This is a genomic window from Paraniabella hibiscisoli (assembly GCF_022512515.1).
GTDB classification, from domain to species: Bacteria; Bacteroidota; Bacteroidia; order Chitinophagales; family Chitinophagaceae; genus Niabella; species Niabella hibiscisoli.
Genome location: NZ_JAKWBK010000003.1, coordinates 678,160 through 735,088, shown reverse-complemented (window position 1 = coordinate 735,088; position 56,929 = coordinate 678,160). Strand labels below are relative to the sequence as shown.

69 protein-coding genes, 1 tRNA gene and 8 pseudogenes (2 of these 78 running past the window's edge) are annotated in these 56,929 nt (G+C 42.7%); 60 read left to right on the top strand and 18 right to left on the bottom strand.

Going from position 1 to position 56,929, the window contains the following annotated elements; all coding sequences use genetic code 11:
* Positions 1-793, top strand: a pseudogene (locus MKP07_RS35510) (bifunctional 2-methylcitrate dehydratase/aconitate hydratase) (it extends 664 nt beyond the left edge of the window).
* Between the two features lie 52 nt (positions 794-845).
* Here the strand turns inward: MKP07_RS35510 and MKP07_RS35500 are convergent.
* A pseudogene (locus tag MKP07_RS35500) lies at positions 846-1,840 on the bottom strand (ATP-binding protein).
* Between the two features lie 519 nt (positions 1,841-2,359).
* Here MKP07_RS35500 and MKP07_RS35495 point away from each other — a divergent pair.
* From MKP07_RS35495 to MKP07_RS35470, 6 genes are read left to right on the top strand one after another with little or no spacing between them, the layout of a single operon-like run.
* Positions 2,360-2,884 (top strand): hypothetical protein, encoded by a 525-nt coding sequence (locus tag MKP07_RS35495; protein WP_240852735.1) that lies wholly within the window; start codon positions 2,360-2,362, stop codon positions 2,882-2,884.
* The gene (locus tag MKP07_RS35490) at positions 2,881-3,486 is read left to right on the top strand and encodes a hypothetical protein (RefSeq protein ID WP_240852734.1); all 606 of its coding nucleotides are present in this window, start codon (positions 2,881-2,883) and stop codon (positions 3,484-3,486) included. Before MKP07_RS35495 ends, MKP07_RS35490 begins: the two co-directional genes overlap by 4 nt.
* A 14-nt stretch (positions 3,487-3,500) precedes the next feature.
* Positions 3,501-4,505: a hypothetical protein gene (locus MKP07_RS35485; protein ID WP_240852733.1), complete on the top strand. Its 1,005-nt coding sequence runs from the start codon at positions 3,501-3,503 to the stop codon at positions 4,503-4,505.
* Positions 4,463-5,131: a hypothetical protein gene (locus MKP07_RS35480; protein WP_240852732.1), complete on the top strand. Its 669-nt coding sequence runs from the start codon at positions 4,463-4,465 to the stop codon at positions 5,129-5,131. Before MKP07_RS35485 ends, MKP07_RS35480 begins: the two co-directional genes overlap by 43 nt.
* Positions 5,122-5,523: a hypothetical protein gene (locus MKP07_RS35475; RefSeq protein WP_240852731.1), complete on the top strand. Its 402-nt coding sequence runs from the start codon at positions 5,122-5,124 to the stop codon at positions 5,521-5,523. Before MKP07_RS35480 ends, MKP07_RS35475 begins: the two co-directional genes overlap by 10 nt.
* Positions 5,478-5,732 carry a hypothetical protein gene (locus MKP07_RS35470; RefSeq protein ID WP_240852730.1) on the top strand — a complete coding sequence of 85 codons (255 nt, stop codon included), beginning with the start codon at positions 5,478-5,480 and terminating at the stop codon, positions 5,730-5,732. Before MKP07_RS35475 ends, MKP07_RS35470 begins: the two co-directional genes overlap by 46 nt.
* 53 nt (positions 5,733-5,785) lie before the next feature.
* Here MKP07_RS35470 and MKP07_RS43955 read toward each other — a convergent pair whose 3' ends face one another.
* The 10 genes and pseudogenes from MKP07_RS43955 to MKP07_RS43930 all read right to left on the bottom strand — a co-directional run bounded on the left by MKP07_RS43955 (position 5,786) and on the right by MKP07_RS43930 (position 10,862).
* On the bottom strand, positions 5,786-5,926 hold the full coding sequence (locus MKP07_RS43955) for a hypothetical protein (RefSeq protein WP_262920153.1): 141 nt from the start codon (positions 5,924-5,926) through the stop codon (positions 5,786-5,788).
* A 38-nt stretch (positions 5,927-5,964) separates the two neighbouring features.
* Entirely contained in the window at positions 5,965-6,414 is a 450-nt protein-coding gene (locus MKP07_RS43950) for a hypothetical protein (protein ID WP_262920152.1), read from the bottom strand.
* Positions 6,390-6,659 (bottom strand): hypothetical protein, encoded by a 270-nt coding sequence (locus MKP07_RS43945; protein WP_262920151.1) that lies wholly within the window; start codon positions 6,657-6,659, stop codon positions 6,390-6,392. The genes MKP07_RS43950 and MKP07_RS43945 overlap by 25 nt, the downstream gene beginning before the upstream one ends.
* Before the next feature lie 138 nt (positions 6,660-6,797).
* On the bottom strand, positions 6,798-7,193 hold the full coding sequence (locus tag MKP07_RS35460) for an ATP-binding cassette domain-containing protein (RefSeq protein WP_240852729.1): 396 nt from the start codon (positions 7,191-7,193) through the stop codon (positions 6,798-6,800).
* A gap of 35 nt (positions 7,194-7,228) precedes the next feature.
* Complete coding sequence (locus tag MKP07_RS35455) at positions 7,229-7,669, bottom strand: ABC transporter ATP-binding protein (RefSeq protein ID WP_240852728.1); 441 nt, start codon at positions 7,667-7,669, stop codon at positions 7,229-7,231.
* A 99-nt stretch (positions 7,670-7,768) separates the two neighbouring features.
* Positions 7,769-8,506, bottom strand: a complete 738-nt coding sequence (locus MKP07_RS35450; protein WP_240852727.1) for an MlaE family ABC transporter permease — start codon at positions 8,504-8,506, stop codon at positions 7,769-7,771.
* 27 nt (positions 8,507-8,533) lie between these two features.
* Positions 8,534-9,273: pseudogene (locus MKP07_RS35445) on the bottom strand (phosphate acyltransferase).
* A gap of 106 nt (positions 9,274-9,379) precedes the next feature.
* Complete coding sequence (locus MKP07_RS43940) at positions 9,380-10,207, bottom strand: phosphate acyltransferase (RefSeq protein ID WP_317236217.1); 828 nt, start codon at positions 10,205-10,207, stop codon at positions 9,380-9,382.
* A complete protein-coding gene (locus MKP07_RS43935; protein WP_317236216.1) occupies positions 10,114-10,572 on the bottom strand; it encodes a hypothetical protein in 459 nt (152 codons plus the stop codon). The genes MKP07_RS43940 and MKP07_RS43935 overlap by 94 nt, the downstream gene beginning before the upstream one ends.
* Positions 10,506-10,862 (bottom strand): hypothetical protein, encoded by a 357-nt coding sequence (locus tag MKP07_RS43930; RefSeq protein WP_317236215.1) that lies wholly within the window; start codon positions 10,860-10,862, stop codon positions 10,506-10,508. Before MKP07_RS43930 ends, MKP07_RS43935 begins: the two co-directional genes overlap by 67 nt.
* Positions 10,863-11,151: 289 nt before the next feature.
* On the opposite strand from MKP07_RS43930, the gene MKP07_RS35435 reads away from it, so the two are divergent.
* From MKP07_RS35435 to MKP07_RS35425, 3 genes are all read left to right on the top strand, one after another.
* Positions 11,152-11,577, top strand: coding sequence for a hypothetical protein (locus MKP07_RS35435; RefSeq protein WP_240852726.1), 426 nt, complete (start codon positions 11,152-11,154; stop codon positions 11,575-11,577).
* Between the two features lie 62 nt (positions 11,578-11,639).
* On the top strand, positions 11,640-12,194 hold the full coding sequence (locus MKP07_RS35430) for a S41 family peptidase (protein WP_240852725.1): 555 nt from the start codon (positions 11,640-11,642) through the stop codon (positions 12,192-12,194).
* Complete coding sequence (locus MKP07_RS35425; protein ID WP_240852724.1) at positions 12,167-12,481, top strand: hypothetical protein; 315 nt, start codon at positions 12,167-12,169, stop codon at positions 12,479-12,481. Before MKP07_RS35430 ends, MKP07_RS35425 begins: the two co-directional genes overlap by 28 nt.
* 78 nt (positions 12,482-12,559) lie before the next feature.
* On the opposite strand, the gene MKP07_RS35420 is transcribed toward MKP07_RS35425, so the two are convergent.
* Both MKP07_RS35420 and MKP07_RS40590 read right to left on the bottom strand, forming a co-directional pair.
* Positions 12,560-13,219, bottom strand: a complete 660-nt coding sequence (locus MKP07_RS35420; RefSeq protein WP_240852723.1) for a hypothetical protein — start codon at positions 13,217-13,219, stop codon at positions 12,560-12,562.
* Positions 13,220-13,296: 77 nt separating this feature from the next.
* A complete protein-coding gene (locus MKP07_RS40590) occupies positions 13,297-13,431 on the bottom strand; it encodes a hypothetical protein (protein ID WP_262920150.1) in 135 nt (44 codons plus the stop codon).
* 193 nt (positions 13,432-13,624) lie between these two features.
* Between MKP07_RS40590 and MKP07_RS35415 the strand changes: the two genes are divergently transcribed.
* The 6 genes from MKP07_RS35415 to MKP07_RS43380 all read left to right on the top strand — a co-directional run bounded on the left by MKP07_RS35415 (position 13,625) and on the right by MKP07_RS43380 (position 17,589).
* Positions 13,625-13,933, top strand: coding sequence for a hypothetical protein (locus tag MKP07_RS35415; RefSeq protein ID WP_240852722.1), 309 nt, complete (start codon positions 13,625-13,627; stop codon positions 13,931-13,933).
* A gap of 79 nt (positions 13,934-14,012) precedes the next feature.
* Positions 14,013-14,525, top strand: coding sequence for a hypothetical protein (locus MKP07_RS35410; protein ID WP_240852721.1), 513 nt, complete (start codon positions 14,013-14,015; stop codon positions 14,523-14,525).
* 21 nt (positions 14,526-14,546) lie between these two features.
* Positions 14,547-15,035 carry an FKBP-type peptidyl-prolyl cis-trans isomerase gene (locus MKP07_RS35405; RefSeq protein WP_240852720.1) on the top strand — a complete coding sequence of 163 codons (489 nt, stop codon included), beginning with the start codon at positions 14,547-14,549 and terminating at the stop codon, positions 15,033-15,035.
* A 186-nt stretch (positions 15,036-15,221) separates the two neighbouring features.
* Positions 15,222-16,649: an L-serine ammonia-lyase gene (locus MKP07_RS35400; RefSeq protein ID WP_240852719.1), complete on the top strand. Its 1,428-nt coding sequence runs from the start codon at positions 15,222-15,224 to the stop codon at positions 16,647-16,649.
* A gap of 137 nt (positions 16,650-16,786) precedes the next feature.
* Positions 16,787-17,143 (top strand): orotidine 5'-phosphate decarboxylase / HUMPS family protein, encoded by a 357-nt coding sequence (locus MKP07_RS43385; protein ID WP_394803752.1) that lies wholly within the window; start codon positions 16,787-16,789, stop codon positions 17,141-17,143.
* An 8-nt stretch (positions 17,144-17,151) separates the two neighbouring features.
* Entirely contained in the window at positions 17,152-17,589 is a 438-nt protein-coding gene (locus MKP07_RS43380) for a beta/alpha barrel domain-containing protein (RefSeq protein WP_394803751.1), read from the top strand.
* 120 nt (positions 17,590-17,709) lie between these two features.
* On the opposite strand, the gene MKP07_RS35390 is transcribed toward MKP07_RS43380, so the two are convergent.
* Positions 17,710-17,783 (bottom strand) — tRNA-Arg (locus tag MKP07_RS35390).
* Between the two features lie 726 nt (positions 17,784-18,509).
* Between MKP07_RS35390 and MKP07_RS35385 the strand changes: the two are divergent.
* The 3 genes and pseudogenes from MKP07_RS35385 to MKP07_RS35375 all read left to right on the top strand — a co-directional run.
* Positions 18,510-19,141: pseudogene (locus tag MKP07_RS35385) on the top strand (glycoside hydrolase family 97 N-terminal domain-containing protein); the annotation flags it as partial.
* On the top strand, positions 19,136-20,350 hold the full coding sequence (locus MKP07_RS35380) for a glycoside hydrolase family 97 catalytic domain-containing protein (RefSeq protein ID WP_394803764.1): 1,215 nt from the start codon (positions 19,136-19,138) through the stop codon (positions 20,348-20,350). The pseudogene MKP07_RS35385 and the gene MKP07_RS35380, both read left to right, overlap by 6 nt.
* Positions 20,351-20,628: 278 nt before the next feature.
* Positions 20,629-21,687: an NAD(P)H-dependent flavin oxidoreductase gene (locus tag MKP07_RS35375; protein WP_240852717.1), complete on the top strand. Its 1,059-nt coding sequence runs from the start codon at positions 20,629-20,631 to the stop codon at positions 21,685-21,687.
* Between the two features lie 92 nt (positions 21,688-21,779).
* Here the strand turns inward: MKP07_RS35375 and MKP07_RS35370 are convergent, their stop codons facing one another.
* On the bottom strand, positions 21,780-22,190 hold the full coding sequence (locus tag MKP07_RS35370) for a secondary thiamine-phosphate synthase enzyme YjbQ (protein WP_240852716.1): 411 nt from the start codon (positions 22,188-22,190) through the stop codon (positions 21,780-21,782).
* Positions 22,191-22,555: 365 nt separating this feature from the next.
* Here MKP07_RS35370 and MKP07_RS35365 point away from each other — a divergent pair, with 365 nt between their 5' ends.
* The 35 genes and pseudogenes from MKP07_RS35365 to MKP07_RS35195 all read left to right on the top strand — a co-directional run bounded on the left by MKP07_RS35365 (position 22,556) and on the right by MKP07_RS35195 (position 48,317).
* Complete coding sequence (locus MKP07_RS35365) at positions 22,556-22,723, top strand: helix-turn-helix domain-containing protein (RefSeq protein ID WP_240852715.1); 168 nt, start codon at positions 22,556-22,558, stop codon at positions 22,721-22,723.
* Positions 22,708-22,971 (top strand): hypothetical protein, encoded by a 264-nt coding sequence (locus MKP07_RS35360; RefSeq protein ID WP_240852714.1) that lies wholly within the window; start codon positions 22,708-22,710, stop codon positions 22,969-22,971. The genes MKP07_RS35365 and MKP07_RS35360 overlap by 16 nt, the downstream gene beginning before the upstream one ends.
* Positions 22,972-23,264: 293 nt before the next feature.
* Entirely contained in the window at positions 23,265-23,675 is a 411-nt protein-coding gene (locus MKP07_RS35355) for a hypothetical protein (RefSeq protein WP_240852713.1), read from the top strand.
* Positions 23,676-23,925: 250 nt separating this feature from the next.
* Entirely contained in the window at positions 23,926-24,210 is a 285-nt protein-coding gene (locus MKP07_RS35350) for a hypothetical protein (protein WP_240852712.1), read from the top strand.
* Positions 24,211-24,472: 262 nt separating this feature from the next.
* Positions 24,473-25,108 (top strand): RNA polymerase sigma factor, encoded by a 636-nt coding sequence (locus MKP07_RS35345; protein ID WP_240852711.1) that lies wholly within the window; start codon positions 24,473-24,475, stop codon positions 25,106-25,108.
* Positions 25,109-25,120: 12 nt separating this feature from the next.
* A complete protein-coding gene (locus tag MKP07_RS35340; RefSeq protein ID WP_240852710.1) occupies positions 25,121-25,681 on the top strand; it encodes a hypothetical protein in 561 nt (186 codons plus the stop codon).
* A gap of 2 nt (positions 25,682-25,683) precedes the next feature.
* Complete coding sequence (locus tag MKP07_RS35335; RefSeq protein WP_240852781.1) at positions 25,684-26,289, top strand: FecR family protein; 606 nt, start codon at positions 25,684-25,686, stop codon at positions 26,287-26,289.
* Between the two features lie 197 nt (positions 26,290-26,486).
* Complete coding sequence (locus MKP07_RS35330) at positions 26,487-28,598, top strand: SusC/RagA family TonB-linked outer membrane protein (protein ID WP_240852709.1); 2,112 nt, start codon at positions 26,487-26,489, stop codon at positions 28,596-28,598.
* Between the two features lie 48 nt (positions 28,599-28,646).
* Positions 28,647-29,459, top strand: a pseudogene (locus tag MKP07_RS35325) (SusC/RagA family TonB-linked outer membrane protein); the annotation flags it as partial.
* Positions 29,456-29,674 carry a hypothetical protein gene (locus MKP07_RS35320; protein ID WP_240852708.1) on the top strand — a complete coding sequence of 73 codons (219 nt, stop codon included), beginning with the start codon at positions 29,456-29,458 and terminating at the stop codon, positions 29,672-29,674. The pseudogene MKP07_RS35325 and the gene MKP07_RS35320, both read left to right, overlap by 4 nt.
* 107 nt (positions 29,675-29,781) lie before the next feature.
* Entirely contained in the window at positions 29,782-30,030 is a 249-nt protein-coding gene (locus MKP07_RS35315; protein ID WP_240852707.1) for a hypothetical protein, read from the top strand.
* Between the two features lie 11 nt (positions 30,031-30,041).
* Entirely contained in the window at positions 30,042-30,818 is a 777-nt protein-coding gene (locus MKP07_RS35310; protein ID WP_240852706.1) for a RagB/SusD family nutrient uptake outer membrane protein, read from the top strand.
* Positions 30,752-31,024 carry a hypothetical protein gene (locus tag MKP07_RS35305; protein WP_240852705.1) on the top strand — a complete coding sequence of 91 codons (273 nt, stop codon included), beginning with the start codon at positions 30,752-30,754 and terminating at the stop codon, positions 31,022-31,024. The genes MKP07_RS35310 and MKP07_RS35305 overlap by 67 nt, the downstream gene beginning before the upstream one ends.
* Positions 31,025-31,032: 8 nt before the next feature.
* Positions 31,033-31,647, top strand: coding sequence for a RagB/SusD family nutrient uptake outer membrane protein (locus MKP07_RS35300; protein WP_240852704.1), 615 nt, complete (start codon positions 31,033-31,035; stop codon positions 31,645-31,647).
* Between the two features lie 35 nt (positions 31,648-31,682).
* Positions 31,683-32,159 carry a hypothetical protein gene (locus MKP07_RS35295; protein WP_240852703.1) on the top strand — a complete coding sequence of 159 codons (477 nt, stop codon included), beginning with the start codon at positions 31,683-31,685 and terminating at the stop codon, positions 32,157-32,159.
* Positions 32,045-32,614: a hypothetical protein gene (locus tag MKP07_RS35290; protein WP_240852702.1), complete on the top strand. Its 570-nt coding sequence runs from the start codon at positions 32,045-32,047 to the stop codon at positions 32,612-32,614. Before MKP07_RS35295 ends, MKP07_RS35290 begins: the two co-directional genes overlap by 115 nt.
* 29 nt (positions 32,615-32,643) lie before the next feature.
* A complete protein-coding gene (locus tag MKP07_RS35285) occupies positions 32,644-33,174 on the top strand; it encodes a hypothetical protein (protein ID WP_240852701.1) in 531 nt (176 codons plus the stop codon).
* Between the two features lie 92 nt (positions 33,175-33,266).
* Positions 33,267-34,057 (top strand): annotated as a pseudogene (locus MKP07_RS35280) (DUF5117 domain-containing protein); the annotation flags it as partial.
* Positions 34,040-34,951: a zinc-dependent metalloprotease gene (locus MKP07_RS41760; RefSeq protein WP_317236213.1), complete on the top strand. Its 912-nt coding sequence runs from the start codon at positions 34,040-34,042 to the stop codon at positions 34,949-34,951. The pseudogene MKP07_RS35280 and the gene MKP07_RS41760, both read left to right, overlap by 18 nt.
* Positions 34,948-35,505: a zinc-dependent metalloprotease gene (locus MKP07_RS35270; RefSeq protein WP_394803750.1), complete on the top strand. Its 558-nt coding sequence runs from the start codon at positions 34,948-34,950 to the stop codon at positions 35,503-35,505. Before MKP07_RS41760 ends, MKP07_RS35270 begins: the two co-directional genes overlap by 4 nt.
* Before the next feature lie 802 nt (positions 35,506-36,307).
* Positions 36,308-37,162, top strand: coding sequence for a hypothetical protein (locus tag MKP07_RS35265; RefSeq protein WP_240852699.1), 855 nt, complete (start codon positions 36,308-36,310; stop codon positions 37,160-37,162).
* Between the two features lie 14 nt (positions 37,163-37,176).
* Positions 37,177-37,620 (top strand): DUF7933 domain-containing protein, encoded by a 444-nt coding sequence (locus MKP07_RS35260; RefSeq protein WP_240852698.1) that lies wholly within the window; start codon positions 37,177-37,179, stop codon positions 37,618-37,620.
* 167 nt (positions 37,621-37,787) lie between these two features.
* Positions 37,788-38,306: a hypothetical protein gene (locus tag MKP07_RS35255; RefSeq protein WP_240852697.1), complete on the top strand. Its 519-nt coding sequence runs from the start codon at positions 37,788-37,790 to the stop codon at positions 38,304-38,306.
* Between the two features lie 825 nt (positions 38,307-39,131).
* A complete protein-coding gene (locus MKP07_RS35250; RefSeq protein WP_240852696.1) occupies positions 39,132-40,061 on the top strand; it encodes a hypothetical protein in 930 nt (309 codons plus the stop codon).
* Positions 40,028-41,104: a choice-of-anchor E domain-containing protein gene (locus MKP07_RS35245; protein ID WP_240852695.1), complete on the top strand. Its 1,077-nt coding sequence runs from the start codon at positions 40,028-40,030 to the stop codon at positions 41,102-41,104. The genes MKP07_RS35250 and MKP07_RS35245 overlap by 34 nt, the downstream gene beginning before the upstream one ends.
* An 888-nt stretch (positions 41,105-41,992) precedes the next feature.
* Positions 41,993-42,586 carry a hypothetical protein gene (locus tag MKP07_RS35240; protein ID WP_240852694.1) on the top strand — a complete coding sequence of 198 codons (594 nt, stop codon included), beginning with the start codon at positions 41,993-41,995 and terminating at the stop codon, positions 42,584-42,586.
* A 15-nt stretch (positions 42,587-42,601) separates the two neighbouring features.
* Positions 42,602-43,279 (top strand): hypothetical protein, encoded by a 678-nt coding sequence (locus MKP07_RS35235; protein ID WP_240852693.1) that lies wholly within the window; start codon positions 42,602-42,604, stop codon positions 43,277-43,279.
* 477 nt (positions 43,280-43,756) lie between these two features.
* Positions 43,757-45,223 (top strand): hypothetical protein, encoded by a 1,467-nt coding sequence (locus MKP07_RS35230; RefSeq protein ID WP_240852692.1) that lies wholly within the window; start codon positions 43,757-43,759, stop codon positions 45,221-45,223.
* 14 nt (positions 45,224-45,237) lie between these two features.
* Complete coding sequence (locus MKP07_RS35225) at positions 45,238-45,816, top strand: hypothetical protein (RefSeq protein WP_240852691.1); 579 nt, start codon at positions 45,238-45,240, stop codon at positions 45,814-45,816.
* A 38-nt stretch (positions 45,817-45,854) separates the two neighbouring features.
* Positions 45,855-46,496, top strand: coding sequence for a GEVED domain-containing protein (locus MKP07_RS35220; RefSeq protein ID WP_240852690.1), 642 nt, complete (start codon positions 45,855-45,857; stop codon positions 46,494-46,496).
* Positions 46,497-46,744: 248 nt separating this feature from the next.
* Positions 46,745-46,999 (top strand): hypothetical protein, encoded by a 255-nt coding sequence (locus tag MKP07_RS35215; RefSeq protein ID WP_240852689.1) that lies wholly within the window; start codon positions 46,745-46,747, stop codon positions 46,997-46,999.
* Complete coding sequence (locus MKP07_RS35210; protein WP_240852688.1) at positions 46,993-47,499, top strand: hypothetical protein; 507 nt, start codon at positions 46,993-46,995, stop codon at positions 47,497-47,499. Before MKP07_RS35215 ends, MKP07_RS35210 begins: the two co-directional genes overlap by 7 nt.
* Positions 47,496-47,642: a hypothetical protein gene (locus MKP07_RS35205; RefSeq protein ID WP_240852687.1), complete on the top strand. Its 147-nt coding sequence runs from the start codon at positions 47,496-47,498 to the stop codon at positions 47,640-47,642. Before MKP07_RS35210 ends, MKP07_RS35205 begins: the two co-directional genes overlap by 4 nt.
* Before the next feature lie 13 nt (positions 47,643-47,655).
* Positions 47,656-48,045 carry a hypothetical protein gene (locus MKP07_RS35200; RefSeq protein ID WP_240852686.1) on the top strand — a complete coding sequence of 130 codons (390 nt, stop codon included), beginning with the start codon at positions 47,656-47,658 and terminating at the stop codon, positions 48,043-48,045.
* 41 nt (positions 48,046-48,086) lie between these two features.
* A complete protein-coding gene (locus MKP07_RS35195; protein WP_240852685.1) occupies positions 48,087-48,317 on the top strand; it encodes a hypothetical protein in 231 nt (76 codons plus the stop codon).
* A gap of 10 nt (positions 48,318-48,327) precedes the next feature.
* On the opposite strand, the gene MKP07_RS35190 is transcribed toward MKP07_RS35195, so the two are convergent.
* Entirely contained in the window at positions 48,328-49,605 is a 1,278-nt protein-coding gene (locus MKP07_RS35190; protein WP_240852684.1) for a glycoside hydrolase family 28 protein, read from the bottom strand.
* 375 nt (positions 49,606-49,980) lie between these two features.
* On the opposite strand from MKP07_RS35190, the pseudogene MKP07_RS43375 reads away from it, so the two are divergent.
* The 6 genes and pseudogenes from MKP07_RS43375 (at position 49,981) to MKP07_RS35160 (ending at position 54,524) form a co-directional block, all read left to right on the top strand.
* Positions 49,981-51,336: pseudogene (locus tag MKP07_RS43375) on the top strand (sugar porter family MFS transporter).
* A 9-nt stretch (positions 51,337-51,345) separates the two neighbouring features.
* Positions 51,346-51,999, top strand: coding sequence for an ankyrin repeat domain-containing protein (locus MKP07_RS35180; RefSeq protein ID WP_240852683.1), 654 nt, complete (start codon positions 51,346-51,348; stop codon positions 51,997-51,999).
* Between the two features lie 64 nt (positions 52,000-52,063).
* Positions 52,064-52,741, top strand: a complete 678-nt coding sequence (locus MKP07_RS35175; protein WP_240852682.1) for a response regulator transcription factor — start codon at positions 52,064-52,066, stop codon at positions 52,739-52,741.
* Entirely contained in the window at positions 52,710-53,147 is a 438-nt protein-coding gene (locus tag MKP07_RS35170; protein ID WP_240852681.1) for a hypothetical protein, read from the top strand. The genes MKP07_RS35175 and MKP07_RS35170 overlap by 32 nt, the downstream gene beginning before the upstream one ends.
* 67 nt (positions 53,148-53,214) lie before the next feature.
* Positions 53,215-54,039, top strand: coding sequence for a sensor histidine kinase (locus MKP07_RS35165; RefSeq protein WP_449589540.1), 825 nt, complete (start codon positions 53,215-53,217; stop codon positions 54,037-54,039).
* A gap of 47 nt (positions 54,040-54,086) precedes the next feature.
* Positions 54,087-54,524 carry a PepSY-like domain-containing protein gene (locus MKP07_RS35160; protein WP_240852679.1) on the top strand — a complete coding sequence of 146 codons (438 nt, stop codon included), beginning with the start codon at positions 54,087-54,089 and terminating at the stop codon, positions 54,522-54,524.
* A 133-nt stretch (positions 54,525-54,657) separates the two neighbouring features.
* On the opposite strand, the pseudogene MKP07_RS41745 reads toward MKP07_RS35160, so the two are convergent.
* Both MKP07_RS41745 and MKP07_RS35150 read right to left on the bottom strand, forming a co-directional pair.
* A pseudogene (locus tag MKP07_RS41745) lies at positions 54,658-56,627 on the bottom strand (family 2A encapsulin nanocompartment cargo protein cysteine desulfurase).
* Positions 56,608-56,929, bottom strand: partial view of a family 2A encapsulin nanocompartment shell protein gene (locus MKP07_RS35150; RefSeq protein ID WP_240852678.1) — the final stretch only. Its footprint extends 605 nt past the window's final position; the window shows 322 of its 927 coding nt (coding positions 606-927); its start codon lies beyond the right edge, outside the window; its stop codon occupies positions 56,608-56,610. Before MKP07_RS35150 ends, MKP07_RS41745 begins: the two are co-directional and overlap by 20 nt.

Below are 56,929 nucleotides of genomic sequence, written 5' to 3'. Positions count from 1 at the left end.
CGTGGGCCGCCGGAGATGCCACTTCAAGAGCTGTGCGCCTGGCCTTAATTGCTCAAACCGGTGAAATGGGTTATCCATCAGTGCTTACCGCTAAAACCTGGGGCTTTTACGATGTTTCATTCAAAGGAAACCCTTTTACTTTTCAAAGGGACTATGGTACTTATGTAATGGAACATATCCTGTTTAAAATATCTTTCCCAGCGGAGTTTCATTCGCAAACGGCGGTAGAAGCTGCTATGACGCTCCATCAGCGGCTAAACGATTTAAGAAAAACGACAGCTGATATCAAGCGAATTATTATCCGTACGCATGAGGCCGCCATCCGTATCATCGACAAAAAAGGACCTTTAAATAATCCGGCAGATAGAGATCATTGTATACAGTACATGGTTGCTGTGCCTTTAATTTTTGGACAATTAACCGCAGCTGATTATGAAGATGCAGTCGCTGCCGACGAAAGGATTGATGCTTTGAGAGATAAGATATTTTGTGTTCAGGATACCCAGTTTACATTGGATTATCATGACCCCGAAAAAGATCTATTGCCAATGCATTAACGGTTGAATTGAATGATGGTACTGTGCTGGATGAGGTAGTGGTGGAATATCCGATTGGCCATAAGCGCAGGAGAGAAGAAGGTATTCCCAAATTGATAGAGAAGTTTAAGATAAATGTAGACCGCATTTTTGAAGGAGCACAGAAGGAACAAATTTTGAAGACAGGGCTTGATTATGAAAGCCTCGCTTCCATGAAAGTGAATGAGTTTGTGGATTTAATGGCGAAAGTATCTTGAATTTAACAGACGAACTCTTTTTTCAATGGCCGTTACATTTGTAGCGGCTTTTTTATTCAGGGATTAAAAAATCTTCCATATTATCGGGGGTAATAACGGTGCCGTCAGTGCCTGGGTAGTTGGTGGTAAAGGTGGAAGAGAAGCGGGCTCGCGCATTTTTCGACCATTTAAATTCATAAGCTGACATTCTATCAGCCGTTTCTTCTATCAGGTCGATTTCCTGCTGCTGTGTAGTACGCCAGAAATAATGGTCTGCCTCCTTTTCCTGGTTGGATAACATTTTTATACGCTCTGAAATAATATAGTTCTCCCATAAGGCGCCTGTATCTGTTCGCTCGTTCAGTAATTTGAAGTTGTTAAGAACAGCATTGCGTATACCGCAGTCATAGAAGTAGATTTTTTTCCTTTTTTAATTTCATTTCTAACATTTCTATTGAGCGCCGGCAGCCTGAAGACGACAAATGCTTTTTCCAACAGGTCGATGTATTTATCTACCGTTTTATAATCGCTGTCTACTAGTTGAGCGATTTCCTGGTAATTTACTTCGCTGCCCAATTGAAGCGCTAAAGCCTTAAGCAGTTTTGAAAGTATGAGTGGTTTTTTAACCTGCTCCAGCATTAACAGGTCTTTATACAAATAGCTATTGGCCAGTAACTTTAGCAGCCGCTTCTCATTACCTGCAGAAGAAACAATTTCCGGGTAATAGCCAAAAATCAGGCGTTGTTCAATTAAACGCTTCTCCTCGAGCAGCCCATGGTGCTGAACCATTTCATGAAAACTTAGCGGAAAGAGCATAAACTCAAATTTCCGGCCGGTTAATGGTTCGTTTACCTGTGCGGTAAGCTCAAACGCTGATGAACCGGTAGCTATAACCTGTACCTGCTTAAGCCGGTCGGTAAATATTTTCAATGTGAGGCCTATGTCGGGAATGCGCTGCGCTTCATCAATAAATACAATCGTTTTATTATTAGTAATAGTTTTTAGCCTGGTTGAAGTGGCATTGGTTAAAATTTCTCTTACGTCTGCATCATCCCCGTTAAGATACAAATAGTCTTTTTTTCCAACAGTTGATCAATCAAGGTGGATTTACCTACTTGTCTTGCACCGAAAACAAGAATAGCTTTTCCTTTATAGAAGCTTCCTTCAATTAATTGTTGCAAATTTCTTATAACCATACCTCAATGTAGAAATACAAAAGTATAATTATTTTGGATTTGAATCTTAAAAAATGATAATATTCTTGGATTTAAAAGTAAAATAATTATAATAATTTTGGATTATAATCCAAAATAAACATAATAATTTTGGATCTTAATTTGTTTTTAAAGAAAATCTCTGCAGTGCTGGAGGCACAAACTATAAAACAGGGTTTAATTCTCTCAAAAAACCTTATAATGACGCGGCCTTACTAATTATGGTCTTAATACCCGATTTTTGCGCTGAACAAATAGTAGCTGTTGGGTGTTTTCCGTACTATATTTTTAGTTGCAATTCTTTTTTCTCAATCGCAAAAGCGCAGGGGCAGTCTCCTGTCTATGGTTCTAATAATCTAAGACAAAAAAGGTAGTGGTTACGCCAGGTGCCGGTTTCAGATTGGATACATTAAGCATTATTCCCAGTAGCTTTAGGATAGAGGGCATTGATAGCCTTCAATACACGTTAGACTACGCTAATGCTATTTTATACTGGAAATTGCCTCCTACAGATTCCGCTGTTTGGGTTACTTATCGCGTTTTCCCTTTTAAGCTGAATGGCTCCGTACAGCGTATGAATTTTGATAGCCTGGTATTATACTCTGCTGCACCGATAAGAGCTCCCTATAACAAAGCCGATCGTCAAAAGGAGTTGTTCAATTTTGGGACGATTAATGCACAGGGTAGTTTTGGGAGGCAGGTGGGGTTTGGAAATAACCAGGATGTTGTATTAAATTCTAATCTGAACATACAGTTAAGCGGCATGTTAGCAGACAGTATTGAATTACAGGCCGCAATTACCGATAATAATGTGCCCATTCAGCCAGATGGAAATACACAGCAATTGAATGAGTTTGATGAAGTGTATATCCGGTTTAAGAAAAAAACTGGCAATTGAATATCGGTGATATGGATCTGCGTGAGGATCGCAGCTATTTTCTGAAATTCTATAAACGGTTGCAGGGTATATCTTTTCAGACGGTTAATAATATCTCAAAGCGAACACAATCTAACACCCTGGTCAGCGGTTCTATAGCCAAGGGAAAGTTTACCCGGAATGTGCTACAGGGCCTGGAGGGGAACCAGGGACCCTACCGGCTTTCGGGAGCTAATGGAGAAACGTTTTTTATCATACTGGCCAACACAGAACGGGTTTTTATAGATGGTGAATTATTGCAGAGAGGAGAGGACCAGGATTATGTGATCAACTATAATACAGCCGAGATAACTTTTACTCCCCGGCGAATGATCACCAAGGACAGTCGCATACAGGTGGAGTTTGAATATGCCGACAGAAATTTCCTGAACACCAACCTATACGCTATGCAGGAGGTGAACTTTAACAATAAGGTGAAGTTGAAAGTTGGGTATTTTAACAACAGCGATGCTAAGAATTCTTCCATCAACCAGGTGTTGGATACCCGGCAAAAGCAATTTCTTTTTAATATTGGCGACAGCGTACAGAATGCCTATTACCCATCAGTGGTATTGGATACCTAACTGCCGGCAAAATATTGTATGAGCGCGTGTATGACACCATTGATAACGTAGTGGATTCATTCTATCGGTATTCTATTGATCCGGCCACAGCAAAACATAACCTGGCTTTTACTGATGTGGGTTTTGGGCGCGGCAATTATATAACAGATAATGGTAATGCCAACGGCAAAGTATTTGTATATGTGGCGCCTGTAAATGGTGTAAGGCAAGGTAACTATGACCCGGTGATACTGCTGGTTGCGCCCCGGAAACAGCAGTTATTGACATTGGGTATTGATTACAATATTTCAGCTAACACGGTGTTGAAAACAGAACTGGCTACCAGTAAGTATGATGTAAATACACTATCATCTCTACATGATAACAGTGACAATGGGTACGCCGCAAAAATTAATTTAAGTAATGCGCACCTGTTAAAGGAAAAGAATAAGTTAAGCCTGGTGAGCTCCCTTGACTATGAATACGTGCAGCAGCGCTTTCAGCCACTGGAGCGCCTCAGGGGTGTAGAATTTACGCGGGATTGGGGTTTGCCGCTGGTGGCGCAACGGGCTACTGAAAACATTGTTAAAGCCTCAACAGGCCTGCGGGCAGATAATGGGAATGCGGTGCAATACGCGTTTACGAGCTATAACAGGAGCGATGATTACAGCGGGTTTCAGAACGCACTCACGCAGTTTACTAATTGGAAGAACTGGGGCTTTAATAACCAACTGGTTTTAACCAATTACCAAACCGATACCTACAAGGGATATTTCCTCAAACCAATCATCGATGTTAGCAAGAAATTACCCTGGATGGATAACTGGATCATTGGTGGCCGCTACACCCTTGAGGAAAATGTGAACCGTAATACGCGGAATGACTCCCTCAATTTTACTTCTTTTTCATTTGATACCTATACCGCTTACTTAAAATCCAGTCCTGAAAAAGAAACAGGTATGGCATTAATTTTTACACGCGAAGTGATAAATACCCTGTGGGTAAAGAATTGTTACGGGGAGACAGGAGTTATAACCTGAACCTGCAGGCCGAATTGCTGGCCAATGCTAAACGGCAATTTTACCTGAACACAACTTTCAGGAAATTGAAAGTGTATAATGATGAAGTGAGCGCCCAAACCGAAGATAACACAGTGCTGGCCCGGGCAGAGTACCAGATGAATGAATGGAATGGCTTTTTGAACGGAAATGTACTGTACGAAGTCGGATCAGGACAGGAGCAGAAAAGAGATTATGCTTACCTTGAAGTACCGCCTGGTACAGGGCAATACACCTGGATAGATTACAATGAAGATGGCGTGCAGCAACTGAATGAATTTGAGCTGGCTGCTTTTGCTGATCAGGCCCGGTTTATCCGGATCTTTACTCCTACTAACGAGTATATAAAAGCGAATTACACTACACTCAATTACAGTATTAATATAACGCCCAGGCAACTTTGGGGTAATCAGGCAAAGGGCTTTACTGGTTTTTTATCAAGGTGGATGCTGACCAGTTCTTTGCAGATAGCCAAAAAATCGATGGCGGAAGGGCTGTTTGAATTTAATCCATTTGGATACGGACTGGCCGACTCTAACCTTATTACGCTAGCCACAACGCTGGCTAATACTTTGTCGTATAATCGTCAAAGCACCAAATGGGGGTAGATGTCAGTAACCTGCGTAACAATAATAAAGCCTTTCTCACTTATGGGTACGAAACCAGACAAAACAACGAGTGGCTGCTCAAGTACCGGCATTTTCTCTCCAGCGCTCTAACTTTAAACATCAATGCTTTAACAGGTGTCAATGCTTTGTACACAGATGATGTATTGTTTGATAATCGTAACTATGAGATCGACAGGAATAATGGCGAATTACTATTGTCCTACATAAAAGGAACTTCTTTTCGGATTACCACAGGGTACAAGCGGGAACATAAAAAAATGCAGGTATATATGGTGGTGAAACATCGCTGTCTAATGCGCTCACAGCCGAAACCAAGTATAATATTTTGCAAAGCGCCTCTGTTACCGGTAAGTTTACCTATAACGGGCTGAAATATAGTGCCGGGGCTAATAACGCTCAAACAACTGTAGGCTATATTATGTTGGATGGACTAATGCCCGGTACCAATCTGTTATGGAACCTGCAGCTCACCAAGCGTCTTTTAAATAACCTGGAACTTAATTTTCAGTACGATGGCCGTAAGCCTGGCAATACCCGAACTATTCATACGGGAAGAGCGTCGATTACTGCGATATTCTAAATAACAATCCCCCAACAGAAGCCAGGGGATTGTTATTTATTTAAGATTACTCATTATTTCTTCAGTACTTCAGCCATTGTTTTACCAATATCAGCAGGGCTGCTTACTACATGAATACCGCATTCGCTCATGATTTTCATTTTAGCTTCTGCCGTATCATCAGCGCCACCAACAATAGCTCCTGCGTGACCCATACGACGGCCGGGAGGAGCTGTTTGGCCAGCGATGAACCCTACAACCGCTTTTTATTACCGGTAGCTTTAATCCAGTTTGCTGCTTCAGCTTCCATACCACCGCCAATTTCACCAATCATAACAATTGCATCGGTTTCAGGATCGTTCATTAATAACTCTACCGCTTCTTTAGTAGGAGTACCAATGATCGGGTCTCCGCCAATACCAATAGCAGTGCTAATGCCCAAACCTGCTTTTGCTACCTGGTCAGCTGCCTCGTAAGTAAGCGTACCAGATTTGCTAACAATACCTATACGACCAGGTATAAATACAAAGCCCGGCATAATGCCTACTTTACATTCACCGGCAGTTATAACACCCGGACAGTTAGGGCCAATTAATCTTGTTGAAGTTCCCTGTAAATAATTCTTCACTTTTACCATATCCTGTACAGGAATACCTTCTGTAATACAAACCACCAATGCTATGCCTGCATCTGTAGCTTCCATGATCGCATCTGCTGCAAAAGCGGTGGTACAAAAATAATGCTCACATTTGCGTTAGTCGCATTAACCGCATCAGCTACTGTATTAAATACCGGTCTGTCCAAATGAGTGGTGCCGCCTTTATTAGGGGTAACGCCACCAACCACATTCGTTCCATACTCAATCATTTGAGTTGCATGGAAAGTACCTTCTGTGCCGGTAAAGCCCTGTACTAAAACTTTCGAATCTTTATTTACTAATACTGCCATTTTATAGTTTTTTCTGATTGGTTACAAAAGTAAGGAAACCAGCATGCTAATATGCTAAATTTTTGCTGATTCCTGTGCAAAAAGAGGAATGATAATGTAAGGTTAGCGTAAAGGTTGAAGAACATCTGTTTGGAGCGATCACTCTTTTGGCGAACCAACAACACCATCGCCGTCCATATCGGCGTTAAATTTTTCTTCCAGCGCATCACGCACGTCTTCATGCACGTCTTTGGGAATTTCGCCTGTCTCCTGTATCATTCGCATATTTTTGGCGTCCTGCAGGAAATTAGAAGCGAAAATGAACTCATTTAATTTTTGGTTATCGCTGTAAATGATCTCTTTATTGGTGCCTTCCCATTCTTTTTCACCCTGGTTCATGTACACAATATGGTCTCCGATTTCCATTACGCTGTTCATGTCATGGGTATTCATAATCGTAGTAGTCTTGTATTCCTGCGTAATGTCATTAATGAGTTTGTCAATTACGATAGAAGTTTGAGGATCCAGTCCCGAGTTGGGTTCGTCACAAAACAAATATTTAGGATTTAACACGATGGCCCTTGCCAGCGCTACCCTTTTTGCATACCGCCGCTTATTTCAGAAGGGAATTTTTTGTAGGCATCTTCATTCAGGTTAACGCGGTCGAGCACTTCTTTTACACGGGCTTTTTTAACCGAATACTTATCGGTAGTGAACATGTCCAACGGAAAGACCACGTTTTGTTCTACCGTCTGGCTATCAAACAAAGCCGAACCCTGGAAGAGCATACCTATTTCTTTGCGAATGGCTTTCTTTTCTTCCAAAGACATGGTTACGTAATTATTGCCGTTGTAAATAACCTCACCTTCGGTCGGATGCATTAATCCGACGATACATTTCATTAAAACGGTTTTGCCACTACCGCTCGACCCGATAATAAGATTACACTTACCTGGTTCCATTAAGGCATTCACCTCTTTCAGCACCACTTTTTCTCCGAAACTCTTTTTAAGACCTTTTATTTCTATCATGGTACTTCAATTTTGAAGTAACTGTTTTTGTTAATAATTATGGGTGAAAAGAAACACCCTGTTTGTAACCGATATCTTACACCATAATGTTTGCAAAGATTACAGCAGCAAAGCAGATAAGATATAGTCTGCCAACAACAATAAAATACAGGATACAACTACCGCCCTTGTGCTGGAATGTCCTATTTCCAAAGCGCCTCCCTTTACATTATAGCCATAAAAACATGGTATACTGGTAATCAAAAAAGCAAAAACAAAGCTTTTGGTTAAAGCAAAAAATACATTGTAGCCGCTAAATCCCATCAACAAACCATTATCAAAAATCGATGTATCAATGATGCCTGTGGCAGAACCAGCTAAGCGACCTCCCCAAATACCCAGCGCCATGGCTAATATGATCAGCATGGGAATCGTAATCACACCTGCTATAATTTTAGGAAGTATTAAATACGCTTTTGTATTGATCCCCATTATTTCAAGCGCATCTATTTGCTCACTTACCCGCATATTACCCAATTCACTGGCTATTTTACTACCTACCACACCTGCCAGAACGATACAGCTCAGGGTAGGGGCAAACTCCAGTATCACCGTATCCCGTACAATCTGGGCAATGGTGGTTTTAGGAATAAGTGGCGATGTGATTTGGTACGCCGTTTGAACAGCGGACACCGCACCAATGAAAACCGAGATAATGCAAATGATGCCCAGTGATCCAATGCCTATATCGTTACATTGCAGCATAAACTGTCTCCAGTACATGGTTCTGTTTTCAGGCATGCGAAACATGCCTTTAAACATCTGGATGTACTGCCCGAATTCTCTAAGTATTTTCAAGAATAAAGTCGTTTAGTTGGAAATAGCCTATTTTTTCTTTTTGGTATTATCCTGGTTTTTGTCTCCACCGGTCTTGGCCGACAATGCCGCTGACTTTATCTGAGCATCTGTAACTGCTATCAAAGCCATATTGACAATGTTGTTCACCGTACTACCCAGTTGCAACAAGTGTACCGGTTTTTTCAGTCCTAAAAGGATAGGGCCTATCGCGTCGGTAGAGCCAATCTCTTTCAGAATATTGTAAGTAATATTACCAGATGCTAAATTAGGGAAGATTAAGGTGTTTACTTCTTTTTCAACCAGTTCGCTAAACGGATACATCTCTTTTAACAAACTATTATTAAGCGCCACATTGGCCTGCATCTCTCCGTCCACGATCAGGGAAGGGTCTTTTTGTTTTACTAATTCCCTGGCTTTGGAAACCAGTTGCGCTTCCGGTGTGTTACTGCTACCGAAATTGGAATAGCTTAACATTGCAATTCTCGGTGTAATATTAAATGCGGAAACTTCTTTGGCTGTCAACAGTACTATTTCGGCCAGTTCTTCAGCCGTGGGGTTAATATTTACAGTAGTGTCTGCCAGGAATAAAGGTCCTTTGAGGTCATGATCAGGTACATACCTGCTACTTTTTTAACACCTTCTTCGGTTCCAATGATCTGCAGGGCCGGGCGGATAGCATCTGAGTATCTTTTGGTAAGACCTGATATCATACAATCCACATCACCGCACTCTACCATCATACAGCCAAAATGGTTGCGGTCTTCCATCAGCTTCGACGCTTCCTCCTTTGTATAGCCCTTGCGCGCTCTTTTTTATAGAACAGGGTTACATATTCTTCTCTTTTAGCCTTCGCATCATCACTGCGCGGGTTGATCACCGGAATATCGCTGATATCCAGCTTGTGTATATCGGCCAGTTCCTGAATTTTTTCACATCTCCCAACAGGGTAGGGTATCCAATACCTTCGTCCAGTACAATTTGTGCAGCTTTAAGAATATTTACATTTTCTCCTTCTGCAAACACAATACGCTTAGGAGCAGTTCGCGCTTTAGCTCCGAGCACTCGTAGCACCTGGTTGTCCAGGCCCAGGCGTTTGTTCAGGTCATGTTCATATTGTTCCCAGTTCTCAATTTTGATCTTTGCCACTCCCGATTCCATAGCCGCTTTGGCAACTGCCGGTGCAACTGTAGACAATAAGCGGGGATCCAACGGTTTGGGAATAATATAATCGGGGCCAAAATGCATATTGGTCTGGTTATAAGCCAGGTTTACAATATCCGGTACCGGAGTTTTAGCCATTTCAGCCAGGGCCTTCACGGCTGCCAGCTGCATTTGGGTATTGATCTGTGTAGCTCTTACGTCCAGCGCACCTCTGAAAATATAAGGGAAGCCCAGTACATTGTTCACCTGGTTAGGATAATCGCTGCGGCCCGTGGCCATAATTACATCCTTACGGGCGGTGGTGGCTTCTTCCCAGGAGATTTCCGGGTCGGGATTAGCCATGGCAAAAACAATCGGGTTTTTGGCCATGCTTTTTACCATAGCGCCATTTAAAACATTGGCAGCGCTCAAACCTATAAACACATCAGCCCCTTTCAGGGCATCTTCTAATGAAATGTCTTTAGGTGCAATGGCGAAGGGGGCTTTAATATCATCCAGTCCAGTGCGGCCTTTGTGCAAAGCGCCCTTACTGTCGAACATGATAAAGTTTTCTGGTTTAGCGCCCATTTGTTGGTATAACAATACACAGGCCATGGCAGCGGCACCGCGCCATTTACTACAAACTTTGCTTTTTCAATTTTTTTCTTCTGAATTTCAAGTGCATTCAGCAAGGCAGCAGCGCTGATGATGGCGGTGCCATGCTGATCATCGTGCATTACCGGTATTTTTAACCGTTTTTTTAGCTCCCGTTCAATATAAAAACAGCCGGGAGCCTTAATATCTTCGAGGTTGATACCACCAAAAGTAGGCTCTAAAGCCTGAACGATCTCGACGAATTTTACGGGGTCTTTTTCGTTGATCTCGATGTCAAAAACATCAATGTCTGCAAATATTTTGAACAGCACGCCCTTTCCTCCATCACCGGTTTACCAGCTTCCGGGCCGATATCTCCCAAACCTAAAACGGCTGTGCCATTACTGATCACTGCCACCAGGTTTCCCTTAGCAGTGTACTTGTACACATTCTCTACATTTTCTGCAATTTCGAGGCAGGGAACCGCTACACCCGGCGAATAAGCCAAGGAAAGGTCTCTTTGGGTTTTGGCTTCCTTGGTGGGAATTACTTCAATTTTCCCGGGACGGCCCTTGGCGTGGTACTCCAGCGCCAGCTCTTTTCTCAGATCTTTTTTAGACATAAGCAACGATTAAAAATCGGGCGAAAAGTAACTTAAATTGCTTTAACCGACAAAAAGATTAATTTTAAGAAATGCTGTAAAAATTTCATATTTGTAAAAGTTTATGTGAATTGTGACACCAGATTTTTCCATTTTTTACAAAAAATAGTACCCCGGATGAAAAAACATTCCCACTACTAGCGTTGTTGCTGGTGATTTTAACGGCCTGCCCCAAAAAAAGGATCAGATAGCTGATAATGCAACTACATCACAGTTAGTTGCAGATTCAGCTTATTTATATACTAAAGAGGTGTATTTATGGAATACGTTGCCCGGAATAGGTACTTATGAAAGTTTTAACCCAAGAAAATTTGCGAATGCGGACCTGGTTAAAACAGCAGACGATGTTATTAAAAGCATTCGATCTTTACATACAGCCGATCAGTTTAGCTACGCGACTTCTGTTGAAGAGTCGAATCAAACTCAAACAGGTGAGGGGGTAGATTGGGGATTTTTTGTAAAAGGAGGTCTTGTTGCTAGTCCGTCATCAGAAGCAAATGTTAGATGGTTTGTTACTTACGTTTATAATGCATCGGATGCGGCCAGCAAAGGCGTAAAACGAGGATGGATTGTAAACAAGATAGATGGTGTAGAGATGAGGGGTGGACAAGCTAGCATCGATAAGTTGAATGCGATTTTTTTGGTACTATTACATCAGCTAGTATTGAATTTGTAAAACCAGATGGAACGGCACAAACGCTCAATATTAATAAGACTAAATTTACTGCTAATTCTGTTTTGTACTCCAGCGTTTTTACTAATGGCGCAAAGAAAACGGGTTATTTAGTGTTTAATACTTTTTTAGGAACTACTGCGGCAAGTAATGAGCTTATTACAGTTTTTAATAGTTTCATCAGTCAAGGTGTAAATGAATTGATTATAGATCTTCGAAATAACCTGGGAGGATCTACAGCTATGCAGGACTTTTTGGCAAATATTATTGTTCCTGCTGCGCGGACCGGTCAAACTATGTATCGATATGAGTTTAACCAACAATTACAGCAGGATAATTTCCCATTACTAAAAAAGAAATTTGGTTGGAGTAATGGTGCGTTTAAGCCCGCTAATAATACTGAAACCTTTGTGAAGAATGGCACCCTTGCCCTTAGCCGAATATTTTTTATTGTAACAGATAATACAGCTTCTTCAAGCGAACTTTTGATCAATAATTTGAAGCGGTTATGGATGTTAAGCTCGTTGGAGAAAGCAACACTTATGGTAAGCCTGTTGGATTTTTCCCCATTGATCTATTTGACAAGGTGTCTTTGTACCCTATTTCCTTTAGAACTGTAAACAGCGTTGGGGCCGAGGTAGCCTATGCAGGATTTGCACCCGACAAGCAGGCTGTTGACGGACTCAATAAAGACTGGGGTGATGTGACTGAGCCTTGTCTGGCGAATTCTTTAGCATATATCAACACGGGGAGTTTTCTAGCGGTTGCACCTGTAACGAGTGTTGCGACGATGCCCAGGTCTGTAACAGCTGATAGAACAAAGCAGCTTGATAAAAAGCGAAAAGAAAGAGTTGGAATGATTCTTTCCGGCAAGGAGGATGACTTTAGCGGAACCAAGTTAAAGTAGGAGTTATAAACGACATAAAGAAAAAGCGCTTCGTTAATCACGAAGCGCTTTCTCTTATACATATCCTTTTTAATAAATTTACCGCTCAATCCAAACCTTCCGGCCCGATAGTGCGCTTAATGAATCTTTAATACGGGTAGTATCAGTATTGGCTACAGGCAGTTTGATAAAGAGTTTATAGCTAACCGAGTCTGCAGTTTCCATTTCAATAGGCCATTTGATGGTTTTGAGCTGGTTAAATCTTTTGGAAGCTCTTGGCTGCTTGGCTATTTCTAATACATATTTGTAACCGTCAGATGGTGGAGGTGCTGTTGGCGATTGAGGTGTTGGCGGGGGCGTACTGTCATTACCGGTGCTAGGAGTAGTACTATTGCCGGTAGTAGTCGTTACATCTTCAATATCACCATTGTTTTTCTCTTTGTTCTGATTGTAGAACCAAATTACGGCTGCAACTGCCACCAGGCAAACTACCCCGATAATAGCAGCGGGTTTGGTTTTGCGCGGCTTCCGGGTGTCGTCTATATAAGACTGCGGAACAGAATTCTTTTCAGTAATAGGAACCGGCTTCCTTTTTTCTTTTTCAGTATGAACGAATTTCTCTTTATGAAATTCAAAACTGCCATCCATTTTTTTGGTAAGCGTACCTATCCCTGCCAGGAAATAGGGTTTCCCGGTATTTAAAAAATCAATCACCCCCTCGGTTTGTGAACGTATATCAGACTCTGCCAGTACTTTCATTTTGCCGGTTTCCTGCGAAACAAAGGTGATCAGCGCTTCGTCCAGCTGTGTTACCTTAGCTTGTTCAAAGCTGATATTCAGCAGGGAACTGCCTTTTTGCTGTAATCAACTTCGGGGTTATAGGTGCTGTCCGCATGAAAAGTGCCTAAGCCAGGCAGACTTAAAACTTTATGGGTGGCCAGGTATTGAGCCAGTACGGGCGCTAATTTCATTCCTGTTATTTTTATGTCCGCTCAGATTCACTCTGGCCGGACGGTTTTTAATGGCTGACCGATCTGCCATTTTGAGCAGCTTTCGGCATTGAAAAGCCTCGCAACTCATTTCACAAACAATTGATTATGATGAGTTCGCAAGATAGCCGATTTTATTGTATTACCCAAAATGAGATAAACCGCTTAATTTTGAATGATGTACACCCAGGAGGAAGAGACTTTTATGAAATATTGGGCAGCCAACCGGCAGAAAAAGAAACGGCTTTTCAGGCAGATATTACTGGGTTTGCCCACAGGCTTAATTTTGATGGTTGCCATTCTTGCCAATTTTATGAGTGGTTGGTATCAACGTGCCGCTATGATTGCCAATGCCGACCCTTCTTTATTTATAATTTTGTTAATAGCTGGAATAATTATTGTTGCGTTTGCAGGTGTGTTCACGTCTTATCACAAGTGGGATATTAACGAAACCCGCTATAAAGAGCTCATGAACAGGAAATAAAGAGCTATATTCCCCGTTTAGTAATATTTAAATCTCTAAGGAAAATGAAAAAAGATTTTGGATCCCGGTTTTGTCAATCGTGACGGCTTTAAGTTTAACCGCCTGTCTGAAAAAGGGCGACGATGTTCCACAGTGTACACCTAATTCTTTAACAGCTGACCGGCAATCAATCGATTCTTTTATTGCTCAAAACGATATAGGTTACCTGACTTATATGACCGAAGGATATTACCAGGGAATTGCAAACCCAGGCTCAGGTAGCACTGCAGCAGCAGATTCTATCGTGGAGTTTAAGCGTACGATAAGTACATTTAACAGCGCTGGTGTGGTTGCAATTCTTACTGAAAACCTTACTAATAGCAACGGTTTGCCTATCCGATTTTCTGACTTTCAAAATAGTACCTCTTCGCCCTTTTACTACTTAATGACTCATGCGGCAAAAGGTGGTATTTTACGGCAGATTTTTCCTTCTTCAGCTAATGCCCTGGGATATTTTGGTTGTCAGCAACAAACAGTGGATGGGAAAGTGATTCCTGCTTATTCACAGGTATTAGTTGATATTGAATTAGTAACAGTTAAGAGGAGTAATTAGTAAAAAGTAATTAGTAAATAAATGAAGAAGATAGTTTTTATTTTAGGTATTGTGACCGCTTTCGCCGCAGTGGGTTGCTTAAAAAATAATGATGATGATTATAAACCTTGCACTCCCAAGACAGTAGAGTCTGAACTTCCGGCAATGACTAAATTTGCAACTGACAGTACAATCAGTACCACTACAGATGCAACCGGACTCTTGTACCAGGTTATCGAGCCGGGTACAGGAGCCACACCTACAGCAACCAGCTCCGTTGTTGCCAAATATGTGGGCAGGTTTATGGATGGCAAAGGGTTTGATTCTTCGTATGTAAGAAGTCCGCAAGGCGCGTCATTCAGGTTGAACGAAGTGATTGCTGGTTGGACGATTGGTATACCTAAAATAAAAGCTGGGGGTAAAATTAAATTGATCATTCCATCGTCACTGGCGTATGGATGTGGAAGTCCCTATGGATTTTTAAACAATCAACCACTCTACTTTTACGTAGAATTGGTAAGTGTAAATTAAGAATTTGTAAACTACATTTTATTAAAGCCCGATTGATGTCGGGCTTTTTCGATGCTACACCGGCTGATATATGCACTGCTGCATAAGCGAGCGTGGCAATACCGTCGCCATATATTTACAGTTGGTACCATTAATATGCAGTAGGTAGCGTTGGTTCCCCTTATTTTTGTCTTCTAAAATGTTGTAATGCTATACGAGCCTATTTCAGTATTTGATATGTTGAAAATCGGGGTGGGGCCTTCGAGTTCCCATACCCTGGGCCCCTGGCGCGCTGCCGAGCGCTTCGTAGGCGAGTTAGAGGCCAACGGCAACCTTGAAAAGGTAGAAGGGGTGAAAGTGATCCTGTACGGCTCATTGGCTAAAACAGGCGTGGGGCATGGCACTGATATAGCCGTGCAATTGGGACTTTGCGGGTATGATCCGGTTACTTTTGACGTAGAGCAAATTACACCTACCGTTCAAAGCATAGCCCGGGAGCAGCAAATATTGCTGGCAGGGAAACAAAGCGTGCGTTTTAACCCTGCGGCTGATATAGAATTTCTATATACCGAAACCCTGCCTTATCACTCTAACGGGGTAACTTTTCTCGCCACTTTAGCGAACGGGCAAAATGTAGCCGAAACTTATTATTCCATCGGTGGCGGATTTGTAAAGAAAGAAGGTGAAGAAGTTATTGCGGATACCTCCGTTAGCCTGCCTTTTCCCATTGATGATGCAGATGATTTGCTGAGGTGGTGTATTAAAACAGGATTGTCTATTCATGAAATTGTTTATGAAAATGAGCAGGCCTGGCGGAAAGAAGACGAGGTAAAGGCTGGCATCCTAAAAATATGGCAGGTAATGAAGGACTGTGTATACCGGGGTTGTCATACAACCGGAATTTTGCCGGGTGGATTAAATGTACATCGCAGGGCTGCCGGGCTAAATAAAAAGCTGATTGGAGACGTCGTTTACAGCAATTATGATGAATGGATAGCTGCCATACAAAAAGGAGGGAATAGCTTCAAGTATATACTGGACTGGGTAAGTTGTTTTGCCTTGGCGGTAAACGAAGAAAATGCTTCTTTTGGAAGAGTAGTAACAGCTCCCACCAATGGCTCTTCCGGAGTTATACCCGCTGTACTGCATTATTACACCGTCTTTTGCGGGGGTGATGATGAAGCCAAGATCATAGATTTCCTGATGGCAGCCTCCGAGATTGGCAGCATTTTCAAGAAAGAATCGACTATTTCGGCCGCTATGGGTGGTTGCCAGGCAGAGATCGGCGTATCGTCGTCTATGGCTGCCGCCGCATTAACTGAGGCGCTGGGGGGCACACAGAAGCAGGCCCTGATGGCGGCTGAAATAGCCATGGAGCATCACCTGGGCATGACCTGTGACCCCATTGGCGGATTAGTGCAGGTGCCCTGTATTGAGCGTAATACAATGGGGGCCATAAAAGCTATTACGGCCTGTCAGCTGGCTTTGCAAAGCACGCCTGATTTTGCCCGGGTATCGCTGGATGAAGTGATTAAAACGATGTGGGATACGGCACAGGACATGAATTTTAAATATAAAGAAACGGCCGATGGTGGTTTAGCTGTAAATGTTCCCTTAAGTTTGCCGGAATGTTAAGGTTGGTGGGTTAGTTGACTGGTTGATTAGTTGATAGGTTGACTGGTTGGTTAAGTAGTTGACAAGTTGATTAGTTGACTAGTTGAAAAGGTTGAATCTTAAAGGGCTGGATAAAAAAATAAAGCATTATAATAAAGATGACAAGGGCAGAACTGGTACAATTAATTAAAGACAGAAGATCTTACCTCTGCGTGGGTTTGGATACGGATATTACCAAAATACCGGAACACCTGAAGGGTAAGCCGGACGGCGTATTGGAGTTTAATAAAGCTATTATTGATGCCACCCGCGATCTGTGTGTGTCCTATAAGATTAATACAGCTTTTTATGAAGCGCAGGGCGTGGCTGGCTGGCAAACCATGCAGGATACGGTTGAATATATCGGCAACGGGCACTTTAAAATTGCAGATGCGAAAAGGGGAGATATCGGTAACACTTCCGACCAATATGCCAAAGCTTTTTCTCGGCTTTACCATTTGATTCGGTTACAGTAGCGCCTTACATGGGTAGCGATAGCGTACAGCCCTTTTTGAAGTATGATGGTAAATGGGCCATTGTGCTGGGATTGACCTCCAATAAAGGTGCTGCAGATTTTGAACTTCAGCCTTGCGGTGAGGGATTATTATATGAAAAAGTACTAAAAACAGTCTCGCAATGGGGTTCTGACGAAAATATTATGTTCGTGGTAGGCGCCACTCAGGCGGATTCTTTTACGGCTATTCGCCAGATCATTCCCGGGCATTTTTTGCTGGTTCCCGGGGTTGGAGCACAGGGCGGCAGCTTAAAAGACATATCGGAGAAAGCTATGAACAGTGACTGCGGGTTGCTGGTAAACGTAAGCCGTGATATCATTTTTGCTTCGGGTGGGGCCGATTTTGCTGAAGCTGCCCGTAATAAGGCATTGGGCTACCAGGAAGAAATGGCGAAATATTTAGGATAATAAGACCATGCATCGCCGCAGCAGTCAGCAGTATTTAAACCTTTCCAAAGTGTTCGGAATGCGGCAAATAACTAACAAATAAAAAAGCACCTACTTTACTGTAAGTGCCTGAATTTTAAGTGATCCGGATTGGATTCGAACCAATGACCTACTGCTTAGAAGGCAGTTGCTCTATCCAGCTGAGCTACCGGACCAATATTTTGGACGGCAAATGTAGGCTAAATTATGAATATATAAAAACTATTCTCATCGAAAACAACTCCCACAGCTACTTTGCCTGAAAATCTCTTCCAATTCTATTGTTGAGGGAATTATTGCTGTGATGAAAGTAAAAAACTAAGAAATTAAGGGCTAAAAAACTGTGAGCTTATTATCTCTTAATGAGTCTGTAGCTGATTAGCAGGTATGCGACCTGGATTATAAACAGCGTCGTTGATGTACACAATCTATATTTTGAATTCATCTTCATTAAGCAGGGGCTACGTTAGCCTTACTTCCGAAAATTAAAACGAAAGAAGTGTAATCTCCGACTTGTCTGCAAAAGCCACCGGTAATTTAAGTTGGAAAATAAAAATAAAACGTAGCTTTAAGCCTACTTAAACGATTAAGCAAATTTAATAGATCTAAAAGTCTTGGCCTCTTGTTAATATGTTGGAGACTGATCCCTATTATACAGATTCAATGCTTGTTGGAAAAGATCGGGTAAAAGTCAAGAACATTGATTTGATCATTATCGGGATTGTAAATAAACAATTAAGGTTAAACTATTTTAAAACTATGAATATCTTTCGAAAGCTGCCTTTGTTGATTTTGTTGACGGTCACTTTACCCGTTTCGGCACAGAACCATCTTCAGTTAACCTCTTTCGATGGAAAGATCCAATTCTCATTTAAGCTCACAAAAAAGCACCGGTCTATAAAATAATTTATAAGGGAAAAACCATAATTGGCGACTCGGAACTAGGTCTCGGTTTCAGCGGAGAAGATAGTTTTGGCAGCTCGCTTCAATTACTCAAGCCCGGATTTAAAGAGGTGGATGAGTATTATGATTTAGTCGTTGGAAAAGTAAAAACAGCAAGAAATCAGTATAAGGAAGTATGTATCCCACTGATAGAAAAGGAAGGAAGGAAAAGACGAATCAACTTCGTAGTTCGGGCATTTAATGACGGGCTTGCTTTTCGCTATGAGTTTCCAGAACAGGAGAATTGGGCATCTTATACATTAACTAATGAAAGCAGTACTTTTAATGTCTACGGCGATCCCATAGTTCGTGCGCTCCATTGGGCTAATTATAATAATACACATGAGGGGCTTTATCAAAAAAGTAAATTAAGTGAACTTAAAACGGGCGAGCTTATGGACCTCCCGGCTTTATTTGAGTTTCCCGAAAAAGTATATATGGCAATTACCGAAGCGAATCTGAGAAATTATGCCGAATGTACCTTATGAAGAATAATGGTATACTAACAAGTCAATTATCTCCCCTACAGGGCCAAACAGAAATAAAAGTGAAAGCCAGTCTTCCTCACCACACACCATGGAGAGTGATGATGATAAGTGATCGTATAGGGACTTTGATTGAATCCAACATACTAACGAATCTAAGTGATCCTCCTCAAACAAAAGACTGGTCTTGGTTAAAGCCCGGTAAAACTTCATTTCATTGGTGGAATGGTGATATTATCCCAGATACAACTTTTGCTCCGGGAGCCAATTTTGAAACCAACAAATATTATATTGATTTCTGCGCAAGAAATGGATTGGACTATCATTCGGTAATCGGCTATGGTGGTTTTGCGTGGTATCAAAGTGATGCAACTGGTTATGGTACTGTAGGGGCCAACACGGATGTTACTAAACCTGTACCAAGCCTGAATATGCAGGAAATATGCAATTATGCTCAGAAAAAAGGCGTTGATATTCATGTTTGGGTACATTGGAAAGCCATTTACCCCAATTTGGAGAAGGCCTTCTCTCAATTTCAGAAATGGGGCATTAAGGGTATGATGGTTGATTTTCTGGAGCGGGACGATCAGGAAATGGTCAATATACAGGAAGAAATTTTAAAGAAAGCTGCCGAACATCAATTGTTTATTCAATTTCACGGTGCATATAAATCCACAGGGCTACATCGCACCTATCCCAATGAGTTCACCCGGGAAGGTGCGCTGAATTATGAGAATAACAAGTGGTTGAAAGAAGGATTAAGTCCTAATCATGACCTGGATGTTGCTTTTACTCGTCTTTTGGCGGGAGCAACAGACTATCATTTGGGAGGATTTAGAGCAACACCGGCAAAAAATTTTAAAACGCAGTACACCAGGCCGTTAATGATTGGAACCCGGAGCCATATGTTAGGCATGTATGTAGTTTTCGAGAGTTATTTGCAGATGGTGGCCGATTACCCGGAAGCATACGAGGGACAGCCCGGCTTTGAGTTTTTACAAAAAGTTCCGACAACATGGGATGAGACAGTGGTTCCAAATGGAGAACTGGAGAAATATATAACAGTAGCGAGACGTAAAAATACAGACTGGTATGTAGGAACAATAAATAACACAGAAGCAAGGAGCGTAAATATGGCTTTAGATTTTTTACCTGAAGGAACTTATACGCTGGAGTGGTATACTGATGCGCATGATGTAGATGAGCATCCTAATCATCTGATTAAGCAAACCAAAACCGTAAGTCCCAAGGATGTGCTCACCCTGAAATTAGCGTCTGGGGGTGGTCAGGTAATGCACCTCAAAAAACAGAAATAAATTAACGGGCGGTTGTTTAAAGCATAATTTAAACTTAAGTAAAATACTGTAAATGCGAACACCGGAGGATTTCTTTTACTGCCATACAAAATATCCCAACTCTTTTGCGTTTATGGCAGCATGATCAGAGCATCCTTCCGTAAGGCTGGGAGATCATTGGAGCGAACGCAATCCAGGCCACACCCATTAAACTTTGCGTTACAGGAGTGCGATTTTTTATTCTACTAGGTATGCGATAATATTGGGTAAATTGCAGATTCACGCTTTAATAAAAATGTGTGCGCAAAACTTTAACCGATATTTTAACAATAGCTTTTCCCATCATACAAGCGCCCATGCTAGGCGTATCCACACCTGAGATGGCAGCTACGGTGTCTATTGAAGGTGGATTGGGTTCTTTGCCGGTGGGAGGCTTATCACCCGAAACTACGCGGCAATTAATTCGTCAAACAAAAAGTCTTACTAATAAACCTTTTGCTGTAAACCTATTTGCGCACGATATTCCTAATTATACAGAGAATGAATTAGAACCTATGCGCCAACTAATTCTAAAGCTTGCAGAGAAAAGAGGATATCATTTGGATATAGAAGAATTAACAGGTTTTAAGTTTTACAATCATTTGGATCAGATCGATATTTTAGTGGAGGAAAATATCGATATCGTTAGCTTCACTTTTGGCTGCCTGGATAGCAACAGCATTCACAGGCTGCAACAAAATGGATGTATTTTAATAGGGACGGCTACCTGTGTAGAAGAGGCTTTGTATTTACAAAAGCAGGGTATCGATATGATCTCCGTACAAGGAATTGAAGCCGGAGGACATCGTGGATCATTTATTAAAGATAAGCCACTACCTCAGGTGGGGTTATTTGCTTTATTGCCCCAGGTTCGAAAATATGTAGATCTTCCATGTATTGCTGCAGGAGGTATTAATAACGCATCCACTATCAAAGCTGCTTTTGACCTGGGAGCTGATGGCATACAGGTAGGTACTGCTTTTATCGGTACTCATGAAAGCCTGGCCATACCTTCTTATAAAACCAAACTACAAGAGGCCGGGGATATAAACACGGTTCTCACCAGGGCTTTGTCAGGGCGATGGGCCAGGGGCTTGCGGAATGAGTTGATGCAGGATATTGAGCAGGCAGGTATAACGATACCACCATATCCTTTGCAGAATAGTTTAACAACCGCCATGCGGAAGTTGGCTCAGCAAAATGATGATAGTGAATACACCAGTTTATGGGCAGGACAGTCTACAAGTGAGACCGGCAGCTTGTATACAAAGGAGGTGTTCGGAAACCTGACTGCAGATTATACATCGCTCGGTAAATAAAAAATCAATTCAATGCGCTTGTACTATCCATAAGGTTGGTTGTCCATGCTTGATTTTCTTAAAGAGTTAAGGGCAAAGAATTGTCAAATCTTTTAATCAATGATGGTTGCTACGAGCTTTCGTCTGCCGCCATGATACCTGAATTCGCATAAGTAAATACCCTGCCAGATGCCCAGGTTTAATTGATGATTGGTGATGGGAATGGTAACTGCATGCCCGACTACTGAAGCCTTAATATGGGCGGGCATATCGTCAGGACCTTCATCGGTGTGCACAAATTTTGCATAGCGCTCCGGGATCCAGTCAGCAAAGAAGGTTTTGAAGTCTTTTAATACCGTGGGGTCTGCATTTTCATTAATAGTAAGCCCGGCGGATGTATGCTTTATAAACAAGTGTACCATGCCTGTTGCAGGCAAGGCTCCTAATTGACCCAGTACAAGGTCAGTAACAATATGAAATCCATACGAAAATTCGGGTAAGCTAAATGCTATTTGCCGCGCCATTTAGATGAAGAGTTTGTGTCAAATGTAGTTATTTTAATACAGTTGTTGCCGCGTGAGATAAGAGAGGATTTATTATAGGAAGAATGCTGCTACATGAAATTTGTTAATAAGAATATTCCTTTTAACATTATCCTGAATGGCTGGGATGGTTGCAATAGCGGTCGTCATAAAAAGATTTGTAGAAGTGGCAGCTTTTAGTGTCATTTTATGATTTTACTAAGACAAATTTATGAATGAGCATTGCTGCGTTGAAATAAATTGCCGCGTCAATAAAATCTTAAACGGTGAGCCCGTTTTTGTGATCAGAAGGGTCAGATCACAGATAACCGGTCACAAAGCATAACCCTACTTACAAAACAGCTACTATGAAAAATGTTTTCAGGCAAACCATTAATCTGAGCCAGGAAGAGCTGGCAGATCTTTTAGACATTTCAAAAAGCGCAGTGGGCATGTATGAAAGTGGCCGGCGCCGGTTAACAGCAACAGTTGAAATACGGCTGCAGCTTTTGAAAGATTTTTGGGCGCTTTTTTAAAGGAAAGAACGTCCGCCAGCACTTTGCTGAGTAAAGAGTTACCCGACTTTAAGAAATTCAAGACACTGCTGGAATCCTGTATACAAAAGGCTTCCGCTGATGCGCTGCGCTATAGCCAGCTGCTGGAAAAGATGAATAAGGATAAAATTCAGCTGGAAGAAAAACTACTATTTGTCCGCTATCTAATGCTGCAGCCTGATGCGGTGTTTTCCCCAAATCAGTACTTAAGAAGATGCAAACACAATTGAAGAAGCGCTTAAAAACTTGTGATGCCGGACAACAACAGATCCTTGTTTTCCAACTCAACAGTTGTACGGTATTGCAGCAGTTGGCATTGAACGCACGCTGGGGCTTGCGCTAAAAGTTCACTGTTAAATGTTCCTGAAACCGGTAGCGGTGGCGTGTAAAGGAGGGTAGTGCGGTGTAGGTTTGAGTTATTATTAACCGAAGCCGCCGGTGCGGGCAGAAGTTAACCAAACAGTAACCGCGGGCTAATGGCCAATATTTTGTAGTTGCCGGTCGCTTCATAAAAACAAATATTATGTTAGAAGTAATTCAAAAATTTACAACGGTAGCAGAATGTGATGCTGCTATTGCCAATTTTGTAAAGAAGCAAAAAGCGCTGGTGAGGCGCCAGGTAAACCTTGCCGGACAAAAAGAATCCTACGGGGAAACCTCCGAGGCTATCGCCGGCCAGATTGCCAACCTGGAGAATGATATTGCCAACTACAAAGAAAGGCTGGCCTCCGGTCCTAATGAGGCTGAAAGGGAAGAGTTGGATGATAAGTTGATTACGGCAGAATACAACCTGCATCGATTGCACCGCAGGGAGCGTAACTATGGTCGTCCGGAATATGCAGGCAAAGAATTTGACCTGGATCTTTTAGACTACAGCGTGGATAAAGCAGCCGAGTTTATACAGGCTGTAGAAGCACGCAAGGCCGAATTGTAGGGAGGTACAGGAAGGAGCAAACCGGCCGGGGTTGCTCCTTCTTCCTTCAACGCCCGTAACGAAATGAAGGGCGGAGAAATCTCAGCGAGATCCACTCTGTTGTTGGTTATACAAAATAGCCTTAGGTTAACGCATTTCCCTTTTGAGGCCATGATGAACAGGACGCATTTCCTACATCAACTCCCCCAACTTTTTATCACTCATAACTGACCAGGCGTCACTCATTATTCAGTCCCTAAAAAGAAAACCCATGAACAACCTCATACAATACTTACCCAGCGGCAGTTTGCTGATAGGGTTGCTAATAGTTTACTTACTCGATTTAGTCTTTGGAGTAATCAGGGCCTCCCTTAAAGGATTACGACGAACCTCGCGTGGATTTAGAAAATCTATTATAAAACTATCGCAGTACGGCGGCTGTATGATAGTAAGTATTGTTATTCTTAATATTGTATATGCTTCTCACGACGGCTTTGGCCGTCAGTTTGCCTGGTTTTTTTGGCGATGGCATGCTATACCTGATGATATATTATAGAAATAGTTTCTGTACTGGAAAATATGGAAGCCATGGCCTCCGAAGGAAAGTGGGTAAAATGGTTTGTGCGGCCGGTGCGGCGGGTGATCACCCTTCAGCTCAAAAACCTGTTCAAAGAAGAAAGCCGGTTGGATAGATAATCATGAAGGATGTATATAGAGAATCGACGAGTACAAGATAATTTTGGATTTTAATTATAAAAGGAAGTTTTTTATGCAGCATAAAGTGTTAGTTTTGTTGTAACTACCGAAACTTATTGTCATTGATATCTTCATATAACGACAGGGACCTTCTGCAACTCCTTTCTGAAGGAGATCACTCCGCTTTCGAGGAGATATGGAACCGCTACTGGGAGCTGGGGTATAATACCGCTTACAAACGCTTAAAAGATGAGCAGCTAAGCAAGGATGCTGTACAGGACATATTTACAGATCTATGGGTAAGGCGTAGCAAGCTCGATGTAAAAAACCTTCCGGCCTATATCAATAGTGCGGTACAATACAAAGTGTATAAGCTGCTTGCCAAAAAGCCGGTCGACACTCCTTTTTTCGAAGTGTTTGAAACTATGGCTATTACTGCAGTGGGGGCCGATAGCCAGGTCATTGAAAAGGAGCTGGCCGAGTTGGCAGAAGCCTGGCTAAACAGCCTTCCCGAAAAACGAAAACAGATCTTTATCCTGCATTTCCGGGATAATTTATCAACCAAGGAAATTTCAGAACTCCTTCATATTTCGCAGAAAACAGTTCAAAATCAGCTGGGGCTCGCCACCAATAGCCTTCACGAGAAATTACGCCCTGTTTACATTTTTTTTACAGGCTCAGGTGCCATTGTCCTGATAGGACAGCGCCCGTTATTTTTCTTTTTTTGGAGTTTTTGTGAAAATCAATACATACTATAAAACAAACTTATAGTGCCCATCAATAAGCCCCAAGGTAAAATATTGCAAAATGAGCTCAGGTTCATCATTCAAAGATACCTGTATGGAAAAGCTACAGAAAAGGAAAGCGCTTTTTTAGACAGGTATTATCACTATTTTGACCGTAATCAAAATGTGACAGATACCTTAACCGTTGAGCAGAAGGATACCTTACGAAACGATATGAGGCAAAAGATCAGCGAGCAAATACAACACCGCCGGTCGATACTATATACTATCATTAAGAACAGTAAGAGAATAGCGGTAGCAGCTGCACTTGTAGCGCTTATCTTTTCGTCGGTATATGTATACATGAACCAGAGCGGGCAAGAACGGGTGCCGGTAGCCGATGTACAACCCGGCTCCAATAAAGCGGTTTTACAATTGGCAGATGGCTCTACCATCTTGCTGGATAGCGCCGGTGCCAATCAACACCTTGCCAGCCAGGACCAGGTGAATATTTCTTTGAAAAACGGGCATCTGGCTTATGAGGGGGCTTCCGACAAAATGCTGTACAATACCATGTCAACCCCCGGGGAGGCTATTATCAGCTAACCCTGTCTGATGGAACCCGGGTTTGGTTAAACGCCAGGTCGTCTCTTAATTACCCGGTAGCGTTTAAAGGCGGGGAACGGAAAGTGAGCTTAACCGGAGAGGCTTATTTTGAAGTAGCCAAAAATGCCAAGCCCTTCAGGGTTGCTGTAGCCGATAAAGGTATGATAGAAGTACTCGGTACGCATTTCAATGTAACGGCCTATCCTGAACAAGCGGTTGTGAAAGCCACCCTGCTGGAAGGAAAGGTAAAAGTATGGCCTCTGGAGAACAGTCAGCTTCGGGCAGACAAAGCCAGGTCACTTTCTCCGGGGCAGCAGGCGCTTTTAGGCACAGGAACAATAGCCGTGGAGTATGATGTGGATGTGGATGCCGTGATGGCCTGGAAAAATGGCAAATTCTATTTTGAAAATGCAACATTGGAAACCATACTCAATGAATTTTCACTTTGGTACGATATCGACATTATTTACGAGGGTAAGCAATCGGTAAAAAACAAGCGGTTCTTTATGATCATGAACCGGAATGTACCTTTAAGCGAGGCCCTGAAATCTTTAAAAACGAATGATATATTGTTTAATATAGATGGGAAAAAACTAATTGTAAAATAATTACTGTAAAAAAAGACCCCTGCTGAGAACAGGAGTCAAAGCATTCAGGAACACAGTATAAAAGTGACCAAACCTTTATTGTAAACCTAAAAACCATTGCGAATTTATGCAATCAGCTGCTTTTTTAAAGGCTGGCGCCGTAATTATTTACGGCTACCCCGCCCAATAATGAGAATAATGAAACTAACGACTTTTTTATGTTGTTATTATGCCTGCAGGTAGCGGCCCGTTCCAGCGGTCAAACGGTTACCTTGTCGGCCAGTAATGTGAGGATAACACGGGTGCTCCGGGATATACAGGCGCAAACCGGCTATACCATTGTTGCTGAACAGGACCTGCTGAACAGGGTGGGCCGGGTAACCGTATCGGTGAAAAATACATCCGTAGCAGAAGTGTTGAAGCTGGCACTGAGAGGCACCACCGTTGATTTTAGCATACAGGGCAATACGGTTATACTTAAAAAGAAGGTAATTGCAGCTGTTGTTCCTGATATGCCTGTTCCGGGCCTGATCATTATCTATCAGAATGTAACAGGTAGGGTGGTCTCTACCGAAGGGGAGGCGCTGGCCAATGTATCCATATTTAACCTTAATACCCGTAAAGGAACCGTAACCTCCGAAAAGGGTGTTTTCAGTATTGAGGCAAAGGCGGGCGATGTGTTGGTATTTACTTATGTAGGGTTTAAGCAATCGCAGTATAAAGTATCAGCTACCAGTGGCATTTATATTGAAATGGCACCGCTGGAAGTGAATATGGATGAGTTTGTAGCTACAGGTTACCAGTCTATCCGAAAAAGTAATATGACCGGTTCGGTGGCCAAAGTTAAAGCCGAAGACCTGGTGATAAATGGTACAACTACTATCGAGCAGATGCTGCAGGGTAAATTGGCAGGAGTAGAAGTAGCCAATACTTCCGGCCTTATTGGTACCCGTCAAACGGTAAGGGTGCGTGGCGTATCTACACTGTTTGGTAACCAGGAGCCTGTTTGGGTGGTAGATGGTATTATCCAGGAAGACCCCTTGCCCTTTCAGGCTAAGGAGTTGAATCAGTTTAATCAGGAACCATCTAATTCCCAACAGTTAAGAAATTTTATAGGTAGTAGTATTTCCTGGCTCAATCCTTATGATATAGATGAAGTAACGGTATTGAAAGATGCCGCTTCTACTGCTATTTATGGTGTAAAAGCTGCAAACGGGGTTATTTTAATCACCACCAAAAAAGGTAAGGAAGGCAGGGCGCCTACCATCAATTACAGTGGCGGATTTTCTACAGAAAGCAAGCTGTCATACGATAAAATGAACCTAATGAATTCAAAGGAGCGGGTAGATGTATCGCGGGAAATTTATCAGCGTGGGTTGCTCTCCGGAAATTTATTGGACCGCGTGGGTTACCAGGGCTTGTTACAGCAGTTGTTGGAAGATAAAATCAATTACACTGCTTTTGAAACAGGCGTAAAGCAACTGGAAGTTAATAATACGGATTGGTTTGACATCTTAATGCAACGGCCGTTTAATATGTCGCACAATATTAGTGTAAGTGGTGGTGGCAATAGCAATACCTATTATGGTTCTTTTGGTTACAGATCGCAACGGGGTCAGGCAAAAGGCAATGGCCAGGAGGGGTACCAGGGAAGTATAAATTTTAGTTCGATTATCAACAGCCGGCTTACGTTTTCGGCCAGAGTAGCCGGCGAGTACACCATCACCAACGGTTTTTATAGTGTAGATCCCTATAGCTATGCCGCTGCAACCACAAGGGTATTGCGGGCGTATGAACCAGATGGGGATTTAAGCTATTACAGTCGGGGACTGCTTCAATACAATATTATTAATGAACTGAATAATACAGGGAATGATAACTACAAAACCAGCCTGAATAGCAATATTAATGTAAAGTACCGGTTAGGAAAAGGTTTTTCATTTGAATCAGTTTTCGGCGCTAATTTTTCAAACGTTAACAGTGAGGCGTATGCTTCTGAACGGTCGTATAATATCGCCATGATAAGGGGGTATAATTATGGCGCTTATTTACCGAGCGAACTGGAATACAAAAAATCCCGCTTGCCAATAGGCGGTATGCTGTCTTCTTCAGGTGAGCGTAATTTTAACTATACCTGGCGCAACAGTCTCAATTTTGTAAGGAGTATTAAAAACAAACATACGGTAAATGGCCTTATAGGTACAGAGTTGAGAAGTAACCAGTATAATGGCAATGCGCAAACGGTGTATGGATACTTGCCGGACCGGGGAAAACAATCAGTCTGCCGCCGGTTACGATTCTTGATGGCGGGGGGTAAATGCAACACCTAATGGTCTTTATAGTACCCATTTTGTAAATACCTAACCGACAGGAAGGCCAACTATTTTTCCTATTTTGCGTCAGGTACCTATAGCTATAGTAACAGGTATTCCTTAAGCGCTTCCCTTCGCGGTGATGCATCCAACAGGTTTGGGCAGGATGCCAGAACCCGGTTTAAGCCTATCTGGTCATTAGGAGGAAGATGGAACGTTGCCAATGAAGCCTTTTTTACCAAAACAGGCTGGATGAATGATTTAAGTATCAGGGCTTCTTATGGTTTCCAGGGAAATGTGGCGGAAGGGTATGGCCCGGACCTGATTGCTTATATTCCTGAAGGAAGTAATGCGGTGAGTGTTTTAACAGGAGAGGCTTTATTAAGAACAAAGTCGTTGCCTTATGCCAACCTGCGCTGGGAAAAAACCCAGACGGTGAATTTGGGGCTTGATATGAGCCTGTTCAGAGGCAAGATTGGCCTGGTGGTAGATTATTACAATAAGCGGAGCAAAGACCTGATAGTGATGATGGACGTTCCCTATGAAAATGGTGTATTACAAATGCCTATGAATGGGGGCACACTCTATAATTCCGGTATTGATATCGCCATTAATCTGGCGCCCGTAAAGACCGAAAATTTTACATGGTCTTTGGGAGTGAATTCCGGCAAAAATTTTAATAAACTTACGAGCAGGTTACAACAAAATCCTACCTGGGATGTAGCCCGTTCCGGTGCCTATTATGTGCAGGGGTATCCTGTTTCTTCTTTCTGGGTATTTGATTATACAGGACCTGATGCCCGTACGGGAGCACCCACATTTAATATTCCTACGACGGCAGAAAATCCTAATGCCTATATGATGCTACCGCATTCATGAAATATGCAGGCAAGCTCAATCCTGATTTTACCGGAGGTTTTAATAACTCGCTGCGCTATAAAACATTTACGTTTACAACTAATGCTTACCTGTCAGTGGGCGCACATAAAATACTGGCACCACTGTATGGTTCGGATATGAACAATACTACACCTAATGAATATAATAATCTATCAGCAGACCTGGTAAGACGCTGGCGTCAGCCGGGGATGTAACGGATATTCCCGGCCTGCCCTGGTATGGAGTACCTTTTGTTAATATCCCTTCCGGCAATAATAGATATGGAACCCTATCGCAGTCAGGTACGGCATCGCCTTATACTTTGTACAACTACAGTACAGCAAGGGTAGTCAATGCATCTTACCTGCGTATCAATAATATCACGTTGAGTTATACATTGCCGGAGCCTATTGCCAAAAGGCTTTCTGCAAAAACAGCCACGCTATCCTATACCATGGGCAATGTACACGTATTTGCAAGTAAAGACTTTAAGGGGGTAGATCCGGAAGTTGCATCGGGCAGTCAACCCTTATCCAAAACCCATTCATTTAATATCGCAGTTGCGTTTTAAAATACCATAATATGAGAAGAGTTACATATAGGATGTTTCCTGCTGTAATGTTGGTTTGCTTACTATTAATGACCGGCTGTAGCAAGTTTTTAGAGGAACAAAGCCAGGATGAGGTAAGGCCTTCCTCTGTAGAAGACCTTATTGCGCTTATGGCAGGAGAAGCCTATCCCTACAACAACACATTTTTGCCGGTATTGTCCTTACTTACCGATGATGTACAATGTAATGGCGGCCAGAACCAGACTGAATATCTGGCAGTTACAGTGAAAGGCAAGAGTGCTTTTTCCTGGTCCAAAAATATGTTTGAAGAATTAGTATTACCTACCGGACTTGCAGCTACAGGTGCTGTAAATGTGTGGGCTACTTTGTACCAGAAGATTGCAGGATGCAATACGGTAATCGAATATACGGGTAAAGTACAGGGTAGTGCGGCTACAAGAAATTATCTTAAGGGAGAAGCGCTTTGTATGAGGGCCTATTATTACCTGATGCTGGTAAACTTATTTGGTAAGCCCTATAATGCCGAAGGTATTGATCCGGAACAGTCTCCCGGCGTGCCGTTAAAACTTACTATGTCAGTAAATGATGCCCTTTTTGCCCGTAATTCTGTAGCGGAAGTGTACCGCCAGATCGAAACAGATCTGAAGGAGGGAGCTGCGCTGATGGAGAACAATCCGCAACCGGTAAATGTATATAAATTTACGCCGCTGCAGCCCATGCCTTGCTTTCCCGGGTGTACCTCTACCAGGAAAAATGGGATGATGTCATCACTTATGCCGATAAAGTAATTACAGCAAAACCGGAACTGACCAACCTGAACAATTTTAAGGGAGGTGGTGCAGTTGCGGGGTATTATCGCTACAATAATGGTTTTGCCACCACAGACAGGGCGAATGATAATCGTATTTATGGTACCAACTCCAGTAAAGAAGTATTATGGTTGTACCGGCCTTCCGGAACAGGAACGGGCAGATCCGGCGGAGATGAATGTTAAAAACTAGTATGTATCCTGGTTACAGCACTACGCTCCATCCTCCCTACGCCGCATCTAACGAGTTGCTTTCTTTATATGATAAAGCTCCTCAGGCAGATACCAGTGTGTACCTGGGTGACCTTAGATCCAGGATATATATAAACATACAGGCTTTTCTAGACTTTGCCACTTTTACGTTCGATTATAAGTTTTTGGGTGGCAGCGACGGGGTTGGTGGTGCCGGTATTCGTACCGCAGAGGTGTACCTGAACCGGGCTGAAGCCAATATACATCAATACCTGGCATCGGGCAATGCCGCTTTGAGGCAGGCAGCATTGAGTGATATCAATACCCTGAGGGCCAATAGATATGACTCTCGCAAAATATACATACCCATAGCTATTACGGATGGCAACGAACTGTTGACTTTTTATAAAAATGAAAGAAGAAGAGAGTTTCCTTTTGATGGCGAGCACCGTTGGTTTGATCTGCGCAGGTATGGTATGCCACAGCTCACCCATACCTATTCGGAAGCACCTGCATCGAGCCAGACCTTTACCCTTGCAAAAGGGGATAACCGGTATACACTACCCATTCCTGAGGTGGTACTTAGCAGGAATGCCCAGCTTTCGCAAAATCCGTAGAAGGATATTTATTAAACATCAAACAGCATATTTCAATGAAACAAATTATATATAACAGGTGTTTTTTTGTAGCAGTATGGATGATCCTGGTAGCTTCCTGTGCTAAAAAGGAGGAAGCGCTTACTCCTACAGACGGGCCGGAAATTGGTTTTGAATGGCCACAGAGTAATAATGATTATGACCAGCGGATTGCAGGCTATTACGACAAGTATGGCTGCTTCCTGCTTTATAAATTTTCTGATAAGGATGCCTACTGGTCCATACGAACCTGGGACACGAGCTACAAGTTAAAGCCTGCTGATCCGCTTTATATTCATCAACAGCTGGATTTGCTGGATACTACTTTTTCAGGTACTATGCCGATTCTACTTTACGGAAATACCTTCCAACCAGGGTGTTGCTTTGTAGTAGCATCACAACAAATGGCACTACTCCACAGTATACGGCTCAGCAGGATTGTTATCTTACCGGATCTGGTAATGGTGGTTATGTATATGGAAATTTCCCGGTAAACTGGGGTAGTAGTCGTATCAATAATATCAAAGGTGCTGCAGATTCTGCGGCTATTTTCAGGGGAAATGTAAATTATGCTTTTTTAAGATTAGCCACATTAAGAGGTAAAATTTTACGCCCCGCAGGCTTTGACGCATTGTCGGACTATACTACCGCTTTCGCTGCTTATACGCAGGCGGAGTATTATAAGAGAGGCTATGTAGGGGTATTCCCTTATTATATTCCAGGTGCGGCTTTGGATTGGGAAAGTTTTTTGAAAACTATTGTACAAAATTCATATGCTTATCTTACCGATGGTACAGGTATTACAGTAACCGATGCAACTTTCAAAGGGATACTATCGCCGGTAAAAGATGTAAGCGGCGCTATTCGCAGGAAGTATAATTTTGTTACTAATTTCTATAAAACAAACTATAATATCGACCTGCAAAGGATAGGGAATGGCAGTCGGTAAATTCAATTCTAAATTTTAATTCAATTACTATGTCGCAAAGAAAAATAATGCCTGCTGCAGGCATTGTGGGGCTTTTTGTGCTAACACTTACCGCATGTGCTCCTTCCACTACTCCCAGGAAAAAACTGCCGGGTTATTTGAGCGCAGGAAATTTTGAGTCTGGCTATTACTTTAAAACAAAAATGACGCAGCAGGATCTGCTGAGTTTACCCAATTGGCAGGAATCGGTTACCCTGGAAGGCCGGCCGGTTAACATGTTGGTGTTTTCATTGCCTTATTCAGAGTATGACGCGGCAATACTGTCGCTGGTACAGGAATATAAACCTGCAGCCTTGGCCGTATTGAGCAGCTGGGCGCTGCAACAGCATAAAGGCGTGGTTATAGATATGCGCAATGCTCCGGGGCAGTCTGTCCAGGAAGTGGGCTATAGCCTGGCAAAAGCCGGTGCATTTGATATACCCGTCATCTTTCGCTGGAACCAGGCATCAACGGCAAGGGCAAGATCCTTTTTGAGTTTATTAAATGAAACGCCCGGCATCACCATCCGGCAATTAAAATAGTAAGTAACCGTGAAATTTTCGGCAACAAATAACTTATCAAAATCTAATAATTGATACATGAAAAAAATATTCCATACCTGCTGTCTCTTGCGATGTTACTTGTAGCTTTAGCATGGGCTACGGGTGTAGCAGCGCAACTACAAATAAGCCTCGGGGCTCCTTCGCAACAAAAGGATACAACCAAACCTCCGGTTATTTTACCTCCATCGGCTATAAAGCCTTATAAGGATGTGGTGAGAAAAGAATATACTTCCAAAAAGGGACTTTTCAGCGTGCACCAGTTTAAGGATACCGTTTATTTCGAAATACCGGACGCTCTTTTGGGACAGGATGTTATGGTGATCAACCGGCTCACCAAAGCCCCTGCCGGGCATGGTATGTATGCAGGTGAACAGGTAGACGGGAAAACTATTTTCTTTGAGCGGGGTAAAGACTCTTCCATTCGTATCCGCTACGACCTGGTGATCAATGATGCGGATCCCGGCAGCGCTATTTACAAGGCGGTTCAGAAATCAAGCAATAGTCCTGTAGTTGCCATATTTCCCATTAAAGCCTATGGACAAAATTCAGCGGTGATCGATGTTTCGAGATTCCTGAAAGAAAAAAACTTTATGAATAGTGTAGACCCGAACACCGATCTAAGCAAAAATACTACGGTTACTGCAATGAAAGACTTTATGATTGAGTCAATCAGGGCTTACCCCATTAATGTTGAAATTGCGATCAGTAAAACGGTCGATTCCAGGTCTCCTTTATTACCTGCAGGTACACCGGCTACTTTTGAAACCAATACCTCCTTTATAGCTTTGCCTGAAAAGCCTATGCAGCGCCGTTTTTCGACCAGCGCGTGGGCTATTTTGCTGATATGTTATACGAATTTGGCGATGACCAGCAAAAAACCGAGCGACGTAATTTTATAGTGCGCTGGAGACTGGAGCCCAAACAGCAGGATAGAGAGAAATGGAAAAGGGGTGAACTGGTGGAGCCGGCTAAACCTATCGTCATCTATATAGACCCGGCCACTCCCAAACAATGGCGTCCTTACCTTATTGCGGGAGTAAACGATTGGCAAAAGGCTTTTGAGCAGGCGGGTTTTAAAAATGCGATTATCGGGAAAGAATGGCCGGAGAATGATACCTCCATGTTTATGGAAGATGCGCGGTATTCATTTATCAATTACCTGCCTTCGGAGGTGGCTAATGCTTATGGCCCTAATGTGCATGACCCCCGCAGCGGTGAGATCATTCAAACCCATATAGGCTGGTACCACAATGTAATGGAACTGTTACACAACTGGTACATGGTACAGGCCGGAGCTACAGATCCTGCTGCGCGTAAACCTAAATTCGATGACCGGCTGATGGGCGAGCTGATCCGTTTTGTATCCAGTCATGAAGTGGGGCACACCCTTGGCTTAAGGCATAATTTCGGCAGCAGCAGCCGCACACCGGTGGAAAGCCTGAGAGACAAAAAGTACCTGGAAAAACACGGACATACTGCGAGTATAATGGACTATGCGCGCTTTAACTATGTAGCGCAGCCCGAAGATCAGATTCCGCAGGAATTATTGTTTCCGCGCATAGGCGAATACGATAAATGGGCTATTGAATGGGGCTACAAGTATATCAATGCGCCGGATGCGGAAGCAGATCAAAAAATAGTGAAGAGCTGGATCGATCCACGTATTAAAGCCAACCCCGCCTTTGGTTTGGTGATGGAGAAAGCCAGCGGTTCGACCCCCAATGCCAAACGGAGGACCTGGGTGATAATGCGATGAAAGCTGCCAGCTACGGCATTAAAAACCTGCAGCGGGTATTACCTAACCTGCCCGCCTGGACCTATGAGGCCGATAAGCAGAATGAAGGCCTGGCCAATATGTATGCACAGGTAAAAAACCAGTATATGCGTTATGTACTGCATGTTATGAAAAATATAGGGGGCGTAAATTATTTTAGCCGCAGCGAAGCTGAAGGCGGAGCCTATTATAGCCCGGTTCCAAAAGAAAAGCAATTAGAAGCCCTCGACTTTTTTAATAAGCAGCTGTTTACTACCCCGCAATGGCTACTGGACAAGAACGTACTGAACAAAGTGGTACTACCTAAAGGTCCTAATTTTGTGGATGATCTGCAGGTAAAAACGATCAACACTTTATTGGATTCAAGTACATTGCTGGCACTGCAGGCAGGAGTATCACAATTTGGTAATGATGCTTTACCTGTAGAAGGCCTGGTACAAAAGCTGCACGGGCAAATATGGAAATCACTGGGCGGTAGCCGGGTAAAGCTGGATATGTATGAGCGCAGTATGCAAAAGCCTATCTGGGATCAGTAATCGAATACTTATCCTTAAAAGATCCTAACTACAGCAATATAGACGCTGCTTCTATTTTAAGAGCAGATGCAGAACTATTAAAAAGCGAGCTACAATCAGCAATAAACAAAACAACCGACGCGATAACGCTGTCGCACCTGAAAGATATGGAAAGTCGCATAAGAATGGCTTTGGATCCGAAAGGGTAAGGTCAGTGAAATATTCAGGTAGTACTATATAACACGAATTTTTCTCTTATGTAAAACAACGGAGGAGACAGTCTTGTCTTCTCCTATTTGTGTTTAAAAAAATATAAATTTCATTTGGGAGTTTTATTAAAAAAGGGCACAGTGTATTGTAAACCCTTTTAAGCATGGTCAATAACAATTTACGGGTTCAATCTATTTTATTTCAGAAAATGCCAATACTGGTAGTAGGACCGGGAAAAATGAATTAAAAAAGACAACTGATGACTGGCTGTTTGCCGTTACCTGTTAAGTAATGGCAAGTAGTGATATAGGCATTCTTTGGCGGGGATAGAGCATTAGGTAAATAACTGAAAATAAATAGTAAGTATAGGATGTTATATGCTTTCTTTTTAATATTATGGCTCACTCGAAATATTATTTAAATTTTTTAGAAGATAAGAAAGGTGAGATCCAGGTCTTTTCAGGCAATGGGCTCCACCTTGTTTCAATCAACAACTTACTATTTACGATATGGGGGCACTATATTGACCTTATTTGAAAACAAAATGCAGCAGCTTAATAAGTCAAAATTTCAATCAAATAATAACAGTTAAATATTTTACTTAAACCAAGATATGATGAGAAAATTTAGTACAGCGTTTATGTTGCTGCTAATTGCAGTTGCTGTTAACAGTGTGCAAGTTCAGGCACAAACAATCGTCCGATACCAGGAGCAAATACGGGGTGGCGCTACGTTAATCGGCAACTCATGGATGTATACTACAAGTGCAGATTGCTTTCCCATTGCTATTTTAGCGGATGTGGATGTAGACCCTACAACTGACAATTCCAGTTCTGCAGACCTTATTCTGCCTGCGGGTTCTACCATAGAGAAAGCATACCTCTCAATTGAAAGAGGTGGATATTATAGTCCTCAACCTTTAACAAGCGTAAAGTTGAAGGTGCCGGGAGCATCCTCCTATCAAACCCTAACGCCCGGCAGTCCATCATTCCTAATCAATCGTTCTGCGGATGGTGCATCCGGCTATTATTTTGAGCAATCCTTATTTGATATTACAGCTTTGATGCCTGTAAACGGCTATGTAAGTACAGCATCTGGCGGGGTAGCCGGCAGGTATTTTCTAGCTGATCCGGTACCGTTTGTAAATAGTGATAACTGGGGCCCGATGGGAGGGTGGTCGATTATTATTGTATATCGTAATGCTGCTTCTAATCGCAGGAGTATAACGGTTGCGGACAACTGGCAGTATTTTGTTTCTGGTAGCACCGTTAATACAGATGTAAGCGGAATAAGAGTACCTGCCTCAGGTACTGTAAAAGCAGTAGTTGGTGTAACCGGCACGTACGGTGATAGAGTGGATTGTTCAAATAGTACTTATGATTATACCGACCTGATTAAGTTTGGGCAGGTAACCGGGACACTTACTAACCTGGCAGACCCGATGACGGGGTTCTCAATAATGCATTGAACAGCAGCATTGCAATGGCTGCGCAAAATAATGTATCTGCCGATGGTGGCCCTGCTATAAATGGCAATGTAAACACCCGGAATCCTATTAGCGTTGCTCATATCTACGGGCCGGCAGAAGCATGGGATTTTGATGCGGATGTATTTAACGCAACCGGCGTTTTACCGCCCAGCGCTACACCCCTTGACGTGCGGTTGCAGCAAACTTCCAATGGCTCCGATGTTTTAGTCAGCGGCTCCTATTTTATATCTGTAGATTTGGGTGTCGCGTTACTTACTAAAAGCGTGTCTCCCGCCAGTATTACAGATGGAGGCATTGCCACTTATACTTTTACGATAGACAATACGGCACCCGGCGCTGTTAATCAATCGGGCATTTCTTTTAACGATCTTTTGCCTTCTGGATTGAGAGTTGCTGCAATACCTAATGCTATAATCACTGGTGGTTCGGGGGTATAGTTACGGCTATACCTGGTGGTTCGTCTGTTGACCTGTCTGGCTTTTCCCTAAATGCAGGACAAACAGCTACCATTACTGTAAATATTACCAATGTACCAGGGCAAACCAATGCAAATTGCGGCAGCAACCCTGCTGCTTTTACCAATAATAGCAGTAATATCACTGCTTTGAGCGATAACCTGGCCAATGGCGTAAGCAATGTGTGTTTATTGGTTACGGCGCCGCTGCCTGTAAACTTTTCTGTAGTTGAAGCGACTATATTGAATCATTCATTGTCTGTAAACTGGGCAACCTTTAGCGAAACCGACAATAGCCATTTTGAAATAGAAATATCTGCAGATGGTAAGCAGTTTACTAAAATAGGGGAGGTGAAAACCAGGGCGGTTAATGGCAACTCCGACGAACCCCTAACCTATACTTTTACCGGTGATCTGCATTCGGTAGCCGCATGGTCCGGAGCTATAGCCTTTATGTTACTGGGAGGTGCAGGCTTAGGATTTAACCGCCGGAAAAAATACGTATTCACACTTCTAACCGTTGCAGGAATAGCCGCCGGTATTGTAGCCTGCAGCAAAAACGACAAAGAAGTTATCGGCAATGACGGCAAGTTGTTCGTACGTATAGCACAGGTAGATAAAGATGGCACAAAGAAATATTCTAAAGTAGTTTTGGTGAATAGGAAGTAAATATCAGGACTACCTATTCTTGCTACCCTAATGGCAGGTGATTTTGACCCACCCATTAACCGTAATATGATGCGCATGATTTTGAAGTGAAATAGTTAGTGCTGGCAATAAATTTTTGTTTAGAAGGTAGGAGCCTGGTTTCCGGGTTTTTCCAAACCAGGGTTACCGGCTCCTTTTTTTCGAAGGTGAAAGAGCCTGCAAACGGTATAACAGTTTTGTTAGTTGGGAAGCATAACGACACTCCGGACTTTGGCTGCCGGGGTGATCGTTTTTTGTTTGACTGCAATCGGATTGCCGTCAGCTGCCAGGCAGTGGAGGTGGATTTGAATAAGCAAGGCTGATAAAATATACTTTTTCCGTACGAACAGGAACACCAGTTTAGCTAAGCGGTACCCCCGATTTAAGTAGGTTGACGGTATAGGAACCTAAAAGGCTGTTGAATAATTATGAAGACTGATGCATACTTATATGCATAAAAATATTATAACAATGAGATGAATGTATGGGAACTGGTTTTGAATGGTTATTGCTGTTTCCTATGAATTATTTCGAGGCTATCCTTTTGATATGCAATGCTGCACCTGTTTACCGGGGCATTTTTACGATAGTTGACATCAATCGGTTTTAAAGTAAGCAGGTCTGAACTGCTGCACTTTCACCTCTTGTTGCAAGGAGTTCAACAGGCAAATAGACCCATTCACCGAAAACACGCGAATTTTTTTAGGAGTTTCAATAGAAGCCGGCACATAAGTATCGGCTGGCGATTACAGCATTATTCTACAGAAAATTTAAAATTTAACCAAGTTCAATATTAATCCAACAAAAATGAAAAAATTCTTTTTTACGCTGGCAACGTTATTTCCGGCAGCGGCAATTTTTGCCCAGCTCAATGTAACCAATGTACTGTCTAACAGTAACGGAACATTGGCTAATATTGCAGATGATTATGTTACATTTACTATGAGCCCCGTTGCTCCCGTAGCATACTATGTCGATCCATACACCTATACCGTAACAGCAACACAGGGCGGTGTACCTGTTGCAGTTACCATGTCTGATGGTACGGCTGCCAATAATGTTCGTTATGCAGGTTACCTGCAACATTTTCGTTTGCAGGCCGGTACAGCGGGAAAGGGAGATGTGGTGATAACTGTAAACCCCGGCTGGGGAAGTTTTCCTAATACAGTGGGCACCCTTACCGACCCTGGCGCTACAGCGATCAATCCCTGCAATGCATCCGGGTCGGTTACTTACCGGTATCAGTCTCCAACCGTAATAACAGATGCGAAGGACTGGCAGGCGCTGATACCTAAGTTTAATGTGCCCGGGAAAACACTTACCGGGGTAAATATCAGCTGTACTGCTACAGGTTATACTGTTGGTATGGCGGAGAACCGTTCTGCTGCTGCTGCCGCTGCCACGCTAAGCGTATTTATAGAGCCGGGTATTAAGGTTGTTGGGACAATAAATGACATGAGTACCTTAACGCTTTTGAATACACCTTTCCAAACCATGAGTGCGGCGGTAAATGTACCTGCAACAGGCGCATGGCCCGGGGATGATATAACAAACCCTGCCGTACCCAGTACTTTATTGGGTATGGACGATCATTTCAATATTCTTTCTAACAGTGCATTGAGTTACCTGGATCCTCGCCTGAGTCCTCAATGGATTACCAACATCCCTGGAATTACGGCTACTGCAGATGATGATATACTCGTGTGGCTAGAGGAACAAACTCCATCACAGAAGTAATGCCTGTACCGGCTGCAAGTATCAGTGCCTTTACCGGCACAGGTAATGTCCCTATATTATTAAGGTCTTTAACCGGCTTTAGTATAACAGGTGGCGGCGGCAATCCTGTACTGAAAGTAGGTACTACCGTGTCATTTGAACTGGAAGTTACCTACACTTATACATCTGCACCCTGCCAACCGGTATCGGGTTCCGTATATCTGGACAAGGATGGATTGGCCAACGGTATCAATAATCAAAGTAAATTTACAGGGGCAGCTGCCATTGGTTTAAAGGCGGTATTAGTTGATGCAGACGGTATAGTAGTAGATGTTGTGAGTGTTGATGCGGCAGGCAATTATTCCTTTCCAAATATTGCACCGGCTACAGGTTACACAATAAGGATTACCACACAATCAGGTATCGAAACAGGCAGGAGCGCACCCGTTCCTACCTTAGGCACAGGGGCTGATTATGTATACGCCGGTGAGTTAAATGGTATAGGTACCGGAAATGATGGTAACCCGGATGGCATATCGGCAAGTTTTGATATGGGCGCTGTGCCAATGACACAAATAAATTTTGCCATTAATAGTACCGCTGTGCTGTCAGCCGATTTCGCTGATTTATTTGCTAAGATAAAAGGCGGTCAGTTACTGGTGAATTTTACTACACTTGAAGAAGCGAACAACGATCATTTTGATGTAGAAGTTTCGAACGATGGTACCAGCTTTAAGAAGATAGGAGAGATAAAATCTAAAGCAATCAATGGCACTTCTAAAGAAGTACTGCATTATGATTTCAATAGCGAAGCACAAGGCAGTACCCTGTTTTTTGGAGCGGCCATATTATTAATAAGTTGTGGCAACATGTTCCGCAACAGGAAGCATAAAACCCTGTTATTGGCCATTTTTTCTATCGCATTCGTAGGCATACTGGCCGGTTGCAGTAAGAAAAGTGATAGCGTATCACTACAGGGAACGGATGTGTTTGTAAGAATAGTGCAGGTAGATAAAGATGGTACAAAAACGTATTCTAAAGTAATGAAAGCAATTAATGAGTAAGTATTAACTGATTAATGGGTAAATATTTTTGGATGAGGAAGGCAGAAGCCTTCCTCATCCGTTTTTCATAGCCTCCCTGTTTTTCATAGATCCGGTGTTATTAACGGGAGCCGAGTTTTACCCGGCTACCACTAAAGCATACCATTAAGCCAGGAAATGTCTTTAAAACCGTTGTCGCGCTACAGCGGGCCTGGTGAGTTTTGTGGGGGTAAATGGAAAACCAGTTGCCAAAGCTATATGTTTTATTAATGCTGTTTCCGGGGATATAGCCGTATAGTACCCGTTCCCGTTTGATCCTGGTCATTTTTTTCGAGGGAAAAAAGAGGACTTCAGATTTTCCATGCCAGGTGCCTGCTTTTTACATGTCAGGTAAAATGTGCGGCCAGCACACTTCATCTTAAGGAAACTCATAGGAATGTGCCACGCCAGCCATTTAGCGGGTTAATATTTTCATGGAATCATATACAAGTGATATGGAGCAAAAAAATATTTTTTTTTTGGGAGTTTTCCAGGAAAACGGCACTATACCGTATAAGGTGTCGCAACCTTAGGTAGAATAATCATCTTTTAAACAAAATAGTAGTGATGGATACCCCATATTTACCACTTCCTGTAGCTGTGTGTTCTTTAGTATTGGTTATTAGTAATACGGGATATAGCTAATATTGGATACCTGCAGCAGGCGGTGTCAACACCAATACAATCATTTTCTTTTGAATAGAATAGCACTTGTTTGTTTGCAGGCAGCAGCATGAGCCGGAGAAGCCAATACAGGGTAGTTAAATTTTTTGCTAATAAATACCTTCCCGGCGATCTATCTGCTAGGTTCTTGCTATCAGGTATCCCGGAACTTCTGTCCTTACTTACAAGTAATAAAAAATATATAAAATGAAAACCATATTCGCACTGCTTTTATTAGTTATAGCCGGCACCCGGTTATACGCACAAACGCCCTTCACCTGTTCCAACCAGGCTTACCAGGTTGTGTCCAGTTCTAACGGACTTTCTTCCACCCTCTATGCTTATAATGTAGTTACCGGCACAAGAACCAGCGTTGCCAGCTATAATTTTGGCATGAACGCTATAGGATATTATGTGGGAAATAATATGATTTGGGGGTATGATATAAGAAATGAAAGAGTGGTGTACCTTGATGCGGCAGGAGCCTTTACACCTGTTGCTGTTACTGGCCTGCCAGCCAGCGGCTTTAATGTAGGCGCCGTGTCCAATAACGGGTATTATTATTTGTATGTTACAGACGCTGCCAGGCACTATGTAGTTGATATCAACCCTGCCAGAACTGCTACTTATTTAAAGCTCGTGGACCCCACAACAGGTTACACGCTGGACACAGCCCCTTTCGGCACTATATTCAGCCAGCCAAGTATCAACATATCCGATTGGGTAATTAACCCGGCAACAGGTATGCTTTGGGGGTTGTGGACCCCGCAAATGCCAGTTCTTACAAGGTGGCTATTGTAAACCCTGCAACCGGTAATGTATCTTTTTCTGCTGCTATTTCAGGCAATGGTTTTCAGCAGGAGGGCGCGGTTACGGCTCTCTTTTTTTGATGCTACAGGCTCCTTCTATGTTTTTGCCAATAACCAGGGTCGGTTTTATAAAGTAAACCCCAATACATTGGCAGCCGTTGTAATTTCAACGCCCGGCCCTGCTGGTAATAATGATGGGGCTAGTTGTCCTAACACCATTTTACCGGTCACTTTTGGAAGCATTGACGCTTTCATAAAAAATGATACACTCATTGTGAATTTTTCATCTGAAAGTGAAACCAACAATGAGCATTTTGATATGGAAGTATCTGTAGATGGTAAAAGTTTTACTAAAATAGGTGAGGTGAAAACCAAAGCTATTGATGGCAATACCGACGAAACCATAGCCTATAAATTTACCGGTGATTTAAAGGCTATGGGTATAGTGGCGGCAGGTGCGGGTGTATTGCTGCTGGGAGGTTTGGGAATCGGATTTGGCCGCCGCCCGAGGGTTGGATGGATAGCAGTGGCTTTGGCCGGAATAGGCTGGGGTATTATAAGCTGTAATAAAAGCGAAAGCACACTGGCAGATACTGCAACCGATATATATGTGCGCATAGCACAGGTAGATAAAGATGGTGCCCGTTCGTATTCTAAAGTTATAAAAGCGGTTAATAATCGGTAGACCATTAAATATATAGACTATAACCAATTTTGTTTAGAAGTTAGAGCCTGGTTTCCGGGTTTTTCCAAACCGGGGTTACCGGCTCCTTTTAAAAGTAGCTTAATGCGCTGAGTCACTCTCTTGTAACTAAGCTTTGCAGATGTTTTTAATCGGGCTATCGGAATGGAGCATACATCAATTGAATATATAGGATCTGTGTTCGCTTATACACGTCTATCCGTGCCGGATATTCATAATTTGGATATGAGTAATGGAAACCAATAAGAAAAGCATATTTGATAATGCATAATATTATGACCAAGATATTGGAAGCTGGAAATACGGAAAAATATTTTGGAGTTGATATTTTTTTGCTACTTTAGGATAAGCTCTAATATCAAAGATGTTGTCTCAAAACAACAAACAATCATATACATTCTGATACAGCGTTTCGACGCAACCAACTTAAACAAATCTTCTTATAAAAAAACCAAACACATGAAAAAAGGATATGTGATTATTCTGCTATTGTCAGGCATTATAATGCCTTTTGTATTTCTGAACGCTCAGAATTGTCTTCGTGATGTAACTGATGGACTACCCAGAGCCAGTTTTTTTGCCAGCGGTGAGAACGGTGGCGAAGAGTACGAGCGCGCTTTTAACAACGATAATAATGCCGGAAATAAATGGTACCGGGGAGGATTGAACACCTCTTTGGCCACACCGAACTGGATCGGCGTTAATTTTGGAGTAGGCGGCGGCACTGCTAAAATACTTACCGGTTACCTGGTTAGCTCAGCTAATGATTTTGTGGGTCGCAATCCGAGAGACTGGCAGTTTCAGGGATCGAATGACGGTACCAACTGGTTGACATTACACACCATTTCCAACCATAGCTTTTCCTATAGCGGCCAATCAAGGATTTTCACTTTTAGCAATACTACGGCTTACCTGCAGTACCGCCTGTTGATCACTGAAACAGAAACGACATCAGAATCTGCCGTACAGATTGGTGAGATTGAACTATATGAAAATGTTTGTCTCGAAGGTTTTGTGAGAGACGCAGCCAGTACGCCGCTTTCGGGTGTAACTGTAGCCATTTTAGGAGAAACCTACAGTATTGCCGGGGGTGGGGGTAGTGTTTTTGCTACTGCAACTACTGATGTAACCGGCAAGTACCGGTTTGACGCAGCGTCCATCCCCAACGGGCAGTTTTCCCTTATTGTACAACCTCCTGCGGGTTACCAGGTTCAGCAAAATGCAGGTCCGTTCTTCAGAGATCCTACCTGGGCAAATGCTAATCAAAGATTTTCTTTAAGTCAGTATTTGTATACTTATGATGGTTCCATTACTTTTCAGAATCACTTACAGCTGTTCCAGTCTGGCGGCACAACAGGTAGCGTGTTTTGGGATAATAACGAACACAGCGCTACTTATCTTAACCGCTTTTTGCCTGGCTTTGATAAAAGCAGTTTAAACTTTATTTTAAAACAGGCACAGGTTACCCAGGTTTGCGCTACGCTCTTAGGTAGCCCCGGCAGCAGTAGTAACTTAATAACGATAGCCGATAACGGAACCTTTGGAAGTTTCGATGCTACCAGCTATCTCAGGGTACACCCGGGTCAACCTGGTTTTAGTAAAGATTTTAATAATACGTTATTGTATACCAATGGCGGCCTGGTTAATCCCACTAATACACAATATACATACGTTAATAAAGCCAATGTAGGGTTAGGCCAGGGCGTGCTTTTTGATGAAAGCAGGTATACCGTATCTTCGTTTATTGGAACTATTGCAGACCTTGTTGACGGCACGAATGCGGGTACAGACGCAACCTCACTTGTTAATACCCGGTTTACCGGCTGGAGGAAGACTTTTGGTACTACAACAGGCGATGTGTATGATAAGTTCTTGATGGTAAATGGAGCCGGGAATAACTTACCTTTTTTACTCAGGTCGGTTTAAATTTAAAAGGCAATTTGCCCTATCTGTTTAGCTTTGATGGGAAGAATGCAAATTCTACCACGCAGAACCTGAATACAATTGTGCCGGTACCGTATCAATTAGTGAACGGATCGGGAACTACTGTTGTTTCAGGAACTTTGAACCTGCCACCTCCTGCTTCGGTTGCAGAAGACAATCCGTCTTCTGCCTGGAACAATTTATTTGCCACTATTATTCCTCCCGCAGATGGAATTTATCGCCTGGAACTCCGGTTTCCTGGAGGAGGAACCGGCAATGACTTTTACATTGATAATATTTCATTACGTAGTCTGACCGAGTATGGAGACGCACCGGTTGCTTACGGTGAAGCGGTACACGGACAACCTGCCAATAACCTGAGTAGTGCCTGTGAGCCTTTGGTAGTTTTAGGCAACCGCCTGGATATAGAAAATAGCAATTTGTCTTCGCCTGAGGCTGACGGAGACAATACCAGTAATGCCGATGATGAAGATGGAGTGGCTTTGCCTGATCTGGCGCCGAATGCTACCTCTTATACTGCTGTAGTTACGGCTTCCAACAGAACCGCAACCCCGCTACAATTTATGCCTGGATAGACTGGGATCTTAATGGATCGTTTGATGCAGGTGAAAGATTGTCGGTAACAGTGCCGCCAAATACCATCAATAATACTTACCCCCTTACCTGGAATACAATAAGCACAACAGCTCCGGTTTTTGCACGGTTTCGTATCAGCAGCGATGTTGCTGCTCAAAACCCATCGGGTATAGCCGTTGGAGGTGAAGTAGAAGATTATAAGATACCGTTAGGCACAGTTTTGGCGGTGAATTTTGGAGAAATAACAGCTAGTTTTAGCAATGGTGAGTTATTGGTCAATTGGAGCACATTGAAAGAAAGTAATAACAGCCATTTTCAGGTAGAAGTCTCTGCAGATGGTAAACAATTTGCACGAGTAGGGGAAGTGAAAACCCAGGCTGAGAATGGAAATTCTTCTATGTCTTTAAACTATAGCTTTAGCAAAACAATTACTGCCAATGCCTTACAGCTTGGGGGTGGCCTAATGGTTTTGAGTATGTTGATATTGAGCTTAAGGAGAAGACGGCTTAGGGTTGTAATTGTTTTAATGGCAGCATTGAGCTTGTTTTTAGCTGGATGTATGAAGAAGGATAGCATAGACAGAGCAGGAGAGCGAATATTTGTACGCATAGTGCAGGTAGATCAAGATGGTACCCGTTCGTATTCAAAAGTTATAAAAGCGATAATGGTTAACGGGTAAGTATATTCTTTCTAAAAATTAAGGTGGTACCAGGCTTTTTTTAGCCCAGGGGTGCCGCCTTTTTTGTTTATTAGTATTGGTAGTATAATCAATCGAATTGGTTGCATCCCACCAACATATAGAGCAACTATATTCTGAACTGATAAAGTAAAATCAATAGCCACGGTCATTATTGTTTGCAAATAATAAATCCTGCCTGCAAATTGTAAACCGGTTTTTTCCTGAAAAAGCAAAGAGAATATATTTGGGTGGCATTAGTTGGGGAAATAGTAAGAAAGATGATATACAGAAACCTGTTTTTAATTTGGATACTGGTTGCGGGATTTTTCAATGTAACCTATGCGCAGACCTCTGTTGTTACTACGGCCAGTTACAAGGGTACGGTTGGTAATTATCCTATTGCCATGCAACTGAGGCAACAAAGAAGAAATGATACCCTTAGTGGAAGCTATTACTATCTCCGCAACGGACGGGAAAAAGTATTAATCTTAATGGAATGTTGAAGCACCCGACAATACTTGCCGAAAAAGTGACAGTAGAGAAGAATGGTAAGTATGTATGGGAAACTACCGGCCATTTTTCTATTACAGCTCCTTTGCTGGCAACCGGTAAACTGAGCGGCAGCTGGAAAAATGTAAAGACCGGCAAGCAGTTGCCGGTACAATTACAGTTACTGGCTAAAGCAGAAGATGCGCCCTTGTTTTATGACTATGAGTTGGTAGTGAAACAGGAAAAATTCATTAATCTTTCCCAGGCGGAGCAAATGATGACAAAAGTGACCGCTTTAAAAATCATACAGGAGGGCAAGATTTTGCAAACACTTTCCGGGTTTGATGAATTTGTTGGAAGTTCTGCCGAAGTAGAACTGGAGGATATTAATTTCGACGGGCATTTCGATATAAAGATCCCTATTGCGTTTCCCGATAGGACTAAGTATGATGGCAGTTTCCTGTATTTTATTTACAGCCCTCTGCGCGGAGGTTTATCAGGCATCAGCAATTGATCGATCTGGAGTACCTGTTCTTTGACCCTGTGAAAAAGGAAGTGTATAGATACGATGAAGGCCCGGAGGGGTTTGTCGTCAATTGCTATAAATGGCGGGCGAATGAAGTGTACCTGCATCGTACCGAAAAAATGGATGAATAAAAAACAATAAGAAATGAATAGTACGGAACTCAATAGACTGGAACATGATCCACAAATTATTAAGGACTATGTTAAGAAATCGGCATTCGGGAAAAATAAGATGATGTACCTGCCGTTAATTGTTGGTATTATGATCTGTGTTTTTCTGGCGTTTGTTGTTTATGAAGGAATGATACAGGACGTAGGGTATACGCTGGTTAGTATACTGGTAGTTGTGGCGATCATTTGTTTTATCGGCGTAGCTGTTCTCAACCGGGCTGCACACAAGAAGTTAAGCCAGGAAACGAGTTTGGTACCCATCTGTATTGCGCAAAAATATACGGGGAGGATGCCAGTAATAATTACTATGCTATTTATACCTGTGGTTCCAGGCGGCATGATGCGGCATTTATTGAGCATATAGCGAATAAAATATTTTCTCTTTCATCTGCCACAAAAGATAAAGTGGAGCAAAGTGTCAATAAACTTTTTCAGCAGGATTTTATTAAGCCGGGAGAATTTGCAAAGCAGCTGCCTGTTTCGTTTACTGAGGGTGAAATAGTGTGGAGGAGGCAATTTGCTCTGGGAACCCTGCCTAAAGCCGCACAGCAACAAATTGAAGATAATAATCAGCAATTCTGGGTTGCGGGATTAAGCCCGGAAAATGCTTTCCTTTTCCGACAGCTTTACCGGTAAGTAGTTGGTATTATTTAGCTGCCGATGGGATACTTATTTGTTTTCCTATCATTACATCATTTAATACGATGTTCTGCGTGTTAGATAAGCTTAATGCGGTACTGCAGGAGTCGATCTTTACATTGGTCAAATAAACGTCGGTTACTCTCTTCGTAGGATATCCCTGGATCACTAACCCGGCATTGCTGGCATTTTTAAAGCTCAGGTTCTCCAAAAAGATATTGCGGATATCTGTTTCAAATCCCTTGCCCTCGCCATGGTAGTAAGAAGTGATGAAAATAGCATCTTCCACATCACCAAATGCAACATCATTAATGTAGATGTCTTTGATAAACCCGCCACGGTCAGGATTGGACTTTAAATAAATGCCCCGTTTGCAGTAGCCACCATAGGTGCAATTCTCTACGAAAATATTTTGTACACCGGCCGACATTTCGCTGCCGATTACCAGTCCGTGCAAGCCTTTAAAACGACTATTACGTACAATGATATTTTCAGAGCTGATAGCAGTTGCGCGTCCTTCATGGTCCCTGCCTGCTTTTACGGCTACGTTGTCATCGGCATTATTAAAGTCGATATCTTCAATTAAAATGTTTTTGGAATACTCCGGGTCAAAGCCATCATTGTTTTTGTTAAACGCATCAAACTTTACTTTACGGGCGGTAATGTTTTCGGATTGTAAAAAATGTACGCACCAGAAGGGAGAGTTAGCGATGGTAATACCTTCAATCAAAATATTCCTGCAATCATAAAACTGTATCAGTTGCGGACGTAAATAATGCCCCTTGCCGAACAATCTGTCTTTTAGGGGGATACCTTTATGATTCATGTTGCGGCTTAATTGCTGAGCAGGTTTTTGCAGATCGTACCATTTGCTAAAACCTTCCTTGCCGTTACCGTCAATCGTTCCTTCACCAATGAGGGAGACATTGTTGACTTTATAAGCATAGATTAACGGACTGTAATTGTATAAAAAGGTTCCTTCCCAGCTGGTAGGCACTACCGGCAGGTAATTATCCGGATTCGTTCCAAATACCAGCTTAGCGCCTTTTTGCAGCTCAATACAGGTGTTGTCTACCAGGTGAATCGGTCCGTTAAGGATATAGATACCGGGAGGTACTATTATTTTGCCGCCCTTTCTATCCCTGCATACCCGCAAGGCTTTATCAAACGCGGGTTTACTGTCCGTAAGGGAATCGCCTTTTGCACCATACTTTGTTATCAGGATAGTGTTAGTGGGGATGGGCGGCGGCACAATTTCTTTCAGAATCGCTTCGCGCTTTTCCACTCGTGTTAGTTGGGAAGCGTTTTGTGACTGGGATACAAGAGTATGCAAGCATATGATCAGGAAGAAACTAAACCATTTCATGGGCGTCTGTTATTGTAAAGAGTTTTGTCAGATGATTGCTAAAGTAGGATTATAGTTTTAAAGAACCCTTGTAATAATAAGGCAGTTTGGCCGGTAAGGCGTCGCTTGCAGTTGATCCTCATAAAAACAGCGTTCAGATAAAATAATTACTGTAACTTCAAAAATCGTTTTTGCAGCCCTGAGCTAGTAAAAGATGTTTTTGAAGAACCTACCACTAAACTAAAAATGAATAACGATGCAGGTAAGTAACGATGCTTTGAGTGACTCCGCCAAAGGCGGAAAAAACCTTTTGGAATATCTATTATTGCCGCCCTGGCCGGGTTTATATTTGGTTTCGATACCGTTGTAATATCGGGCGCTAATCAGCCCATTAAAGATCTATGGCATACAACCGATATATCGACTTGGTTCCATGGCTTTTTTATTATGTCGATGGCCTTGTGGGGAACTGTAATAGGTGCCATTTTTGGAGGCGGCCCTACGGAAAAATACGGTCGTAAAAAGTATTGCTATGGATCGGTATATTCTTTACTGTATCTTCTATTGGTTCAGCTGTAGCACAGGACCCCTATACCTTTTCATTTTTTCGCTTTCTGGGCGGTTTAGGCATCGGTATCTCTTCAGTGGCGGCTCCTACCTATATTTCCGAGATCTCTACGCCTCAAACACGGGGAGGTTGGGCGCAATGTACCAGTTTAACATCGTGTTTGGTATACTGGTAGCGTTCCTGTCTAATTACTTTTTAGAAGGGGTAGACGGTGCTAACGATTGGCGCTGGATGCTGGGTGTTATGGCTATTCCTTCTCTGATATACACCCTGCTGGTATTTAGTATTCCCGAAAGCCCCGCTGGTTGGTAGCCCGCAAAAATGACGATGCCGGTGCGCGTAAAGTACTGCAAACACTGGGTATACAAAATGCCGAAGAAGAAATTGTTGCTATCAGGGTGGCTGCCAAAGCCGAATCTCAGAAAAGTAAAACCTCCTTCTTCAGCGCGCGTTACAATCGTATCCTATGGTTAGCTTTTTTAGTGGCTTTCTTTAACCAGTGGTCGGGCATCAACTGTATATTATATTATGCTCCGGAGATATTGGAGAGGGCAGGGCTGGCTTCCAAAGATTCTTTACTCAATTCAATCGCTATTGGTTGTACCAACCTGGTCTTCACGTTTGTTGGACTGTACCTTATCGATCGAGCCGGGCGTAAAGCATTACTGGTATGGGGATCTATTGGTTATATTATAAGCCTGGGCATGGTGGCTTACGCATTTTATACCCATGCTTCACCCATGTTCCTGTTATCTTTTCTACTACTGTTTATTGCATCGCATGCAATTGGGCAGGGAGCGGTAATATGGGTATTTATTTCTGAGATTTTCCCTAACAGGATAAGAGCTTTAGGGCAATCCTTTGGCGCCAGTGTGCATTGGGTTTTTGCTGCGATTATCACATTAATTACACCCGTATTCCTGGATGCGGATCATGGTGTATTTAAAGATAATCCCTGGCCTATATTTGCCTTTTTTGCGTTTATGATGTTACTGCAGTTGATTTGGGTTCTTACCAAAGTACCTGAAACCAAAGGAGTTTCACTGGAAGCACTGGAGAAACAATTGGTGGGAGCTGATCCGGTAGCAAAAGAAGGAGTCTGAAAATAGGATATGAAAATACTTGTTATTTTATGGTTACTGGGATGTTGCAGCTTTTGTAATACGGTTAATAAAGAGTCTATGCAATCAACTATTATCGAAGACGTAAAGAAGAATAACCTGGAAGCAGTAGATGCAGCTCTGAAAAATGGTACCGATGTGAATACTGCGGACGAGAAAAAGCGATCCCTCCTCTTACTGGCCACCCAGGCCGCCAACCTGGCGATGGCGCAATTGCTGGTATCTTATCGCGCTAATGTAAATCAGCAGGATGATATACTGGATAGTCCTTTTCTGTATGCCGGGGCTACAGGGCAAACGGCATTGCTGCAACTGTTCTTAAAGCATGGGGCGCGTTTTGATGTGTTTAACCGCTACAACGGATCGGCCCTGATACCTGCCTGCGAAAGGGGGCATGTTGAGACCGTAAAGTTACTGGCTAACACCAAAGGCTTTCCTGTTGACCATGTGAACCGGCTGGGCTGGACAGGTCTTTTAGAAGCCGTGATCCTGGGTGATGGATCGGCAAAATACCAGCAAATAGTTCGCATTCTTAAAGAGGCAGGCTGCAATATTCATATCGCAGATAAAAACGGCGTAACATCCTTGCAGCATGCCAGGAGCCTGGGATACAAAGAGATAGTTCATATTCTCAGCTCTGATTAAACTACCGTTTAGCAGCGATCTTTGTTCCCGTTTTTTTACAGTTTTAATAGCTATTATTGTAGGTATGAAAATATTGGTGATAGAAGATGAGCGGGAGCTGCTGGGTGTCATCCGTCAGTCACTGGAAAAAGAACATTTCCTGGTGGAAGAAGCTTCGGACTTCGAGGCAGCCATGCGAAAAATTATCGCCTACGACTACGATTGTATCCTGCTGGATATTATGCTTCCCGGCGGGAACGGAATGGATATTTTAAAAGAGCTGAAGACGATGCGTAAGGCTGATAATGTGATCATTATCTCTGCAAATGATTCGCTGGATGACAAAGTGCAGGGCCTTAACCTGGGCGCTGATGATTATTTAACCAAGCCCTTCCATATTGCCGAACTGAATGCACGTATACGATCGGTGCTACGCAGAAAAGCCTTTAGCGGTAAAAATATACTGGAACTGGGTAATGTGAAATTGGACCTGGATGAAAGAACCGCAAGTATCAATAACAAAGCCGTGGCCTTTAACCGTAAGGAGCTGGATGTGCTTACTTATTTTATGGTGAATCACAACCGGTTGGTTTTAAAAACCGCCCTGGCTGAGCATGTATGGGGAGCTTATGCTGATGAGGCCAATGATTACGAGTTCCTTTACTCACAGATCAAAAACCTGCGGAAAAAATTAAATGATCATGATAGTGGGCTTGAAATAAGAGCCGTATATGGTATTGGCTATAAGATGCAGGTTACATGAAATTACTCAACCATACACTGTGTACCTGTCTATCTCTCTTTTAGGCGTACTGGGACTTTGGGCAATTGTATTTTACTTTTTTATGTTGCAGGAAGTAAAAGAAACGGTTGATGATGGATTGACCAACTATAAAATGTTTATAGTGCACCGCGCCCAGGGTGATAGCTCCATGCTGAACAGCGAAGCGTTTGGCGACAAAAATTATAGTATTAAGGAAATAGCAGCCGAACAGGCTGTTCAGGTGTTGGACACTTATAAAGATACCCTGATTTACCAGGAGCGGTTAGAGCAACATGCGCCTGTGCGCCTACTTACTACGGCTTTCCTCGCAAATGAAAAGTATTATGAATTAAAGATCATATCTGCAGTTATTAATAAAGCAGACCTGATACGAAAACTTTTTTAGCATTAGCTATGTTGTATGGTGTAATGCTGGCCAGCATCCTGGTAGTAAATAATTTTGTACTGAAAAAATATGGAAGCCCTTTCATTACCTGTTAACGCAACTACGAAATTTTAAACTTGGCAATAGCCCGCTGTTTAAACCTGCTAAAACCTCTGTCAAAGAATTTAAGGAGCTAAATGATTCTTTGCAGTCGCTGCTGCAAAGGAATTCAGATACTTATCTGAGCCAGAAACAGTTTAATGAAAATGCCTCTCATGAGTTGCAAACCCCGTTGGCCATTAGTATTAATAAGCTCGAACTATTGGCGGAAAGAGGATCTTTAACAAATGAAGATGGAGAAACGATCGGTGAAGTAATACAAGCGCTCGAAAGCCTCAAACGATTGAATAAAGCATTATTGCTGTTATCTAAAATAGAGAACCAGCAATTTGTTGAAGAACAAACTATCCGGGTCAATGATGTTATTGCAAAGCTGGTTCGTGATTTTTCCGATATGCTACGCTTCAGAGACGTAAAAGTAGAACTGGTGGAAAACGGGTATTTTGAAAGACTGATGAATAGCAACCTGGCTGAAATACTGATCATGAACCTGCTCAAGAATGCTATTGTACATAATAGTCCCGGTGGCATAATAAAAGTGACCATTACAGCATCCTGGTTGAGTATCGAAAATAGCGGTGTTCCTGATCCCATGGATAACGAAAAAATGTTCGAACGGTTTTACAAGCGTTCGACAGAGAGCGGCTCTACAGGCCTGGGGCTCGCTATTGTTAAGGCTATTGCCGCATTATATGATCTTTCTGTTGCTTACGAATTTAATCACAGTATGCATAAGTTTGTAATACAACCGGGTATAGCAATTGGTGCGGACACGGTTCACGGGCATTCCTGAATCTTTCCCGTTTTGTTTTTTTATTTTACATGGTAAACGAAAGGCTGTTGAAGACAATTACTATAATATTCATGTTCCTGTTTGCGGGGAATAATATTCATGCGCAGGAGGTACAACCTAAAAATGTGCCTTCTATTATTATTAATGCACTACAATTAAAATTTCCTAAAGCGGGTGATGTGGTGTGGGAGTTGGAGAAAGGATTGTATAAGGCGGAGTTTGAGATCGGGAGGCTGGAGTATGAAGTGTGGTTGGATTACAGTGGTAAAGTAAAACGCTGGAAGCAGGACTTTGATAAGGAACAATTGCCTGATGCAGTAAAATTGTCGATTAGAAAATCATTTGACGGATTTGTGCCTTCCAGTGTAGAACGGTTGCAGGAAGGGAGGAGTGTTTTCTATAAAATGAGGTTGACCAAATCAAAAGAGAAACATAAGGTGTTATTTACAGAAAATGGGAAGCTATTGTCTGACCAAGTTCTCTGATATGAATTTTAGTTAAATAGGCTTGTGAAACCGGTGGCCGCAGCATTCTCCAATGACTGCGGCTTTGTAATAACAAAGAGCCGTAAAAACGGCTCTTCTCATGTAAAACAACAAGAAACAGGAAAATCAATATTTACCTCGATGATGAAGATAGCCGACTCACCACTGAGATCAGGCGGTCAACGTCTTCGCAGGTATTATAAAATGCCAGTGAAGGCCTTACGGTAGTTTCTACACCCATTCTTCGTAAAATAGGTTGCGCGCAATGATGTCCCGTTCTAACCGCTATACCCTCCTGGTTTAATGCTTTGCCCACATCATCATTAGAATAACCTTTTAACGTAAAGGATAGTACACTTGCTTTGTTAGCAGCCGTGCCAATGAGTCTTACTCCCGGTACCTGCTTCAAATGGTGTGTGGCATATTCCAGCAAAGCATGTTCATAAGCGCCTATATTGGCCATGCCCAAATGCGTTACATAATCAATGGCTGCGCCGAGACCAACAGCATCGGCAATATTGCCCGTGCCTGCTTCAAAACGATTAGGCGCGTTATGGTATTTGATCTCTTCGAAACTAACGTCCTGAATCATATTACCACCGCCCTGCCAGGGTTCTGTTTCATTTAGTAAAGCTTCTTTGCCATATACTACGCCAATGCCTGTTGGACCAAAAACTTTATGACCTGAAAAAACAAACCAATCGGCATCCAGTTCCTGTACATTCACAGGCATGTGTGACACAGACTGGGCTCCGTCTACCAGCACCTTTGCGCCTGCCTGGTGTGCCATTGCTACTATTTGTTCGGCTGGAGTAATGGTTCCCAGTGCGTTCGAAACCTGCGTAAATGCTACCAGGCGCGTACGTGGCGTCAGCAGCCTGGCATATTCATCAAGCAATATTTGCCCATCGTCATCAACGGGAATCACTTTTAAAGTGAGCCCCTTTTTATCAGCCAATCTTTTCCAGGGAACAATGTTGGCGTGATGCTCCAGGTTGCTCACAATGATTTCATCGCCGCTTTTTAAATGCTGCGCTCCCCAGCTTTGTGCCACCAGGTTAATACCCTCGGTAGCGCCGCGTACAAAAATGATCTCGTTAACAGACCCGGCGCCCAGGAACTGCTGCACTTTTTTCTTGCAGCTTCATAAGCGTCTGTGGCGCGCGCTGCCAGCTCATGTGCTGCCCGGTGGATATTAGAATTTTCGTGTTGGTAAAAATAGCTGATGCGGTCGATCACCGATTGTGGCTTTTGTGTTGTAGCAGCATTGTCCAGCCAAACCAGGCTTTTACCATTGATCTTTTCATTCAGTATAGGAAAATCTTTTTTAATCTTGTATGCATCAAAGCCATGATTGAACCCACCCAACGATTGATTATTAAATTGGTGCGGACTGCTTTGCAGAAAGTAAAAAGACGGACCGGTCTGTGTAACCTGGTTCGGCAGGGTTGGTAATGGCAGTTCTGAAGCTGCATGATTATTGAGCGATCCAAGTATAGCGCTGATGTCAGACCAGTAAGGTTGTTCATCAATGAAGGGCAACGCAAACGGATCGGCCTTAGCAGAAGGTTTGTCGATGCTGGCATCTGGGAAACTGGTAACCGGCTCCTTCAGATCGAAGTTTTTCTGCTGGTGCGTATACGAGGGAGAAGCCCCGCTACCTGCTACAGAAGACGGCACCTGGCCATTCTGAAATGCCTTGTTATCACTATTGTCTTTGATATACGAACTACTATCCGGCACTTGATCAATATCCGCAAAATTGAAACCCGGCTTAAAATAGTCCTGATCAGCTCCCGAAACGGATGGCGCTGCAATACCAGCACCAGTAAAAGAAGGTAGGGTGGTCAATCCACCCGCAGGTGGTAGGTGTGATACCGGCGGCTGGATTATTTCCGGTGAAGCTAACCCATTTGAAAAGGAGCCCAATGATAATGGCGATGCCAGTCCGCTTACCGACTGTGCAAAAGCAGTAGCACGCGGATGTTCATAGGGATCCAGGGATATCTCTTTGGGTGCATCTTCCGGTAATGATTTGAAAAGCTGGTTAGCCAGATGCTGCAAAGCTTCAACATCCGGAAGATTATTGGTATTTGTACTCATGGTAATTTCCTATTTCAACGTCATCTAATACGGCAATGGCATCATCCACCAGCACTGCTAAAGAGCAGTATAGCGAAACCAGGTAAGAGGCAATCGCTTTCTCGTTAATGCCCATGAAACGAACAGACAACCCTGGTGTTTGCTCACCTTGCAAACCAGGTTGAAAAAGTCCTACAACGCCCTGGCGGCTTTCACCGGTACGCAACAAAATGATCTTTGTTTTTCCTTTTACGATAGGTACTTTATCAGATGGAATTAATGGAATGCCCCTCCAGGTAATAAACTGTGAGCCAAAAAGTGAG

Bases quoted from the DNA above. Each gene is read 5' to 3' on its own strand.
- MKP07_RS35475 (WP_240852731.1), top strand. From the start codon at position 5,122: ATGGGGGTAGATGTCAGTAACCTGCGTAACAATAATAAAGCCTTTCTC.
- MKP07_RS43955 (WP_262920153.1), bottom strand. From the start codon at position 5,926: ATGGGTCACGCAGGAGCTATTGTTGGTGGCGCTGATGATACGGCAGAA.
- MKP07_RS43950 (WP_262920152.1), bottom strand. From the start codon at position 6,414: ATGGAAGCTACAGATGCAGGCATAGCATTGGTGGTTTGTATTACAGAA.
- MKP07_RS43945 (WP_262920151.1), bottom strand. From the start codon at position 6,659: ATGGCAGTATTAGTAAATAAAGATTCGAAAGTTTTAGTACAGGGCTTT.
- MKP07_RS35455 (WP_240852728.1), bottom strand. From the start codon at position 7,669: ATGATAGAAATAAAAGGTCTTAAAAAGAGTTTCGGAGAAAAAGTGGTG.
- MKP07_RS43940 (WP_317236217.1), bottom strand. From the start codon at position 10,207: ATGTTCGACAGTAAGGGCGCTTTGCACAAAGGCCGCACTGGACTGGAT.
- MKP07_RS43930 (WP_317236215.1), bottom strand. From the start codon at position 10,862: ATGTCTAAAAAAGATCTGAGAAAAGAGCTGGCGCTGGAGTACCACGCC.
- MKP07_RS35420 (WP_240852723.1), bottom strand. From the start codon at position 13,219: ATGAAAGTACTGGCAGAGTCTGATATACGTTCACAAACCGAGGGGGTG.
- MKP07_RS40590 (WP_262920150.1), bottom strand. From the start codon at position 13,431: ATGAAATTAGCGCCCGTACTGGCTCAATACCTGGCCACCCATAAAGTT.
- MKP07_RS35415 (WP_240852722.1), top strand. From the start codon at position 13,625: ATGATGTACACCCAGGAGGAAGAGACTTTTATGAAATATTGGGCAGCC.
- MKP07_RS35405 (WP_240852720.1), top strand. From the start codon at position 14,547: ATGAAGAAGATAGTTTTTATTTTAGGTATTGTGACCGCTTTCGCCGCA.
- MKP07_RS35400 (WP_240852719.1), top strand. From the start codon at position 15,222: ATGCTATACGAGCCTATTTCAGTATTTGATATGTTGAAAATCGGGGTG.
- MKP07_RS43385 (WP_394803752.1), top strand. From the start codon at position 16,787: ATGACAAGGGCAGAACTGGTACAATTAATTAAAGACAGAAGATCTTAC.
- MKP07_RS43380 (WP_394803751.1), top strand. From the start codon at position 17,152: ATGGGTAGCGATAGCGTACAGCCCTTTTTGAAGTATGATGGTAAATGG.
- MKP07_RS35380 (WP_394803764.1), top strand. From the start codon at position 19,136: ATGATGATAAGTGATCGTATAGGGACTTTGATTGAATCCAACATACTA.
- MKP07_RS35370 (WP_240852716.1), bottom strand. From the start codon at position 22,190: ATGGCGCGGCAAATAGCATTTAGCTTACCCGAATTTTCGTATGGATTT.
- MKP07_RS35365 (WP_240852715.1), top strand. From the start codon at position 22,556: ATGAAAAATGTTTTCAGGCAAACCATTAATCTGAGCCAGGAAGAGCTG.
- MKP07_RS35355 (WP_240852713.1), top strand. From the start codon at position 23,265: ATGTTAGAAGTAATTCAAAAATTTACAACGGTAGCAGAATGTGATGCT.
- MKP07_RS35350 (WP_240852712.1), top strand. From the start codon at position 23,926: ATGAACAACCTCATACAATACTTACCCAGCGGCAGTTTGCTGATAGGG.
- MKP07_RS35330 (WP_240852709.1), top strand. From the start codon at position 26,487: ATGTTGTTATTATGCCTGCAGGTAGCGGCCCGTTCCAGCGGTCAAACG.
- MKP07_RS35320 (WP_240852708.1), top strand. From the start codon at position 29,456: ATGAAATATGCAGGCAAGCTCAATCCTGATTTTACCGGAGGTTTTAAT.
- MKP07_RS35310 (WP_240852706.1), top strand. From the start codon at position 30,042: ATGAGAAGAGTTACATATAGGATGTTTCCTGCTGTAATGTTGGTTTGC.
- MKP07_RS35300 (WP_240852704.1), top strand. From the start codon at position 31,033: ATGTATCCTGGTTACAGCACTACGCTCCATCCTCCCTACGCCGCATCT.
- MKP07_RS35295 (WP_240852703.1), top strand. From the start codon at position 31,683: ATGAAACAAATTATATATAACAGGTGTTTTTTTGTAGCAGTATGGATG.
- MKP07_RS35285 (WP_240852701.1), top strand. From the start codon at position 32,644: ATGTCGCAAAGAAAAATAATGCCTGCTGCAGGCATTGTGGGGCTTTTT.
- MKP07_RS41760 (WP_317236213.1), top strand. From the start codon at position 34,040: ATGTTATACGAATTTGGCGATGACCAGCAAAAAACCGAGCGACGTAAT.
- MKP07_RS35270 (WP_394803750.1), top strand. From the start codon at position 34,948: ATGAAAGCTGCCAGCTACGGCATTAAAAACCTGCAGCGGGTATTACCT.
- MKP07_RS35265 (WP_240852699.1), top strand. From the start codon at position 36,308: ATGATGAGAAAATTTAGTACAGCGTTTATGTTGCTGCTAATTGCAGTT.
- MKP07_RS35260 (WP_240852698.1), top strand. From the start codon at position 37,177: ATGGCTGCGCAAAATAATGTATCTGCCGATGGTGGCCCTGCTATAAAT.
- MKP07_RS35250 (WP_240852696.1), top strand. From the start codon at position 39,132: ATGAAAAAATTCTTTTTTACGCTGGCAACGTTATTTCCGGCAGCGGCA.
- MKP07_RS35240 (WP_240852694.1), top strand. From the start codon at position 41,993: ATGAAAACCATATTCGCACTGCTTTTATTAGTTATAGCCGGCACCCGG.
- MKP07_RS35235 (WP_240852693.1), top strand. From the start codon at position 42,602: ATGTATCTTTTTCTGCTGCTATTTCAGGCAATGGTTTTCAGCAGGAGG.
- MKP07_RS35230 (WP_240852692.1), top strand. From the start codon at position 43,757: ATGAAAAAAGGATATGTGATTATTCTGCTATTGTCAGGCATTATAATG.
- MKP07_RS35210 (WP_240852688.1), top strand. From the start codon at position 46,993: ATGTTGAAGCACCCGACAATACTTGCCGAAAAAGTGACAGTAGAGAAG.
- MKP07_RS35200 (WP_240852686.1), top strand. From the start codon at position 47,656: ATGAATAGTACGGAACTCAATAGACTGGAACATGATCCACAAATTATT.
- MKP07_RS35180 (WP_240852683.1), top strand. From the start codon at position 51,346: ATGAAAATACTTGTTATTTTATGGTTACTGGGATGTTGCAGCTTTTGT.
- MKP07_RS35175 (WP_240852682.1), top strand. From the start codon at position 52,064: ATGAAAATATTGGTGATAGAAGATGAGCGGGAGCTGCTGGGTGTCATC.
- MKP07_RS35170 (WP_240852681.1), top strand. From the start codon at position 52,710: ATGGTATTGGCTATAAGATGCAGGTTACATGAAATTACTCAACCATAC.